This is a genomic window from Enterobacter cloacae complex sp. 385G4, from assembly GCF_057320665.1.
Window position 1 is genome coordinate 113,171 of record NZ_JBXWDD010000002.1, and the last position, 57,671, is coordinate 170,841.

53 protein-coding genes and 7 tRNA genes (2 of these 60 running past the window's edge) are annotated in these 57,671 nt (G+C 54.7%); 12 read left to right on the forward strand and 48 right to left on the reverse strand.

Annotated features, from left to right (window positions below; genetic code table 11):
- Positions 1-795, reverse strand: partial view of an anaerobic C4-dicarboxylate transporter DcuC gene (gene dcuC, locus AC2FAJ_RS08415; protein WP_045630869.1) — the 5' portion only. Its footprint begins 573 nt before the window's first position; 795 of the gene's 1,368 nt are visible here — the first part of the coding sequence; the start codon lies at positions 793-795; the stop codon falls past the left edge of the window.
- Between the two features lie 393 nt (positions 796-1,188).
- On the opposite strand from dcuC, the gene pagP reads away from it, so the two are divergent.
- Positions 1,189-1,806 (forward strand): lipid IV(A) palmitoyltransferase PagP, encoded by a 618-nt coding sequence (gene pagP / locus AC2FAJ_RS08420; protein WP_186289810.1) that lies wholly within the window; start codon positions 1,189-1,191, stop codon positions 1,804-1,806.
- A 190-nt stretch (positions 1,807-1,996) separates the two neighbouring features.
- Entirely contained in the window at positions 1,997-2,206 is a 210-nt protein-coding gene (cspE, locus tag AC2FAJ_RS08425; protein WP_002439184.1) for a transcription antiterminator/RNA stability regulator CspE, read from the forward strand.
- 218 nt (positions 2,207-2,424) lie between these two features.
- Here the strand turns inward: cspE and crcB are convergent, their stop codons facing one another.
- Positions 2,425-2,808: a fluoride efflux transporter CrcB gene (gene crcB / locus AC2FAJ_RS08430; protein WP_041910922.1), complete on the reverse strand. Its 384-nt coding sequence runs from the start codon at positions 2,806-2,808 to the stop codon at positions 2,425-2,427.
- 67 nt (positions 2,809-2,875) lie between these two features.
- Between crcB and AC2FAJ_RS08435 the strand changes: the two genes are divergently transcribed.
- Positions 2,876-3,664 carry a deaminated glutathione amidase gene (locus AC2FAJ_RS08435; RefSeq protein ID WP_485454033.1) on the forward strand — a complete coding sequence of 263 codons (789 nt, stop codon included), beginning with the start codon at positions 2,876-2,878 and terminating at the stop codon, positions 3,662-3,664.
- Between the two features lie 125 nt (positions 3,665-3,789).
- Positions 3,790-3,990, forward strand: coding sequence for a twin-arginine translocase subunit TatE (gene tatE / locus AC2FAJ_RS08440; RefSeq protein ID WP_028012332.1), 201 nt, complete (start codon positions 3,790-3,792; stop codon positions 3,988-3,990).
- Between the two features lie 81 nt (positions 3,991-4,071).
- Here the strand turns inward: tatE and lipA are convergent, their stop codons facing one another.
- From lipA to leuS, 14 genes are all read right to left on the reverse strand, one after another.
- Complete coding sequence (gene lipA, locus AC2FAJ_RS08445; RefSeq protein WP_028012333.1) at positions 4,072-5,037, reverse strand: lipoyl synthase; 966 nt, start codon at positions 5,035-5,037, stop codon at positions 4,072-4,074.
- Between the two features lie 207 nt (positions 5,038-5,244).
- Positions 5,245-6,198: a YbeF family transcriptional regulator gene (locus tag AC2FAJ_RS08450; protein WP_041910920.1), complete on the reverse strand. Its 954-nt coding sequence runs from the start codon at positions 6,196-6,198 to the stop codon at positions 5,245-5,247.
- Positions 6,199-6,489: 291 nt separating this feature from the next.
- On the reverse strand, positions 6,490-7,131 hold the full coding sequence (gene lipB, locus AC2FAJ_RS08455; RefSeq protein ID WP_028012335.1) for a lipoyl(octanoyl) transferase LipB: 642 nt from the start codon (positions 7,129-7,131) through the stop codon (positions 6,490-6,492).
- 94 nt (positions 7,132-7,225) lie between these two features.
- A complete protein-coding gene (ybeD, locus tag AC2FAJ_RS08460; RefSeq protein WP_003858718.1) occupies positions 7,226-7,489 on the reverse strand; it encodes a DUF493 family protein YbeD in 264 nt (87 codons plus the stop codon).
- A 105-nt stretch (positions 7,490-7,594) separates the two neighbouring features.
- Entirely contained in the window at positions 7,595-8,806 is a 1,212-nt protein-coding gene (gene dacA / locus AC2FAJ_RS08465; protein ID WP_028012336.1) for a D-alanyl-D-alanine carboxypeptidase DacA, read from the reverse strand.
- Positions 8,807-8,945: 139 nt separating this feature from the next.
- Positions 8,946-10,055, reverse strand: a complete 1,110-nt coding sequence (gene rlpA / locus AC2FAJ_RS08470) for an endolytic peptidoglycan transglycosylase RlpA (RefSeq protein ID WP_041910800.1) — start codon at positions 10,053-10,055, stop codon at positions 8,946-8,948.
- A gap of 16 nt (positions 10,056-10,071) precedes the next feature.
- Positions 10,072-11,184, reverse strand: coding sequence for a peptidoglycan glycosyltransferase MrdB (gene mrdB, locus AC2FAJ_RS08475; RefSeq protein WP_013097590.1), 1,113 nt, complete (start codon positions 11,182-11,184; stop codon positions 10,072-10,074).
- 2 nt (positions 11,185-11,186) lie between these two features.
- Positions 11,187-13,088 carry a peptidoglycan DD-transpeptidase MrdA gene (mrdA, locus tag AC2FAJ_RS08480; RefSeq protein ID WP_028012338.1) on the reverse strand — a complete coding sequence of 634 codons (1,902 nt, stop codon included), beginning with the start codon at positions 13,086-13,088 and terminating at the stop codon, positions 11,187-11,189.
- A gap of 28 nt (positions 13,089-13,116) precedes the next feature.
- A complete protein-coding gene (gene rlmH / locus AC2FAJ_RS08485) occupies positions 13,117-13,584 on the reverse strand; it encodes a 23S rRNA (pseudouridine(1915)-N(3))-methyltransferase RlmH (protein ID WP_003858701.1) in 468 nt (155 codons plus the stop codon).
- A 3-nt stretch (positions 13,585-13,587) separates the two neighbouring features.
- A complete protein-coding gene (rsfS, locus tag AC2FAJ_RS08490) occupies positions 13,588-13,905 on the reverse strand; it encodes a ribosome silencing factor (protein WP_003858696.1) in 318 nt (105 codons plus the stop codon).
- A 268-nt stretch (positions 13,906-14,173) separates the two neighbouring features.
- Complete coding sequence (gene nadD / locus AC2FAJ_RS08495; protein ID WP_028012339.1) at positions 14,174-14,839, reverse strand: nicotinate-nucleotide adenylyltransferase; 666 nt, start codon at positions 14,837-14,839, stop codon at positions 14,174-14,176.
- Complete coding sequence (gene holA, locus AC2FAJ_RS08500) at positions 14,832-15,863, reverse strand: DNA polymerase III subunit delta (RefSeq protein WP_060573629.1); 1,032 nt, start codon at positions 15,861-15,863, stop codon at positions 14,832-14,834. The genes nadD and holA overlap by 8 nt, the downstream gene beginning before the upstream one ends.
- Positions 15,863-16,432, reverse strand: a complete 570-nt coding sequence (lptE, locus tag AC2FAJ_RS08505; protein ID WP_045630867.1) for an LPS assembly lipoprotein LptE — start codon at positions 16,430-16,432, stop codon at positions 15,863-15,865. The genes holA and lptE overlap by 1 nt, the downstream gene beginning before the upstream one ends.
- Positions 16,433-16,446: 14 nt before the next feature.
- Positions 16,447-19,029, reverse strand: coding sequence for a leucine--tRNA ligase (gene leuS / locus AC2FAJ_RS08510; RefSeq protein WP_060573627.1), 2,583 nt, complete (start codon positions 19,027-19,029; stop codon positions 16,447-16,449).
- 216 nt (positions 19,030-19,245) lie between these two features.
- On the opposite strand from leuS, the gene AC2FAJ_RS08515 reads away from it, so the two are divergent.
- On the forward strand, positions 19,246-19,728 hold the full coding sequence (locus AC2FAJ_RS08515) for a zinc ribbon-containing protein (RefSeq protein WP_047363754.1): 483 nt from the start codon (positions 19,246-19,248) through the stop codon (positions 19,726-19,728).
- A 54-nt stretch (positions 19,729-19,782) separates the two neighbouring features.
- Here the strand turns inward: AC2FAJ_RS08515 and rihA are convergent, their stop codons facing one another.
- The 10 genes from rihA to miaB all read right to left on the reverse strand — a co-directional run bounded on the left by rihA (position 19,783) and on the right by miaB (position 30,008).
- Complete coding sequence (gene rihA, locus AC2FAJ_RS08520; protein ID WP_060573625.1) at positions 19,783-20,724, reverse strand: pyrimidine-specific ribonucleoside hydrolase RihA; 942 nt, start codon at positions 20,722-20,724, stop codon at positions 19,783-19,785.
- A gap of 120 nt (positions 20,725-20,844) precedes the next feature.
- Entirely contained in the window at positions 20,845-21,570 is a 726-nt protein-coding gene (locus AC2FAJ_RS08525; RefSeq protein ID WP_014883001.1) for an amino acid ABC transporter ATP-binding protein, read from the reverse strand.
- Positions 21,570-22,244 (reverse strand): glutamate/aspartate ABC transporter permease GltK, encoded by a 675-nt coding sequence (gltK, locus tag AC2FAJ_RS08530; protein WP_028012346.1) that lies wholly within the window; start codon positions 22,242-22,244, stop codon positions 21,570-21,572. The genes AC2FAJ_RS08525 and gltK overlap by 1 nt, the downstream gene beginning before the upstream one ends.
- Positions 22,244-22,984, reverse strand: a complete 741-nt coding sequence (locus tag AC2FAJ_RS08535) for an amino acid ABC transporter permease (protein WP_028012347.1) — start codon at positions 22,982-22,984, stop codon at positions 22,244-22,246. Before AC2FAJ_RS08535 ends, gltK begins: the two co-directional genes overlap by 1 nt.
- Before the next feature lie 157 nt (positions 22,985-23,141).
- Positions 23,142-24,047, reverse strand: a complete 906-nt coding sequence (locus AC2FAJ_RS08540; protein WP_014831086.1) for an amino acid ABC transporter substrate-binding protein — start codon at positions 24,045-24,047, stop codon at positions 23,142-23,144.
- Positions 24,048-24,402: 355 nt separating this feature from the next.
- Positions 24,403-25,941: an apolipoprotein N-acyltransferase gene (lnt, locus tag AC2FAJ_RS08545; RefSeq protein WP_045630864.1), complete on the reverse strand. Its 1,539-nt coding sequence runs from the start codon at positions 25,939-25,941 to the stop codon at positions 24,403-24,405.
- 5 nt (positions 25,942-25,946) lie between these two features.
- On the reverse strand, positions 25,947-26,825 hold the full coding sequence (gene corC / locus AC2FAJ_RS08550; protein WP_021242574.1) for a CNNM family magnesium/cobalt transport protein CorC: 879 nt from the start codon (positions 26,823-26,825) through the stop codon (positions 25,947-25,949).
- An 84-nt stretch (positions 26,826-26,909) separates the two neighbouring features.
- Positions 26,910-27,377: an rRNA maturation RNase YbeY gene (ybeY, locus tag AC2FAJ_RS08555; protein ID WP_095452923.1), complete on the reverse strand. Its 468-nt coding sequence runs from the start codon at positions 27,375-27,377 to the stop codon at positions 26,910-26,912.
- On the reverse strand, positions 27,374-28,420 hold the full coding sequence (locus AC2FAJ_RS08560) for a PhoH family protein (protein WP_028012349.1): 1,047 nt from the start codon (positions 28,418-28,420) through the stop codon (positions 27,374-27,376). The genes ybeY and AC2FAJ_RS08560 overlap by 4 nt, the downstream gene beginning before the upstream one ends.
- Positions 28,421-28,583: 163 nt before the next feature.
- Complete coding sequence (miaB, locus tag AC2FAJ_RS08565) at positions 28,584-30,008, reverse strand: tRNA (N6-isopentenyl adenosine(37)-C2)-methylthiotransferase MiaB (RefSeq protein ID WP_028012350.1); 1,425 nt, start codon at positions 30,006-30,008, stop codon at positions 28,584-28,586.
- A gap of 135 nt (positions 30,009-30,143) precedes the next feature.
- Between miaB and ubiF the strand changes: the two genes are divergently transcribed.
- Positions 30,144-31,319, forward strand: a complete 1,176-nt coding sequence (gene ubiF, locus AC2FAJ_RS08570; protein WP_045630863.1) for a 3-demethoxyubiquinol 3-hydroxylase — start codon at positions 30,144-30,146, stop codon at positions 31,317-31,319.
- A gap of 107 nt (positions 31,320-31,426) precedes the next feature.
- Here the strand turns inward: ubiF and AC2FAJ_RS08575 are convergent.
- The 12 genes from AC2FAJ_RS08575 to nagB form a co-directional block, all read right to left on the reverse strand.
- A tRNA-Gln gene (locus AC2FAJ_RS08575) sits at positions 31,427-31,501 on the reverse strand.
- Between the two features lie 35 nt (positions 31,502-31,536).
- Positions 31,537-31,611, reverse strand: a tRNA-Gln gene (locus AC2FAJ_RS08580).
- A 39-nt stretch (positions 31,612-31,650) separates the two neighbouring features.
- Positions 31,651-31,727: transfer RNA gene (locus tag AC2FAJ_RS08585), tRNA-Met, on the reverse strand.
- 17 nt (positions 31,728-31,744) lie between these two features.
- A tRNA-Gln gene (locus AC2FAJ_RS08590) sits at positions 31,745-31,819 on the reverse strand.
- Positions 31,820-31,851: 32 nt separating this feature from the next.
- Positions 31,852-31,926: transfer RNA gene (locus tag AC2FAJ_RS08595), tRNA-Gln, on the reverse strand.
- Positions 31,927-31,949: 23 nt separating this feature from the next.
- Positions 31,950-32,034, reverse strand: a tRNA-Leu gene (locus AC2FAJ_RS08600).
- 7 nt (positions 32,035-32,041) lie between these two features.
- Positions 32,042-32,118, reverse strand: a tRNA-Met gene (locus tag AC2FAJ_RS08605).
- 227 nt (positions 32,119-32,345) lie between these two features.
- The gene (gene asnB / locus AC2FAJ_RS08610; RefSeq protein WP_041910781.1) at positions 32,346-34,010 is read right to left on the reverse strand and encodes an asparagine synthase B; all 1,665 of its coding nucleotides are present in this window, start codon (positions 34,008-34,010) and stop codon (positions 32,346-32,348) included.
- 250 nt (positions 34,011-34,260) lie between these two features.
- Complete coding sequence (gene nagD / locus AC2FAJ_RS08615; RefSeq protein WP_028012353.1) at positions 34,261-35,013, reverse strand: ribonucleotide monophosphatase NagD; 753 nt, start codon at positions 35,011-35,013, stop codon at positions 34,261-34,263.
- Between the two features lie 45 nt (positions 35,014-35,058).
- On the reverse strand, positions 35,059-36,279 hold the full coding sequence (gene nagC / locus AC2FAJ_RS08620; RefSeq protein ID WP_028012354.1) for a DNA-binding transcriptional regulator NagC: 1,221 nt from the start codon (positions 36,277-36,279) through the stop codon (positions 35,059-35,061).
- Positions 36,280-36,287: 8 nt separating this feature from the next.
- Entirely contained in the window at positions 36,288-37,436 is a 1,149-nt protein-coding gene (gene nagA / locus AC2FAJ_RS08625; RefSeq protein WP_028012355.1) for an N-acetylglucosamine-6-phosphate deacetylase, read from the reverse strand.
- A gap of 55 nt (positions 37,437-37,491) precedes the next feature.
- Positions 37,492-38,292, reverse strand: a complete 801-nt coding sequence (gene nagB / locus AC2FAJ_RS08630) for a glucosamine-6-phosphate deaminase (protein WP_028012356.1) — start codon at positions 38,290-38,292, stop codon at positions 37,492-37,494.
- A 328-nt stretch (positions 38,293-38,620) separates the two neighbouring features.
- On the opposite strand from nagB, the gene nagE reads away from it, so the two are divergent.
- From nagE to chiQ, 4 genes are all read left to right on the forward strand, one after another.
- Positions 38,621-40,573 carry a PTS N-acetyl glucosamine transporter subunit IIABC gene (gene nagE / locus AC2FAJ_RS08635; protein WP_028012357.1) on the forward strand — a complete coding sequence of 651 codons (1,953 nt, stop codon included), beginning with the start codon at positions 38,621-38,623 and terminating at the stop codon, positions 40,571-40,573.
- A gap of 179 nt (positions 40,574-40,752) precedes the next feature.
- On the forward strand, positions 40,753-42,420 hold the full coding sequence (glnS, locus tag AC2FAJ_RS08640; RefSeq protein WP_041910779.1) for a glutamine--tRNA ligase: 1,668 nt from the start codon (positions 40,753-40,755) through the stop codon (positions 42,418-42,420).
- 447 nt (positions 42,421-42,867) lie between these two features.
- Positions 42,868-44,265, forward strand: coding sequence for a chitoporin ChiP (gene chiP, locus AC2FAJ_RS08645; RefSeq protein ID WP_028012359.1), 1,398 nt, complete (start codon positions 42,868-42,870; stop codon positions 44,263-44,265).
- A 47-nt stretch (positions 44,266-44,312) separates the two neighbouring features.
- Positions 44,313-44,639 carry a ChiQ/YbfN family lipoprotein gene (gene chiQ, locus AC2FAJ_RS08650; RefSeq protein WP_028012360.1) on the forward strand — a complete coding sequence of 109 codons (327 nt, stop codon included), beginning with the start codon at positions 44,313-44,315 and terminating at the stop codon, positions 44,637-44,639.
- Positions 44,640-44,731: 92 nt separating this feature from the next.
- Here the strand turns inward: chiQ and fur are convergent, their stop codons facing one another.
- The 4 genes from fur to ybfF form a co-directional block, all read right to left on the reverse strand.
- Positions 44,732-45,178: a ferric iron uptake transcriptional regulator gene (gene fur, locus AC2FAJ_RS08655; RefSeq protein WP_028012361.1), complete on the reverse strand. Its 447-nt coding sequence runs from the start codon at positions 45,176-45,178 to the stop codon at positions 44,732-44,734.
- 288 nt (positions 45,179-45,466) lie between these two features.
- The gene (gene fldA, locus AC2FAJ_RS08660; protein WP_008501067.1) at positions 45,467-45,997 is read right to left on the reverse strand and encodes a flavodoxin FldA; all 531 of its coding nucleotides are present in this window, start codon (positions 45,995-45,997) and stop codon (positions 45,467-45,469) included.
- Between the two features lie 155 nt (positions 45,998-46,152).
- Positions 46,153-46,440, reverse strand: coding sequence for a LexA regulated protein (gene ybfE, locus AC2FAJ_RS08665; RefSeq protein ID WP_014883017.1), 288 nt, complete (start codon positions 46,438-46,440; stop codon positions 46,153-46,155).
- Between the two features lie 128 nt (positions 46,441-46,568).
- Entirely contained in the window at positions 46,569-47,342 is a 774-nt protein-coding gene (gene ybfF / locus AC2FAJ_RS08670) for an esterase (RefSeq protein WP_059355280.1), read from the reverse strand.
- Positions 47,343-47,525: 183 nt separating this feature from the next.
- Here ybfF and seqA point away from each other — a divergent pair, with 183 nt between their 5' ends.
- Together seqA and pgm are read left to right on the forward strand one after the other, a co-directional pair.
- Positions 47,526-48,074 carry a replication initiation negative regulator SeqA gene (gene seqA, locus AC2FAJ_RS08675; protein ID WP_041910775.1) on the forward strand — a complete coding sequence of 183 codons (549 nt, stop codon included), beginning with the start codon at positions 47,526-47,528 and terminating at the stop codon, positions 48,072-48,074.
- Between the two features lie 24 nt (positions 48,075-48,098).
- Positions 48,099-49,739, forward strand: coding sequence for a phosphoglucomutase (alpha-D-glucose-1,6-bisphosphate-dependent) (gene pgm / locus AC2FAJ_RS08680; RefSeq protein WP_062935923.1), 1,641 nt, complete (start codon positions 48,099-48,101; stop codon positions 49,737-49,739).
- A 104-nt stretch (positions 49,740-49,843) separates the two neighbouring features.
- Here the strand turns inward: pgm and potE are convergent, their stop codons facing one another.
- The 6 genes from potE to kdpC form a co-directional block, all read right to left on the reverse strand.
- Positions 49,844-51,157 carry a putrescine-ornithine antiporter gene (gene potE, locus AC2FAJ_RS08685; protein ID WP_485454034.1) on the reverse strand — a complete coding sequence of 438 codons (1,314 nt, stop codon included), beginning with the start codon at positions 51,155-51,157 and terminating at the stop codon, positions 49,844-49,846.
- Positions 51,154-53,352, reverse strand: a complete 2,199-nt coding sequence (speF, locus tag AC2FAJ_RS08690) for an ornithine decarboxylase SpeF (protein ID WP_485454035.1) — start codon at positions 53,350-53,352, stop codon at positions 51,154-51,156. The genes potE and speF overlap by 4 nt, the downstream gene beginning before the upstream one ends.
- A 254-nt stretch (positions 53,353-53,606) precedes the next feature.
- On the reverse strand, positions 53,607-53,711 hold the full coding sequence (speFL, locus tag AC2FAJ_RS08695) for a leader peptide SpeFL (RefSeq protein WP_003858645.1): 105 nt from the start codon (positions 53,709-53,711) through the stop codon (positions 53,607-53,609).
- Positions 53,712-53,990: 279 nt separating this feature from the next.
- The gene (gene kdpE, locus AC2FAJ_RS08700; protein ID WP_485454036.1) at positions 53,991-54,668 is read right to left on the reverse strand and encodes a two-component system response regulator KdpE; all 678 of its coding nucleotides are present in this window, start codon (positions 54,666-54,668) and stop codon (positions 53,991-53,993) included.
- Complete coding sequence (gene kdpD, locus AC2FAJ_RS08705; RefSeq protein WP_485454037.1) at positions 54,665-57,352, reverse strand: two-component system sensor histidine kinase KdpD; 2,688 nt, start codon at positions 57,350-57,352, stop codon at positions 54,665-54,667. Before kdpD ends, kdpE begins: the two co-directional genes overlap by 4 nt.
- Positions 57,353-57,671, reverse strand: partial view of a potassium-transporting ATPase subunit KdpC gene (kdpC, locus tag AC2FAJ_RS08710; protein ID WP_048957829.1) — the 3' portion only. 257 nt of this gene lie beyond the right edge of the window; the window shows 319 of its 576 coding nt (coding positions 258-576); its start codon lies off the right edge, out of view — the gene reads right to left on this strand; it ends in the stop codon at positions 57,353-57,355. It lies immediately after the preceding gene.

Here is a 57,671-nt window from a genome sequence, read left to right on the forward strand (position 1 = left end):
GCCCCATTTCCCGTCAAAAATGAGCACGCCGATAATCGGCGTGAACGGCAAAATGGCATAGAACGCCGGCGCGGTGGTGGTGATTTCGCTTACATCCATCATTTCATGGCTGATGTTCTCTTTCTTATCGAGATAGCGCTGCCAGAAGAAATGCGCGATACCCATTCCCACAATGGCGACAATCGAGATCGGCAGCGTGGTTTTAAAGGCGAAGTCGATAAGCGACATTTCGGCTGCTTTCGCCGCCAGCACAACGTCACCTGACGTCGGGGAGAGAATAATGGCCGCCGGGGAGGCGCAAATTGCCGCCGCTGCCCCACGGCTGATGCCCACGTTCACCATCACCGGGAACAGCGTGGCCATTAACAGTACGCCAAGCCCGGTTGCCGATGAAACGGCCAGCGACATCAGGCAGGCGAGGAAATAGGCGGCAACCATCAACAGATACGGCGAGTTAATGTACTGCAGGGGTTTCGAGGCAAGCTTCACAACCATGTCGTTCGCGCCGATATGGGTCATATAGGCTGCAAAACCGCACAGCATCATGATCATCATACCCAGATCGCCACCGCGGCTCATGAGCAGGATTTTAATATATTCAACAATATCCGTAGCGGTGTAGCCCGTGCTGGCTGCGCTGGCAGGTAAAACCTGATGACCCATTACTGCACTGATTATCAGCAGCGTTAGACCACCGACAAATAAAACGCCCGTGGCTGAGTATCCTTTAATGATGTAGCGAGCTACACCCACAATGACGACGACCCCAATTAGGAGTTCGATAAACGTAAGCATGATTTCCCCTGTGTCTTTCTGCCCTGAGATATAAAAATTAATATAAAAAAAGAAGGATGAAAATGTGCCGAATTAATGGCCCGCCCTTGCTGATTAAAATCAATAAACAGACGACTAACGAACAGCGTAACAGCGTTTTTGCCATGGCTAAGGCATTTATGTCATAAGGATCTTGACCGGCAAAGACAGCGTAACATGTCTATGTAATGATAACAAAATGTTAAACTTTTGTGTGGTCTGGCCTGTTAGTACTGGAGACGGTTAACAGACATTAGGCGTACATGATGTGGGTTTATTCGGGATAAGCAGAACGCCGCTTTAAGAATATTCCCGAAAAGCGGCCTGATATTTAAGAGTAGGGGTGATGCCGTTAAGGCTTGGTTCAATTATTCTATGTTAAACTTTGCCTCGAATATCAAGAATGGTAATTGCATTGTGATTGTACGTAATACTTTTTTCTCTATTTTATTGTTTATTATTGGCCAGTTAACGTTTTGTTCTGTTGCACAGGCAGAGAACAACGCGACGGATAAAGGTTGGTTCTCTACTTTTACGGATAATGTTTCGCAGACCTGGTCAGCGCCTGAACATTATGATCTCTATGTCCCGGCAATAACGTGGCATGCGCGCTTTGCTTACGACAAAGAGAAAACGGATAAATACAACGAGCGTCCCTGGGGAGCGGGTTTTGGTCAGTCGCGCTGGGATGATAAAGGAAACTGGCATGGCATCTATCTGATGGCCTTCAAAGACTCCTTTAACAAGTGGGAACCGATTGGCGGGTACGGCTGGGAAAAGACCTGGCGCCCGCTGGCGGATGAGAACTTCCACGTTGGTCTGGGCTATACCGCCGGGGTGACCGCGCGCGACAACTGGAAGTACATTCCGATCCCCGTATTGCTGCCTCTGGCCTCTGTTGGATACGGCCCTGCAACGTTCCAGATGACCTACATTCCGGGAACGTATAACAACGGTAACGTTTACTTCGCCTGGATGCGTTTTCAGTTTTAACTGACAAAACATTACCTGGTGGTGAAAAAACGTGCAGCCGTTGATTCGTAAGCGATAAAAATCTGTCAGTGAAAATTAACGCGACTTTAGTCACTTTTTGTCAAAGATCCGCTGGACAAAAGGTCCCACAATTGTTGTACTGGTAACCGACACAGCATTTGTGTCGTTTTTTAATGTAAAGGTAATTTTGATGTCTAAGATTAAAGGTAACGTTAAGTGGTTTAATGAGTCCAAAGGATTCGGTTTCATTACTCCTGAAGATGGCAGCAAAGACGTGTTCGTACACTTCTCTGCAATCCAGTCTAATGGTTTCAAAACTCTGGCTGAAGGTCAGCGTGTAGAGTTCGAAATCACTAACGGTGCCAAAGGCCCTTCTGCTGCTAACGTAATCGCTCTGTAATTCAGACGCGTCAGCAAGAATTTCAAAACCCGCTCATTGAGCGGGTTTTTTTCGTTATGAATCAGCCAAGCAGGTAAATTTTCAGGAAGCTGGCCACGATCAGTACGCTCAACAACACCATGCCTGCGCTCATCAGACTCTGTTTCATTTGTCACCCTCGTTCAGTATTGCCTTCAGAGTGACAGAGAAAAATTAAGCCAACATTAACGCTCCGGCAGTTAATGCGTGCTTACAGAGGAAAAAAGCCAAAATGCGATCCCCGTCATCGCGAAAGATCCGATCATGTTGATCGCGATATTCACCAGCGCCCAGCCGATACGTCCTTCCTGAAAGAGAAAAACCGTTTCCGCGGAAAAGGTTGAAAAGGTGGTCAAACCGCCGCAGAAGCCGGTGGTAATCAAGACTTTCCACATGGGATCGATGTGCGTCATCCGGTTAAACCAGGCCAGCCCCATACCAATAATAAAAGCACCAATCAGGTTGGCGGCCAGCGTTCCTAATGGAATCGCCTGGTGCAGGGGATTAAACCGCATACTCAGTAACCACCTCGCAACGCTCCCCGTGCCTCCACCAATAAAAACAGCTAAAAGGAGTTGTAACACGCTAAATACCTGCTATTTGATGTGTAAGAGTAGCGAGTTTAACGCTGTTTATAATGAGGGGACAAATATGTATGTTGCGGTAGGGCAGTTTGCGGTCACGCCTGACTGGCGGGTTAACGCAGTGCAGTGCGTTAACCTGATGATACAGGCCCGACAGAAAGGCGCGTCGCTGCTGGTGCTTCCTGAGGCGTTGCTGGCAAGGGATGATAACGACCCGGATTTGTCCGTGAAGTCTGCACAGGCCCTTGACGGCGAATTTTTACAACAGCTGCTCGCCCAGAGCGTAGGCAGTACGATGACCACCGTCTTAACCGTGCACGTTCCCTCAACGCCGGGTCGCGCAATGAATACGCTGGTGGCTATCCGTGACGGTGCCATTGTTGCGCGCTACGCCAAGCTTCATCTCTATGATGCGTTCAGCATCCAGGAGTCGCGACGCGTTGATCCGGGAGATGTCGTCCCACCGCTCATTGATATCGACGGGTTTAAGGTGGGGTTGATGACCTGCTATGACCTGCGTTTCCCGGAGCTGGCGGTGCATCTGGCGCTGCAGGGGGCGGAGGTGCTGGTATTGCCTGCCGCATGGGTTAAGGGGCCGCTAAAAGAGCAACACTGGGCTACGCTGCTTGCTGCACGCGCGCTGGACACGACCTGTTATGTTGTTGCCGCCGGGGAGTGCGGCAATAAAAACATCGGGCAGAGCAGGGTGGTTGATCCCCTGGGAGTGACGATTGTCGCCGCAGCGGAAGCGCCGGTTCTGCTGATGGCGGAGATAATTTTAGAAAGAGTTGCGCTTGCGCGTCAGCAATTACCTGTTCTTCGCAACCGTCGCTTTGCGCCACCGCAATTATTGTGATGTTTTTTTCAACAATGCTTGATTCACCTTGTTACAGATTGCTATTGTGTGCACGCGCCAAATGACCGTTAATACGATCGGGTTTTGGCGCTGAATGCAGCCTGTTTTAAGTAAAGAAGGTATCTATGGGTGAGATTAGTATTACCAAACTGCTGGTGGTTGCCGCACTGGTCGTCCTGCTGTTTGGTACCAAGAAGTTACGCACGCTGGGTGGTGACCTGGGGGCTGCCATCAAAGGCTTCAAGAAAGCGATGAACGACGATGACGCAGCCGCGAAGAAAAGCGCTGACGACATCCCGGCAGAGAAGCTTTCCCACAAAGAGTAACGGCAATGCCTGAGGGCTTGCGAAAAAAAACCGGCTCATGAGGCCGGTTTTTTTGCATTACTGTAAATGAATATTACGGTGTTATTTGACTTCTTCGCCTTTCGCCTGCATATCCGCATGGTAAGAAGAACGAACAAACGGACCACAAGCCGCGTGGGTAAAGCCCATCGCCAGCGCTTCGGCTTTCATCTCGTCAAATTCATCCGGGCTCACGTAGCGCTGTACCGGCAGGTGGTGACGGCTTGGCTGCAGATACTGGCCGAGCGTCAACATGGTCACACCGTGGCGGCGCAGATCGCGCATGACGTCGATGATTTCGTCATTGGTTTCACCCAGACCAACCATCAGACCTGACTTGGTCGGGATATGCGGATGTGCTTCTTTAAAGCGCTCCAGCAGCTTCAGAGACCAGTTATAGTCGGCTCCCGGACGCACCTGACGGTAAAGACGCGGAACGTTCTCCAGGTTGTGGTTAAACACATCTGGCGGCGTCGCGGTCAGGATATCCAGCGCGCGGTCCATACGGCCGCGGAAGTCAGGAACCAGCGTTTCGATTTTGATGTTCGGGCTTTTTTCGCGAATGGCAGTAATGCAGTCAGCGAAGTGCTGAGCCCCGCCATCACGCAGATCGTCGCGGTCAACGGAGGTGATAACCACATAACGCAGCGCCATGTCGGCGATGGTTTGCGCCAGTTTTTGCGGCTCGTTGGCATCGGGGGCCACCGGGCGGCCATGCGCCACGTCGCAGAATGGGCAGCGGCGGGTACAGATGGCACCCAGAATCATAAACGTCGCGGTGCCGTGATTGAAACATTCAGCAAGGTTCGGGCAAGAGGCTTCTTCACAAACAGAGTGAAGGCCATTCTTACGCATCGCCGCTTTGATCCCCTGGATACGCGAAGAGTCTGCCGGAAGTTTGATTTTCATCCATTCCGGTTTTCTTAACAGCGCCTCGCGCTCTGTAGCCACGTTTTTAACCGGGATAAGGGCCATTTTATCGGCATCGCGGTATTTAACACCGCGTTCCATCACAATGGGTTTACTCATAGCGTGCGTGTTCCAGTTGCGAATATCGAAGGAAAGCGTTTCAATTCAAGGGAATGTTGTATTTATCAACTATTTTTGAACGAACGACAGGCAGTATATCATTTATAGGGGCGTTAAAGCAGCCTGCCAGGTCGCCAATTTGTAAAATAGTTGTTGTTTTGTGCCTTTTGCCCTGCGAGCGGCAGGGACGTGTACGGGTACGCTCTGTCAGAAGGCCTGACGGATAATGCGGATGACGTTTTCCAGTACCGGATCGCGCAAGCTGAGCTTGTTGTAATGCAGTGAAATCTCGATAGATTCTGCATTGAGCTGGCTTAGCGGAATACTCTCCAGCGGCCAGCATTTCCGCAGCAGGTTATACAGGCGTGAAGGCATGATGCACAGCATATCGCTGCTGCCAATCAGGGATGCGGTGGTGAACATATTGTAACTGCTGAAACTGATCTGACGTTCCGGGAAAATTTCGTCAATACGCTGACGCAGAGCGTGATTAGATTGCCCTTCGGTCATGAAAGACGAGTGGTCGTAGTTGCGCAGGTTTTCAATGGATAACGGCTCGCTGAGGACGGGGTGCTGCTTGCGGCAAACCAGCACCAGGTTATCGGCGTAAAGCACATTTTGCCCCAGCGCTCGGGCGCTAAAGCTGCCGCTTTCGATGACCAGGTCCGTCTGGAACTGAGCAAGCTGAACGTCAGGTTCGTTAAGAGGCACATTGCGAAGCAGAAGCTGAGGCGCATGCTCTTTCACGGCCTGGAAGATCGCGGGCATCACCAGCACGCCGACAGAAGGGGAGCAGCCGATGGTGATGGTTCTCTGTTTGTCATAGCTTCCGGTTAAATCCAGCGCACCCAGAATCGACTCCAGCCCCTGGCTGATGTATTCGTGGAGATGTGTCGCATAGGCCGTTGGCGTGACGCCCTGGCCCTTACGGATAAATAAGGGGTCGGGAAATATAGCCCGTAGCTTTTGAATTGACTGACTTATTGCCGATGGCGTGAGATTAAGAATTTTCGCAGCATTAACGATACCCTTATGGACATATACTGCCTCAAAAATAGTCAGTAAATTGAGATCAATATTACGTAAAGTCCGAAAAATTTGCGGCTTATCTTCGCCACCAGGGTCATTCAGGCGTTTGGCTGGTAAATTATTATACTCCACGCTTTCACTCCGTATACATTCACAACATGAATGATAGTTCAATTTATTTATTATGCTTGTAGAGATTCGTAAAGTGTTGCTTTTGTTCCACTTGTTTATCAAAAACAAACAGTTGTGTGATTATCACTCAAGTTACTTAGCCTGTGTATGCCGTGCTGTCCGGAGGCTAAATAATATGTAAGGGCAATATTCGGGCGCTTCGAAAATATAGAATCTGCGGATTATTGTAAAGCGTAAAAGCGGTAAATAAACAGTGGCCCGTCAAATTATCGAGCCATTCTGGATGATATATTAAGCAGGGATATATTCGTGCGGGGGATTGTTAAGTAGTGCTAACACATTCTTCAGAAGCACGGGACGTATATTTTCTGGCGTAGCGGTATCGACCCACTGGCGCATTTGCGTCATTTCCATGCCGGCGTAGCCGCAGGGGTTTATGCGCTGGAAAGGCGTAAGATCCATATTAATATTCAATGCCAGACCGTGGAAGGAACAACCTTTACGAATACGTAGCCCCAGAGAGCAGATCTTCATTTCGCCAACGTAGACGCCCGGCGCATCGGCACGCGGATGCGCGTCAATCCCATACTCCGCCAGCGTGTTGACGACGGTCTGTTCCAGTAACGTCACCAGTTCACGTACGCCAAGCTTTCTGCGCTTCAGATTAAGCAGGACGTACATGACCTGCTGACCCGGACCGTGGTAAGTCACCTGTCCGCCACGATCGCTCTGGATCACCGGGATATCGCCCGTCATTAATAAGTGTTCCGCTTTTCCCGCCTGGCCCTGCGTAAATACCGGCAGATGTTCGACCAGCCAAATCTCATCAGGGGTTGTGTCATCGCGTGAATCGGTGAACTCGTGCATAGCCTGAGAGACAGGCTCATAAGGTTGCAGCCCGAGATGACGGACCAGAATTTTATCCTGATACAAAACGCGTCTCCGAAGACGAGAAACAAAAGATGAGGGGGAGTATATCACAGCGGGGAAGAGGGGTTACCCGGTAAACCGGGTAACCGCAAAGGGACTACAGCACCATACGAACGATTTCGATATTGCCGAGCTCTTCGTACAGCGTCTCAACCTGCTCGATATGTGTGGCAGTGATGGTAATAGAAACCGAGTGGTAGTTGCCCTTGCTGCTTGGTTTTACTGACGGAGAGTAGTCACCCGGCGCATGGCGCTGTACCACTTCAACCACCTGATCAACCAGCTCAGGTTTCGCCAGACCCATTACTTTGTAGGTAAACGGGGTAGGGAATTCAAGCAGTTCGTTAAGTTTGGTTTTCATGTCAGCTCCGGCGTAACGTCAAAATGAATAACTCCCACGTCAGGTGGGAGTTATCAGGATACTTAGTATATGGGGATCAAAATCACACTTTCAAGTGTTCGATTTTTAGCCAAACCAGTGATGGAACATCAGTTTAATGTAATCAATGATTTTGCCGAAGAAATTGCCTTCAGGAATTTCTTCCAATACCACGAGTGGACGCTGGTCGATCGTTTTACCGTCCAGCTGGAAGTTGATGGTACCCACCACCTGGTTTTTATGCAGCGGGGCATGCAGTTCGGTGGTGTTGAGCACATAGCTTGCTTTCAGATCCTTCATACGACCGCGTGGAATGGTCAGGTAGAGGTCTTTATCCACGCCCAGAGAAGCACGATCGTTATCGCCGAACCAGACGGGTTCAGAAGCAAATTCTTTGCCTGCTTTCAGCGGGTTCACGGTTTCGAAGAAACGGAAGCCCCAGGTCAGCAGCTTCTTACTCTCGGTTTCGCGACCTTTAAAGGTGCGACCGCCCATCACGGCAGAGATCAGGCGCATCTGGCCTTCAGTGGCAGAGGCCACCAGGTTGTAACCGGCTTTGTCGGTGTGGCCGGTTTTGATGCCGTCAACGTTCAGGCTGTTATCCCACAGCAGGCCGTTACGGTTGGTCTGACGAATGCCGTTGAAGGTGAACTCTTTCTCTTTGTAGATAGAGTACTCGTTAGGTACGTCGCGGATCAGCGCCTGACCAATCAGCGCCATATCACGTGCGGAGCTGTACTGACCGTCTGCATCGAGACCGTGTACGGTCTGGAAATGGCTGTTCTTCAGACCCAGGGCATTTACGTAGCTGTTCATCAGGCCCACGAACGCATCCTGACTACCGGCGGCGAAATCGGCCATGGCCACGCAGGCATCGTTACCGGACTGCAGGTTAATGCCACGAATTAACTGAGAAACCGGAACCTGCATTCCCGGTTTCAGGAACATCAGCGAGGAACCTTTGAAAACAGGGTTCCCGGTAGCCCACGCATCGTTGCCGATGGTGACCAGATCCGTCTCTTTGAACTTACCGGCTTTCATTGCCTGGCCGATGACGTAGCTGGTCATCATTTTGGTCAGGCTGGCCGGGTCACGGCGGGCATCGGCATTCTGTTCTGCCAGCACTTTGCCAGAGTTGTAATCGATCAGGATGTAGGATTCCGCGTCGATTTGCGGAACGCCAGGGATCATGGTCTTGATATTCAGGTCATCAGCATGAGCTGCAGAGAGTGCAGCCGCGCAAAGGGCCGTGGTCAGCGCCATGCGCTGCACAAAACGAGCAGAAAAAGTGGTCTTCATGGTCAGAACTACGACATCCGTGATGGAATTAAAAAAAGTGCCTTACTATAGCAAATGCTATTCAGGCAGGCATCCGACTTTAAGCATGAGTTTGTGAATGTGTTTTACACAAACTGACATTTCTGATACCGCCGGTTAATTACTTCGTAACAGCGATAAAGGACTGCAGCTGTGCCTCGCTCTGCAAACGCTGCTGCAGGGATGCCGCCTGCGACTTGCTGGCAAACGGCCCCATCTGAATACGCCAGACCGCGCCGTTTTGCTCAACGCGTCCTGGCACGCCAAACTGCTGGCTCAGACGCTGCTGATACTGCTGGGCACGGGCCCGATCGCTCACTGCGCCCACCTGGACGACAAAGCCGCCGCTGGCTGCTGCGGGAGCGGCAACGGCTGCGCTCTGGGTCGTGACCGGAGCCGTTACCGGGGCAGGCTGCTGCACGACGGGGGCGGCAACAGGGGCTGGCGTTGGCTCACTGCCCTCCAGCACGCCCGAGGCTAAGTTCGTTGGTGCGCCAAGGAAGCCGCTGCTTTTTACCGGTGCGCCAGTGGCATCATCGCTTTGCAGCGTGTCATTGCTGATTGGGCGTATTTCTCCCGCCGGCTGAGAAGGCTCTGCCGGCGAGGAGACGCTTCCCATGCCGCCGTCCAGATTTGGGCGGTCGGGGAGGGCATAGGTCTGTTTCGCCACCGTGGTACACGCGGTTCCCGGTCCGGAGAGCGAACCATCCTGCGCCACGATAATTGGGTCAATGCGAACTTTGGTGTTGTTCGAGGTATTCAGGCGATCGGCAGACGCGCGGGACAGGGAAATCACCCGGTCATTACCGTACGGGCCGCGGTCGTTAATACGCACGACGATCATACGGCCGTTCGCCAGGTTGGTGATACGGGCGTAGCTAGGGATAGGTAGCGTGGGGTGCGCCGCAGTCAGCTGCATTGGGTCAAATGTTTCACCCGATGCCGTCAGGTTACTGCCCGGCTCAGCATCATAAATGGCGGCAAAGCCAGCCTGGCTAAAGCGGGACGGATCCTGCACAATTTTGTAGCTTTTGCCGTCGCGCTCGTAATCCTGATTCGCGCTGGCATTCAGCGGTTCATAAACGGGATCGGCACCGCTAATTTCAACGATTGGGCCATTACACACCGCAGGCTGCGGCGGCGCGACGGTTGCCTGTTGCTGACCATCATCACTTGTACAGGCCGCAAGTAAACTTGCCGCAATGCAGATACCCAGCCACTGCTTACGCATTCCGATCCCCTTATTTTTATACGCTTTTTGACAACATTTTTCTGTGGGTGTGGATCGACATCACGATACCAAACCCGGCCATCAACACGATCAGTGCCGAGCCTCCGTAACTCACCAGCGGCAGCGGTACACCTACCACCGGCAGAATACCACTCACCATACCAATATTTACGAAGACATAAACGAATAAAATCAACATCAGTCCGCCTGCCATGACGCGGCCGAAGGTGGTCTGCGCGCGGGCCGCAATCCACAAACCTCGCATGATGAGCAGCACGTAGAGCGCCAGCAGGATCAGGATGCCAACCAGTCCCAGCTCTTCCGCCAGTACCGCAAAGATAAAGTCGGTGTGGCGCTCCGGTAAAAACTCCAGCTGCGACTGGGTACCGTGCAGCCAGCCTTTACCGCGCAGGCCGCCGGAGCCAATCGCAATCTTGGACTGAATAATATGATAGCCCGCACCGAGCGGATCGGTTTCCGGATCGAGAAGCATCATGACGCGCTGGCGCTGGTAGTCATGCATCAGGAAGAACCACAGGATAGGGATAAACGCTGCAACCAGCACCACCGCGATACCAATCAGACGCCAGCTTAAGCCCGACAGGAACAGGACAAACAGGCCGGAGAGGGCGATAAGGATCGAGGTGCCGAGGTCAGGCTGCGCCGCAACCAGCAGTGTCGGCAGGAATATCAGCACCAGGGCGATAGCGGTATTTTTCAGCGACGGCGGACAGACGTCGCGGTTGATAAAGCGCGCCACCATCAGCGGGACTGCGATTTTGGCAATCTCCGAGGGCTGGAAACGAACAACGCCCAGATCCAGCCAGCGCTGTGCCCCTTTTGAGATGGCACCGAACGCATCTACCGCCACCAGCAAAATAATACAGAAGATGTAGAGATAGGGCGCCCAGCCTTCATAGACGCGCGGCGGGATCTGCGCCATTACCACCATAATGACCAGACCCATCGCGATCTGGCCGATCTTGCGTTCCATCATGCCGATGTCCTGGCCGCTGGCGCTCCAGATAACCAGGGCGCTGTAAACCAGCAGGGCCAGCAGGATCAGCAGCATGGCTGGGTCGATGTGAATTTTATCCCACAGCGATTTTTTATTTGGATTATCCGTCATGATTATTGGTCCTCCGCCGCAGCGGCGGCCGGATTTTCAGCCGGCAGTTCGGTGTTGTTATCACCCAGCATAATGTGGTCCAGGATCTGGCGCATGATGGTCCCTACCGCCGGGCCAGCGCCGCCGTTCTCCAGAATCATTGCCACCGCCACCTGCGGGTTATCATAAGGGGCAAACGCCGTCATCAGCTTATGGTCACGCAGACGTTCGGCAATGCGGTGTGCGTTATAGGTTTCATTGGCTTTCAGGCCAAAGACCTGCGCCGTACCGGATTTCGCGGCCACTTTATATGGCGTACCGGCGAAATACTTGTGCGCGGTTCCGTTTGGACGGTTTGCCACACCGTACATACCGTCTTTCGCTATTTCCCAGAAGCCGGAATGGATGTCGCCTACCGGCGCTTCATGGGGCTGCACCCACGGCACTTTTTTGCCATCTTCAACGGTGCTTTGCAGCAGATGCGGAACTTTCACCACGCCGTCGTTAATGAGGATCATCATCGCTTTGTTCATCTGAAGCGGGGTGGCCGTCCAGTAGCCCTGACCGATACCCACCGGTATGGTATCACCCTGATACCACGGCTTCTTGAAGCGCTTTAGTTTCCACTCGCGGGTTGGCATGTTGCCTGACCGTTCCTCAGCCAGATCCACGCCGGTGTAATGTCCGTAGCCGAATTTGCTCATCCACTCAGACAGGCGGTCAATGCCCATGTCATACGCCACCTGGTAGAAGAAGGTATCCGCAGATTCTTCCAGAGATTTCGTAACGTTCAGATGGCCGTGGCCCCATTTCTTCCAGTCGCGATAGCGTTTTTCAGAGCCCGGTAGCTGCCACCAGCCCGGGTCAAACAGGCTGGTATTGCGGTTGATGACGCCCGCGCTCAGCGCCGAGACCGCCACGTACGGTTTAACCGTTGATGCCGGCGGGTAAACGCCTTGCGTGGCGCGGTTCACCAGCGGGGTGTTAGGGTCATTCAGCAGGCCGGAGTAGTCTTTGCTGGAGATGCCGTCAACAAAGAGGTTCGGGTCATAGCTTGGCATAGAAACCATCGCCAGAATGCCGCCGGTGCGCGGGTCGGTGACCACCACGGCGGCGCGGCTACCCGCCAGCAGGGTTTCAATATACTGCTGCAGTTTGAGATCGAGCGTCAGATAGACGTCGTGCCCCGCCTGAGGCGGCACTTCCTTAAGCTGGCGGATGACGCGGCCACGGTTGTTAACCTCAACTTCTTCATAGCCGGTCTGCCCGTGCAGGACATCTTCGTAGTAGCGTTCAATCCCCAGCTTGCCGATATCGTGCGTCGCGGCGTAGTTCGCCAGCTTGCCGTCTTTATCGAGGCGCTCGACGTCTTTATCGTTAATCTTGGAAACGTAGCCAATCACATGCGTCAGCGCGGATCCGTAAGGATAGTAGCGACGCTTGTAACCCTTCACTTCCACACCGGGGAAGCGGTACTGGTTCACCGCAAAACGGGCGACCTGGACTTCCGTCAGATTAGTTTTAACCGGAATGGAGGTGAAACGGTGAGAGCGGGCGCGCTCTTTTTTGAAGGCCGCGATATCATCATCGTTAAGATCGACAACGCTCCTTAGGGCTTCCAGCGTATTCTGCACGTTATCGACCTTCTCCGGCATCATCTCGACTTGATAGATGGTGCGGTTTAACGCCAGAGGGGTGCCGTTACGGTCGTAGATAATGCCGCGGCTGGGTGCGATAGGCACCAGCTTAATGCGGTTTTCGTTAGAACGCGTCTGGTAATCGGTAAAGCGGACAATTTGCAGATTATAAAGGTTGGCGATCAGCACGCCGGTAAGCAGCAAAATCCCCGTAAAGGCGACCAGCGCCCGGCGCACAAACAGCGCGGACTCAGCCGTATAGTCGCGAAAAGAATTCTGTAGTTTCATCCGCTGCTTAATCTACCCTGGTCAGTCATTACTCGCGGTGATAGGGGTGGTTGGTAGTAATGCTCCACGCGCGATACAAGCTTTCCGCCACCAGGACCCGCACGAGCGGGTGGGGCAGCGTCAGCGCAGAGAGAGACCAACTTTGTTCTGCTGCCGCTTTGCAGGCGGGGGATAACCCTTCAGGTCCGCCAATCAACAGACTGACGTCGCGGCCATCCTGCTTCCAGCGCTCCAGTTCATGCGCCAGCTGCGGCGTATCCCAGGGTTTACCTGGAATATCAAGGGTGACGATGCGGTTCTTGCCTGCGGCAGCAAGCATCAGTTCACCCTCTTTGTCGAGAATACGTTTGATATCCGCGTTCTTACCGCGCTTCCCGGCGGGGATCTCCACCAGTTCGAACGGCATGTCTTTGGGAAAACGACGCAGATATTCAGTAAAACCGGTTTGTACCCAGTCCGGCATTTTGGTGCCGACGGCGACCAGCTGCAACTTCACGCATTAACCCCAGAGTTTTTCCAGCTCATACAGGCGACGGCTCTCTTCCTGCATGACGTGGACAATCACATCGCCGAGGTCAACAACCACCCAGTCAGCGGTCGCTTCACCTTCAACGCCAAGCGGTAAGAGTCCTGCTGCGCGCGATTCCTGAACCACATGGTCGGCAATCGAAACAACATGACGCGTAGAGGTACCGGTGCAGATAATCATGCAGTCGGTAATACTGGATTTACCCTTAACGTCGATAGCGATGATGTCCTGACCTTTCAGGTCATCAATTTTGTCGATAACAAAATCCTGGAGTGCTTTACCCTGCAAGTTTTCCCCCTGGGTGAATGAGATTGTACAACTATGAATTCGTGGCCAGACAGTATACCTGAACTGACGCCCCTGTCGGGACAAATGTCACCGTCCGGGCTTTTGAAGGCGGGTATCATCCCACCCTCCGCCTGAGATTGCATCGCCATTTTTGTAAAACAATTTCTGTAAAGCAACGATCGGCGGGAAAGTCTGGCAGCGGAGGATAACAGTATGGCTTAACCTGTCAAGGCAGGATAATCAATATGCTGCTTTTTATGCCCTCCGGCTATTTATCTGCGGTTTTCTGATACAACCCGTGCGTATGAATATACGCCAGCACCGGGGCAGGCAGCAGATCGTCACAGGCTAAACCCTGCTGTAAACGTTCGCGAATAACGGTCGCAGAGATGTCGAACCACGGCGTCTCCGCAAGATAAATCTTCCCGGCGGGCTGGTTGTGAAGATCTTCAACGTTATCGGTGAGATGGTCTTCAAGCCACTGCTGATATTGCGCTTCGCGCATGGTCAGCGGGTAGCCCGGACGGCGGCAGACGAGCAGGTGGCTGTTCCCCAAAATGGTTTCATACTTGTGCCACGTGGGGAAGTTGAGCAGGGAGTCCTGACCGATGATAAAGGCGAGCGGCTGGTCAGGCCCTTGCTCGGCCCGCCACTCCTGCAGCGTTTGCGACGTCCATGAGGGGGTGTCGCGACGCAATTCCCGTTCATCCAGCCTGAAGAGCGGCTTATCCGCGATAGCCAGAGCGAGCATCTCTTTGCGCTGCTCGCTGGTTGCTTCAGGCTGGGGGCGGTGCGGCGGAACATTATTGGGCATGATGGTAACGCGCTGCAGGCCGATCAGATTTGCCAGAATTTCTACCGGCTTCAGATGCCCGTAGTGTACCGGGTCAAAGGTGCCGCCATACAGGGCCTGTAAAGAGTGCATACTATCCATCAATAAATACGTCAGCCAGTGCCTTGTGGCAGAGCAGCAGGGAAAGGCTTTCCAGCTCCGCCCACACCGACTGGCCGTAATCTTGTTTTAGGGTAAGCTCGGCGCGCATCAGAAGCTGCACCGCCTGGCGCAGCTGTTCATGGCTCAGGCGGTTGATGGCCTCGGTGGTCATTGCCCGCCGGTTTTGCCACACCCGGTGTTTATCAAACAGGGAGCGTAACGGCGTATGGGCCGACTGGCGCTTGAGCGTTATCAGCAGCAACAGTTCGCGCTGCAGCGTGCGCAGCAGGATGACGGGTTCACTGCCCTCCAGGCGCAGCTGCTGGAGAATATGCAGGGCGCGTTTGCTTTTCGCCGACAACAGAGCATCCACCCAGTGGAAAGGCGTGAAGTGTGCGGCATCGTTAACGGCCTCCTCAACGCGCGGTAAGGTCAGCTTGCCGTCCGGCCAGAGCAGGGAGAGCCTGTCCAGCGCCTGTGCCAGGGCCAGCAGGTTGCCTTCATAGCAGTAGCAGAGCAGTTGGTTCGCCGCATCGTCCAGTTGAAGGTTGTGCTGCTTCGCTCTCGCGGCGACCCATTTAGGCAGGTGCGCCTGCTCAGGCGTCTGGCAGGTGACCAGCACCGCGTGGGTCGCAAGCTGGGTGAACCATGCCGCGTTTTCCTGCGCTTTGGTGAGCTTGCTGCCGCGCACAATTAACAGCAGATCGCTATGTAACAGGCTGACCAGCGTGGCGAGTTGCTCATTGATGGCAGCGTTAGGGCCGTTCTCCGGCAGCAGGATCTGGATTGTCTGGCGCGACGCAAAAAGGCTCATCGCCTGACAGAGTGAGAAGAGGGCGTTCCAGTCGGTGGCGTTATCCACCTGAACGGTATGGTGTTCATCAAAGCCCTGAGCCGCGGCCGCATGCCGCACGGCATCCAGGCTTTCCTGAAGTAGTAACGGGTCGTTTCCGAGCAGCAGATACGCCGCGCGCAGCCCTTCATTGAGCTGCGCGCGGAGTTGTTCAGGATACAGCCTGATCATCATTTACCCAGAGAGGTAGAAACAGGAGGCGTACTGGCATCCGGTTTTTCAATAATGTCAGAGCCTTCTCGGTTAGACGCTGCAATACCCGGCAGTTTGCGGATCAGTTGTTCCGCCGCCTTGTCGTACATTTCGTTGATGATAATCTGCTGTTCGGCATCTTTTGCCAGCGCGGTTTGCGGGTTATCAAAGAACGAACGATACACTTTTGCGCTGATCGGATAGATGTCTTTACCCGGGATCAGTACAGCCGCGTTGACCGACAGCACCATCTGATATTCAGCCGTGCGGCCGTCCTGGAAGATGGACGCCGTATCCTGGCCCAGCGTCATTCCCAGTACGCGCAGAGACGGTACATCCTGGCGCAGCGTACCTTTCTCAATAAGCTCAACGCCGTTCAGGCGCAGCTGATTACGAATGGCCCGGCTGAGCGGTCCGTTTGGATCCCCGGAATCAAAGATCATTGTTTTCATCTCAGCAGGCACCGCCGTGGTGTTGCGCAGATGCCAGCCACAGCCAGCGGTGACAAGCACCGCCAAAGATAAGAGTATTGTTGCCAGTTGTCGCACGTTTCCTCCCGCGCTTAGCCAACGACCAGATTGAGCAGTTTACCCGGTACGTAGATCGCTTTACGTAAGGTAACGCCCTCAAGATATTTCGCAACCAGAGGTTCCTGGCCCGCGCGCTCGCGAACCTGATCTTCAGTTGCATCGACCGCCACGGTAATTTTACCACGGACTTTGCCGTTGACCTGGACCACCACCAGCGTGGTGTTTTCCACCATCGCTGCTTCGTCAGCCACCGGCCACGGCGCGTTGTCGATATCGCCTTCGCCTTTCAGCTCCTGCCACAGGGTGAAGCTGACGTGTGGCGTGAACGGGTTAAGCATGCGAACCACGGCCAGCAGCGCTTCACGCATGATGGCACGATCCTGCTCGCCGTCCTGCGGGGCTTTCGCCAGCTTGTTCATCAGTTCCATAATAGCCGCAATTGCGGTATTGAAGGTCTGACGACGACCAATATCATCGGTCACTTTCGCGATCGTTTTATGAACATCACGACGCAGCGCCTGCTGATCTTCGCTCAGCGCAGCGGCGTTCAGTGCCGGAGCATCACCCTGTGCGGTATGTTCGTACACCAGCTTCCAGACGCGTTTCAGGAAGCGGTTCGCGCCTTCTACGCCGGATTCCTGCCACTCAAGGGTCATATCAGCCGGAGAAGCAAACATCATGAACAGACGTACGGTGTCCGCGCCGTAACGCTCAACCATCACCTGCGGGTCGATGCCGTTGTTTTTAGACTTGGACATCTTGCTCATGCCGGTATAAACCAGTTCATGGCCTTCAGCGTCTGTCGCCTTCACGATACGGCCTTTCTCGTCGCGCTCAACGATCGCATCAACCGGAGAAACCCAGTTACGCTCTCCGTTCGCGCCAACGTAGTAGAAGGCGTCTGCCAGCACCATACCCTGGCACAGCAGCTGTTTAGCAGGCTCGTCAGAGTTCACCATGCCGGCATCGCGCATCAGCTTATGGAAAAAGCGGAAGTAGAGCAGGTGCATGATGGCGTGTTCGATACCACCAATATAGATATCTACCGGCAGCCAGTAGTTGGCGGCGTCAGAATCCAGCATGCCTTCTTTGTACTGCGGGCAGGTGTAGCGCGCGTAGTACCAGGAGGACTCCATAAAGGTATCGAAGGTGTCGGTTTCACGCAGCGCAGGCTGGCCGTTAACGGTGGTTTTGGCCCACTCAGGATCGGCTTTGATCGGGCTGGTGATGCCGTCCATAACCACGTCTTCCGGCAGGATCACGGGCAGCTGATCTTCAGGCGTTGGCATGACGGTGCCGTCTTCGAGGGTCACCATTGGAATTGGCGCACCCCAGTAACGCTGACGGGAGACGCCCCAGTCGCGCAGACGGAAGTTCACTTTACGCTCGCCCACGCCCAGTGAGGCCAGCTTATCGGCGATGGCGTTGAAGCCCTCTTCGAAGCTGAGGCCGCTGAACTCACCGGAGTTGAACAGGGTGCCTTTTTCGGTCAACGCCTGCTCGGACAGGTCAGGTTCAGAACCATCGGCGGCCAGAATAACGGCTTTAATCGGCAGGTTGTATTTGGTGGCAAACTCGTAGTCACGCTGATCGTGACCCGGAACGGCCATGACTGCACCTGTACCGTACTCCATCAGAACGAAGTTTGCTGCCCAGACCGGGATCGCTTCGCCCGTCAGCGGGTGCTTAGCATAGAAGCCCGTCGCAACGCCTTTTTTCTCCATCGTCGCCATGTCGGCTTCGGCCACTTTCGTGTTGCGGCATTCGTCGATGAAGGTCGCCAGTTCCGGGTTGTTCTCTGCTGCTTTCTGCGCCAGCGGGTGACCTGCGGCCACGGCCAGATAGGTCGCACCCATGAAGGTGTCCGGACGGGTGGTGTAGACGGTCAGGGGCTGGTCGTAGTTCTCAACGTTGAAGGTAATTTCCACGCCTTCAGAACGGCCGATCCAGTTGCGCTGCATGGTCTTAACGGTGTCAGGCCAGTGATCCAGCGTATCCAGATCGTTCAGCAGTTCGTCAGCGTAAGCGGTGATTTTGATAAACCACTGCGGGATCTCTTTACGCTCAACTTTGGTGTCGCAGCGCCAGCAGCAGCCGTCGATAACCTGCTCGTTCGCCAGAACGGTCTGGTCATTCGGGCACCAGTTAACGGCAGAGGTCTTCTTATACACCAGGCCTTTTTTGTACAGCTCGGTGAAGAACTTCTGCTCCCAGCGGTAGTATTCCGGGGTACAGGTCGCCAGCTCGCGGCTCCAGTCATAGCCGAAGCCCAGCATTTTGAGCTGGTTTTTCATGTACGCGATGTTGTCGTACGTCCACGGTGCCGGAGCGGTATTGTTTTTCACCGCTGCGCCTTCTGCAGGCAGGCCGAACGCATCCCAGCCGATTGGCTGCAGAACGTTTTTGCCCAGCATGCGCTGGTAACGGGCGATCACATCACCGATGGTGTAGTTACGCACGTGGCCCATGTGTAGTCGACCAGAAGGATAGGGAAGCATCGACAGGCAGTAATACTTCTCTTTGCTCTCGTCTTCGGTTACTTCAAAGGTGCGCTTCTCGTCCCAGTGTTGCTGGACTTTTGATTCTATCTCTTCCGGGCGGTATTGCTCTTGCATGGCAGCCAGTGGTCCTGTGTTCAATACAGCTACAAAAATGTAGCCAATGGATGTGGTAATTCAGATCCGCATAGCATAGCCCAAACGCCCGCGTCAAAACAGCCTTTCGCGCAATTGCACTTTGCAGGAATTTACCGGGTCTGTGCTTCACCTGACAAAGCGGCGGCGAAATAAGGTCTATTATTAGAAATAGTTACTTACCCGGGAGGCAAAATGATGAACAAGGTTGCTCAATTTTACCGCGAACTGGTGGCGACACTGACGGAACGGCTGCGTAACGGCGAGCGCGATATTGACGCGCTGGTCGAACAGGCGCGTGAACGGGTGACGCAAACGGGTGAGTTAACGCGAACCGAAGTGGAAGAGGTGACGCGCGCCGTACGCCGCGATCTGGAAGAGTTCGCGCGCAGCTACGAAGAGAACCAGGATGAGATCGCCGACAGCGTCTTTATGCGGGTGATCAAAGAGAGCCTGTGGCAGGAGCTGGCGGATATTACCGATAAAACCCAGCTGGAGTGGCGCGAGGTGTTCCAGGATTTGAATCATCACGGCGTGTACCAGAGCGGTGAAGTGGTGGGGCTGGGGAATCTGGTGTGCGAGAAGTGCCATCACCATATTGCGGTATATACGCCGGATGTGTTGCCGCTGTGCCCGAAGTGCGGGCACGATCAGTTCCAGCGTCGCCCGTTTGAGCCATAAGTAAAAGCGCAGTTTAGTTCCCTCTCCCCGTGGGAGAGGGCCAGGGTGAGGGCGTCAGGCCGCACAATAGTAAGCAAGTCTTTCCGCCAGCAAATCCACAAACGCCTCCCGGTCGATATCCACCATCAGCGTCGTATTCGGTTTATTCCCCGTCAGCGAATAGTAATCCACCACCGTCATCCCCTGGGTATATTTCCCCTGCGTCTCCACGCCAACCCATCTGTCCACCGTGGTAAACATTTCAGGCTTCAGCAGCCAGGCGATGGTGCACGGGTCATGCAGCGGCGCGCCGTGAAAGCCCCATTTCTCGGCTTTGTGATACTCCATAAAGAAGTCGAGCAGCTCGGCTACGGTTGTCGCAACCGGGTTGCCCACGGCGCGGAAGCGCTCAATATCGTCTGCCATAATCTGTGCCCGATGCGTCACGTCCAGCCCCGCCATCACAATCGGCAGGCCCGACTGGAAGACGATCTCCGCCGCTTCCGGATCAACAAAGATGTTGAATTCGGCCGCAGGCGTCCAGTTCCCTAGCCCCATAGCCCCACCCATAATCACAATACGGGCGATTTTACCGCGCAGTTCCGGATGGCTGTTCAGCAGGAGCGCAACGTTGGTCTGCGGGCCGGTAGCCACCAGCGTCACGGGCTCTGCGCTTTCACGCAGTATCTTCGCCATCAGCTCCACGGCGGTGCAGTTTTGCGGTGCAAAGCCCGGCTCCGGCAGCGCCGGGCCATCCAGCCCACTTTCACCGTGAACGTTGTCGGCAATGATCAGCTCGCGCATCAGCGGCTTAACGGCGCCGCCTGCGACAGGAATATCGGTGCGTTTCAGCAGCGTCAGCATTCGTAAAACGTTGCGCAGGGTTTTGTCCGGCGTCTGATTTCCGGCGGACGAGGTGACCGCTTTCACGTCCAGTTCAGGGGAGGCAAGCGCGAGGACGAGCGCGATCGCGTCATCATGACCCGGATCGCAGTCGAGAATTATAGGGTGTGCCATAGCGTTCTCCATTCTTAGCATTATTTTGTGACAAGGTTAACGCTGCGATGTGACGCCGAATAGAAAAAGAGATCTAAAGCGTGAAGCAGTGCGCAATCCGCAGATTGCGCACCGAGAAGATTAATGCAGAATTTTCGCGAGGAAATCTTTGGCGCGTTCGGATTTCGGGTTGGCGAAGAACTCTTCTTTCGGTGAGTCTTCGACAATTTTCCCTTCGTCCATGAAGATCACGCGGTTGGCCACTTTACGGGCGAAGCCCATTTCGTGCGTCACCACCATCATGGTCATCCCTTCGTGCGCCAGCTCGACCATCACGTCCAGCACTTCGTTGATCATTTCTGGATCGAGCGCTGACGTGGGCTCATCGAACAGCATCGCCACCGGATCCATGCACAGTGCGCGCGCAATCGCCACACGCTGCTGCTGGCCGCCGGAAAGCTGTGCCGGGAACTTATCGGCATGTGCAGAAAGCCCCACGCGCTCCAGAAGCTTGAGCCCCTTTTCGCGCGACGCTTTTTTATCACGCTTGAGCACTTTGACCTGAGCCAGCGTCAGGTTCTCAATAATGGACAGATGAGGGAACAGCTCAAAATGCTGGAACACCATGCCGACGTGAGAGCGAAGCTGGGCCAGGTTGGTTTTCTTGTCGTTCACTTTCGTGCCGTTAACAACAATTTCGCCCTGCTGCACAGGCTCCAGACCATTAACCGTTTTGATCAGCGTAGACTTACCGGAACCGGACGGCCCGCACACCACCACCACATCGCCTTTTTTGACTTCGGTGGAGCAGTCGGTCAGCACCTGAAAGTGCCCATACCATTTAGAAACATTTTTCAGGGAAATCATTATACCGTCCTTTTCTTCAGCCAGCTGACCAACAGCGACGCGCTTAAACTAATCACAAAATAGACCGCACCCGCGAAGAGCACCATCTCGACCTGCGTACCATCACGTTCACCTATGGTCGACGCGGTACGGAAGAAGTCCGCCAGACTCAGAACGTAAACCAGAGAGGTATCCTGGAACAGCACGATACCCTGGGTCAGCAGGAGCGGAACCATGGCGCGAAACGCCTGAGGCAGAATGATGAGCTGCATGGACTGCCAGTGCGTCATTCCCAGCGCCAGCGCGGCGCTGGACTGCCCACGGGAGATACTCTGGATACCCGCACGGATAATCTCTGAATAGTAAGCGGCCTCAAACATCGAGAACGCCACCATCGCAGAGATCAGGCGGATGTCGGTTTTCGGCGACAGTCCCAGCACATTCTGTAAGAAGCCTGGAACAATCAGGTAAAACCACAGCAGCACCATCACCAGCGGGATGGAGCGGAAGACGTTAACGTAGGCAGTCGCAAACCAGGCGAGCGGCTTAAAGCTCGACAGGCGCATGACGGCCAGCAGGGTGCCCCAGACGATACCCACGACGATAGCGATCGCGGTGATCTTTAGGGTAATCACCAGGCCATCGAGCAGGTAAGGCATGGATGGAACAATAGAACTCCAGTCAAATTCGTACATTATTTGCCTCCCAGATTGCCCGGCAGGCGTACTTTGCGTTCAACCAGGTTCATCACCAGCATGATGAAAGCGTTAATCAGAACATACGCGAGCGTGATCGCGGTGAAGGATTCCCACGCGTGAGCGGAGTAATCCAGCAGCTTGCCCGCCTGTGCAGCCATATCCACCAGGCCGATGGTTGAGGCGATGGCCGAGTTTTTCACCAGGTTCATCATCTCAGAGGTCATCGGTGGAACGATAACGCGGTAGGCGTTAGGCAGCAGCACGTAGCGGTAGGTTTGTGGCAGGGTCAGGCCCATCGCCAGGCCCGCATTTTTTTGTCCGCGTGGCAATGACTGAATGGCGGCTCGCACCTGCTCGCAAACGCGCGCAGCGGTAAACAGCCCCAGACACATCATGGAGGAGACAAAGAACTGCACGTTCGGATCCAGCTCCGACTTGAACCACATGCCAATATTTTCCGGCAGCAGTTCCGGGATGACCAGATACCAGGTAAAGAACTGCACGATGAGCGGAACGTTACGGAACAGTTCCACATACAGTGTGCCAATTGTTGAAAGAAAACGGTTAGGGACGGTTCGCAGAATACCGAACAGCGAACCGACAAGAAACGCGATGATCCACGCCGTTATCGATAATGCCACGGTAACCTGAAAGCCGCTCCACAGCCAGCCAAGATAGGTGGTGTTGCCGAACGGGGCTTGTTGCAGGAAAATGCCCCAGTTCCAGTCTATTGACATAATAAACTCCAGAAAAAAAGAGGGTAGCAGCGCTACCCTCGAAGATTGGTGAGAAGCTCTTTTTTCGCGCTGAGTGGGGAACGACCACTCAGCGTATATGTCTGTCCATGCTTCCCGACAATCGAGAGGGCAGGAGATCCCGCCCCTGTTGTTCTAATTAGTTAAGAGCCTTGTCATTTGGAGATTTGAACAGCGCTTTCATATCGTCAGACAGTTCAAAGTTCATATTGAGATTTTTTGGTGGAATCGGGTTCTTAAACCACTTGTCGAACCATTTTTCCGCTTCGCCGGAGGTCTGCACCTGGGCGATAGTGTCATCGATCAGCTTTTTGAACTGCGGATCGTCTTTACGCAGCATACAGCCGTAGGCTTCTTTGGACTGCGCGGTACCGACGATATCCCAGTTGTCTGGTTTCTTCGCCTTCGCACGTTCGCCCGCCAGCAGGGCGTCATCCATCATAAACGCGACGGCACGACCGCTTTCCAGCGTACGGAAGGAGTCGCCATGGTCTTTCGCGCTGATGATGCGCATATCCATTTTCTTCTCGTCGTTCAGCTTGTGTAGCAGGACTTCAGAAGTGGTACCGGAGGTCACAACGACCGCCTTGCCTTTCAGGTCCGCAAAATCTTTGATTGCGCCGCCCTTCTTGGTCAGCAGACGGGTGCCCACGACAAAGATGGTGTCAGAGAAGGCCGCCTGTTTTTGACGCTCGAGGTTGTTAGTGGTGGAACCACACTCGAAGTCAAAGGTGCCGTTTTGCAGCAGTGGAATACGGTTCTGTGAAGTGATTGGGATCAGCTTCACCTGTAGGTCAGGTTTGTTCAGCTTTTTCTTCACAGCTTCAACGATAGCGTTGGAGTAATCCTGTGAATAGCCCACGACTTTTTGCGTGTTGTCGTAGTAAGAGAACGGGACGGAAGATTCACGGTGGCCGACCACGATGACGCCGTTTTTGGCAATCTTGTCGAGAGTGCTGCCTGCTGCCGGAGCGTCTTCAGCGTGAACCACGCCTGCGGACATTCCCATAACCAGCATTGCTGTGGCCAGTTTACGTAATTGCATACCCAACTCCTTTCTTATCAGCGCCAGTGACGCATAGATACCCATTGTGATGTTGTTATATCTCGCGCAATGCGAGTGCAGTGTTATGCAAGCTTGTTAACATTTAGTCTGGCTTAATGTAAAGATTTTGCTGCGTTATTGTTTATTTTTGCGAAGCGCGCCGCACCATTCAGAGGCAATAATCTCCCGTTGCACCGTTTCGGTGCTAGCGACGATCTACACTGGTGCGACAAGGTTGCACGTTAAGCCAGACAGCGTTTACGTGAATATATAAAGCAACAGGCGTGCCAGAATTGAAGATTGGGAGGAAATTGCCGGGTAAGGCGCAGCCGCCACCCGGCATCAGAAGGCAAGATTATTTATGACGCTGACGCAGGCTCATCAGCACGGCGCCAAAGCCGAACAGCGCGGTCAGGATCCACAGCGGCCAGTTGCCGGTGCGGGCGTATGGCGTCAGGCCCGTGGTTGGCGTGACTTTGGTTGTCAGCACTTCACGGGTGAACTGTGGGATCATGGCCTGGATTTCGCCCTGCGGGCCAATCACGGCGGTGATGCCGTTATTGGTGCTACGCAGCAGCGGACGCGCCAGCTCCAGAGAACGCATGCGCGCCATCTGGAAGTGCTGCCACGGGCCAATCGATTTACCGAACCACGCATCGTTGGAGATGGTCAGCAGATAGTCGGTGTCCGGGCGGAAGTTATCGCGCACCTGCTCGCCGAGGATGATTTCGTAGCAGATGGCGGCCGTCAGGGCCAGACCGTGCGCGTGGAGCTGGGGCTGAACGTACGGACCGCGGCTGAAGGAGGACATCGGCAGGTCAAAGAACGGTGCCAGCGGACGCAAAATAGACTCCAGCGGCACAAATTCACCGAACGGCACGAGGTGGTTCTTGTTGTACCGGTCGGTGGAGTGGTAGCTATATTCGCTGTCTTTGCCGAGCGTAATAATGGTGTTGTAGGTGTCGTAGCGGTTCTGCTGATTCAGGCGCGCATCAACAATGCCGGTAATCAGGGTGCTGCCGCGCGCCACCAGCAGATCGTTCATCATGTTGAGGAACGGCTGCTGGTTAATTTCCAGATCGGGAATAGCGGATTCTGGCCAGATAATCAGCTGTGATTTGCCCATCACCTCTTCGGTGGCGTTGGCGTAGATCTTCAGCGTGTTCAGCAGCTCTTTTTCGTCCCACTTCATGGACTGTGGGATATTCCCCTGCACCATGGACACCTGCATGGCGCGCTCGGGCTCGGGCGTGAACCACTGGATATAGCGCAGCGGGAAGGGCAGGGCGAACAGCACCAGGGCCACAGCCAGCGGCTTCCAGCCGCGCGTGACCAGCGCCAGTACCAGCAGGCCGCTCACCACCATCAGCAGGAAGTTAATGGCTTCAACGCCCATTACCGGTGCCAGACCTTTCAGCGGGCCGTCAATCTGGCTGTAGCCGAACTGCAGCCACGGGAAGCCGGTCAGCACCCAGCCGCGCAGGAACTCGGTAATCTGCCAGACCACTGGCGCGGCAATGGCGACACGCAGCCAGGTGGTTTTAGGCCACAGGCGAGAGAGAATTCCGGCGAACAGACCGGTATAGAGCGAGAGATAGGCGGCTAGCAGGACGACCAGGAAGACGTTAACCGGCCCCGGCATCCCGCCAAACTGTGCGATGCTGACGTAGACCCAGTTAATGCCGGAGCCAAATAGCCCCAGCCCCCAGAAGTAGCCGATCGCAGCGGCCTGTACCGGACGACGATTCAGGGTTAACCCCTGAAGCCCCATCAGGGAGAGAATGGCCGCGGGCCAGATATCGTAAGGAGAAAAAGCCAGCGTACCGCTGGCTCCGAGTAACAGCGCCAGCAGCAAACGGACGCGCTGGCGTTCAAGCAATGGGGCAAATGCCATTTACATTAATCTTCCAGTTTTGGCACCGGTGAATCGTCCGGCGTTCTGACGTGAACCTGTATAATACGTCGGCTGTCGGCCATTGCCACTTTGAACTGGTAACCGTCGATGTCAACGGTCTCACCGCGCGCCGGAAGATGGCCAAAGGCCTGCATCACCAGCCCGCCAATGGTATCGACCTCTTCATCGCTGAAGTGGGTACCGAAGGCGTCGTTGAAATCTTCAATCGAGGCCAGCGCGCGCACGGTCCAGGTGTGGCGGCTAAGCTGACGGAAGTCGATATCTTCTTCTTCGTCGTACTCGTCTTCGATTTCGCCCACGATCAGCTCAAGAATATCTTCGATCGTGACAAGACCTGAGACACCGCCGAATTCATCAATAACAATCGCCATGTGGTAACGCTGAGAGCGAAACTCTTTCAGCATCCGATCCACACGTTTACTTTCCGGCACGACCACGGCCTGGCGTAACACTTTTTCCATGCTGAAGGCTTCGGCATCGCTGCGCATAAACGGCAGCAGATCTTTGGCCATCAAAATCCCTTCGATGTGATCTTTATCTTCGCTGATGACCGGGAAACGCGAGTGGGCGGATTCGATGATCACATCGAGGCACTCGTCCAGCGTCTGGTTACGTTTCAGGGTGATCATCTGCGAGCGGGGGATCATGATGTCGCGGACGCGCTGGTCGGCAATGTCCATGACCCCTTCGAGCATTTCGCGCGTATCTTCGTCGATAAGGTCGTTCTGCCCGGAATCACGAATCAGCTCCAGCAGTTCATCACGGTTTTTCGGCTCGCCGTGGAAAAGCTGGTTCAGAATGAGGGAGAAAAATCCCTTTTTACTGGTTGTCGTGTCGCTACTGTGTGAATTGTCGTCGCTCATGGCGTTTGTTAAGGGTTCTCTTGTTAGTTCAATGTTAACCGCCGCGCTATGTCCCTGCGCGGCGGCATGGTAGTCAGTAACTGACTATTCTTTCTCGGCAATGTACGGATCCTCATAGCCCAGAGCAAGCATTATCTCTGTCTCAAGGGACTCCATCTCTTCCGCTTCGTCATCTTCAATGTGGTCGTAGCCCAGCAGGTGCAGGCTGCCATGTACCACCATATGCGCCCAGTGAGCTTCCAGCGGTTTCTGCTGCTCTTTGGCTTCCTGCTCAACCACCTGACGGCAGATGATCAGATCGCCCAGCAGCGGTATCTCAATACCCGGCGGCGCTTCGAACGGGAAAGAGAGCACGTTGGTTGGCTTATCTTTCCCTCGGTAGGTCAGGTTAAGCTCATGGCTTTCCGCTTCATCCACCAGGCGAATTGTGACTTCCGATTCTTCCTGAAACTGGGGGATTACCGCATCCAGCCATTTCTGAAACTGTGCCTCTTCTGGCATGCCGGAATTGTCTTCACATGCCAGCTGTAAATCGAGGATCACCTGACTCATTTCTGTTCTTGCTCCTGCGCTTCGCGCTTACGTTCAGCGGCCTGTTCGGCCCTGCGTTTTTGATCCGCCTCTTCCCAGGCTTCATAGGCGTTAACGATGCGCGCGACCACCGGGTGGCGAACGACGTCTTCACTGTGGAAGAAGTTAAAGCTAATTTCGTCTACCTCTGACAGCACCTCAATGGCGTGGCGCAGGCCTGATTTAGTGCTGCGCGGCAGGTCGATCTGGGTAACGTCACCGGTGATCACCGCTTTCGAGTTGAAGCCGATACGCGTCAGGAACATTTTCATCTGTTCGATGGTGGTGTTCTGGCTCTCATCGAGAATGATGAACGCATCGTTGAGCGTACGGCCGCGCATGTAGGCGAGCGGGGCCACTTCGATCACGTTACGTTCGATCAGCTTCTCCACTTTCTCGAAGCCGAGCATCTCGAACAGCGCGTCGTACAGCGGGCGCAGGTAAGGGTCCACTTTCTGACTCAAATCGCCCGGCAGGAAGCCGAGTTTTTCACCCGCTTCAACGGCGGGGCGGGTCAGCAGGATACGACGGATCTCCTGACGCTCCAGCGCATCCACCGCAGCGGCAACCGCCAGATAGGTTTTACCCGTCCCCGCCGGACCCACGCCGAAGGTGATGTCATGGTCAAGAATGTTGGCGATGTACTGTGCCTGGTTAGGCGTACGCGGCTTGATGACGCCACGCTTGGTCTTGATATTGATTGCCTTGCCGTAGTCCGGCACGCTTTCCGCGCTCTGCTCAAGCACGCGCGCCTCTTTAATGGCGAGGTGGATCTGTTCCGGCTCGATATCCTGAATTTCGCCGCGCATCGGGGCGGTATCGACATACAGGCTGCGCAGAATATCTGCTGCCGCGTTGACGCAGATAGGGCGTCCGGTGAGTTTGAAATGGTTATCGCGACGATTGATTTCGATACCCAGACGTCGCTCCAGTTGTTTGATGTTGTCATCAAACGGCCCGCACAGGCTCAGCAGGCGAGCGTTGTCTGCGGGCTCAAGGCTAATTTCACGCGTATCTATGTTCAAACTGTTCCTCTTTAAATGGTTAACTGACCCGCTGCCATACGGCGCAATAGAACGGTCATTACCGAAATTATTCACGCCACAGAATAAAGGCGCAAGCGTTGCGGTAGATATTGGGGGTGATGAGAGGAAATACAAGGCCTGCCGAAGAGGCAGGCCTGAAGGATCAAGGCTGGTAAATCCCAACGCCAGAATCGTTTTCTTTGCGGGTACGAGAAATAACGGATTCCGGTGACTCGGCAATACGCAGGCCCATTTCGTCCTCGGTGCGTACCACCTTCGCGCGCAGCGAGTTGGTCAGCACTTCGACAATTTCGACGTCCACAAATTTACCGATCATGTCCGGGGTGCCTTCGAAGTTCACCACGCGGTTGTTCTCGGTACGACCGGACAGCTCCATGATGCTCTTGCGGGAGGTGCCTTCCACCAGAATGCGCTGGACGGTGCCGAGCATGCGGCGGCTCCAGGCGTTGGCCTGCTGGTTGATGCGTTCCTGAAGAATATACAGACGCTGCTTTTTCTCTTCTTCCGGCACGTCGTCAACCATGTCGGCCGCAGGCGTGCCAGGACGCGCTGAGAAGATGAAGCTGTAGCTGACGTCAAAGTTCACTTCACCGATGAGCTTCATGGTGCGCTCGAAGTCATCAGCGGTTTCGCCTGGGAAGCCGACGATAAAGTCAGAGCTAATCTGGATATCCGGGCGCGCTTCGCGCAGCTTGCGGATGGTGGATTTGTACTCCAGCACCGTATGCGGGCGGCCCATCAGGTTCAGCACGCGGTCAGAGCCGCACTGAATCGGCAGGTGCAGGAAGCTCACCAGCTCTGGCGTATCGCGATAGACGTCAATAATGTCGTCGGTAAACTCCATCGGATGGCTGGTGGTAAAGCGAATACGGTCAATGCCGTCAATCGCGGCTACCAGGCGCAGCAGTTCGGCAAAGCTGCCGGTGGTGCCGTCGTAGTTCTCGCCGCGCCAGGCGTTAACGTTCTGGCCCAGCAGGTTCACTTCGCGAACGCCCTGCGCGGCAAGCTGCGCAATTTCAAACAGAATGTCGTCCGCAGGGCGGCTGACCTCTTCACCGCGGGTGTAAGGCACCACGCAGTAGGTACAGTATTTGTTGCAGCCTTCCATGATCGAGACGAAGGCGGTCGGGCCATCGGCGCGCGGCTCTGGCAGACGGTCAAATTTCTCGATCTCCGGGAAGCTGACGTCAACGACTGGGCTACGGTTGCCGCGAACCTGATTGATCATCTCCGGCAGGCGGTGCAGGGTCTGAGGACCAAAGACGATATCCACATACGGGGCTCTCTGGCGGATCAGCTTACCTTCCTGCGACGCGACGCAGCCACCGACGCCAATGATCAGGTCCGGATTTTTCCGTTTGAGAAGCTTCCAGCGGCCTAACACATGAAAGACTTTTTCCTGTGCTTTTTCACGAATTGAACAGGTGTTCAGCAGCAGCACATCGGCTTCTTTCGCATTTTCAGTCAGCTGGTATCCGTGGGTGGTATCCAGCAGATCGGCCATCTTGGATGAATCGTATTCGTTCATCTGACAGCCCCAGGTTTTTATATGGAGTTTTTTAGTCATCGACTTGCTCAGCTCAGGATTGCAAGCCGCGTATTGTAATGCTTTGGTGGGGTTGTGACCAGTATGAAGGTTGTGTGTCTCAGGACCGCAAAAATCCGGTAAACTTAAGGGATTCTCCAATAAGGAAAATTGACCATGACACTCCAACACACCGAAGTTGCCGTTGTCGGCGGCGGTATGGTCGGCGGCGCGCTGGCGCTGGGGCTGGCGCAGCAGGGATTTGATGTAACCGTTATTGAACAGGCGGCTCCCCCGGCATTCGATCCCGCCAGCAAACCGGACGTGCGCATTTCCGCCATCAGCGCGGCGTCCGTCGATCTGCTGCGCGGCCTGGGCGTCTGGGAGGCGGTGCAGGCGATGCGCGCGCACCCTTACAGCCGCCTTGAAACCTGGGAGTGGGAAAATGCCCACGTGTCGTTTGACGCCGCCGAGCTGAAGCTGCCGCGCCTGGGCTATATGGTGGAAAACAACGTGCTCCAGCTGGCGCTCTGGCAGGCGCTGGAGGCACATCCGAAGGTGACGCTGCGTATGCCTGCGTCACTTAAGGCACTGCATCCTCATGAAAGCGGCTATTTGCTGACGCTCGACAGCGGCGATGAACTGGCCGTGAAGCTGGTCGTCGGGGCCGATGGCGCTAACTCGCAGGTCAGGGAGATGGCGGGTATTGGGGTTCATGCCTGGCAATATCAGCAATCCTGCATGTTAATCACCGTTCAGTGTGAGAATGCGCCGGGCGAAAGCACCTGGCAGCACTTTACTCCGAACGGCCCGCATGCATTCTTGCCGCTGTTTGATAACTGGGCTTCGCTGGTGTGGTACGACAAACCGGCGCGCATTCGCCAGCTGCAGGGGCTGTCGATGGAGCAGTTGCAGCGCGAGATCCTGCTTCACTTCCCGAGCCGCCTTGGCAACGTGACGCCAGTCACCGCAGGTGCATTCCCGCTCACGCGCCGTCATGCTTTACAGTATGCCCGAGAAGGGCTGGCGCTGGTGGGCGATGCGGCACACACCATTCACCCGCTGGCGGGGCAGGGAGTCAACCTTGGATACCGTGACGTCGATGCGTTAGTGGACGTGCTGGGCAACGCACGCGCTCACGCGGAAGCCTGGGCCAGCCATCAGGTACTGAAGCGCTACCAGACGCGCCGTATGGCGGATAACTTCATCATGCAGTCAGGGATGGATCTGTTCTATGCCGGTTTCAGCAATGACCTGGCCCCGGTGCGCATTCTGCGTAACATTGGCTTAATGGCGGCAGAGCGTGCCGGTGGGCTGAAGCGTCAGGCCCTGAAATACGCCCTCGGACTCTAATCTTAATTCCCTCTCCCGTGGGAGAGGGGTAGGGTGAGAGCATCAGGCCGCGCTATTCTGAGCAACAAAAACAAAAAAGCCCGCAGAGCGGGCTTGTTTGTTTTAAGTGGCTGGGGTGCAGGGATTCGAACCCCGGAATGCTGGTATCAGAAACCAGAGCCTTACCGCTTGGCGACACCCCAATTGCGTTAAACAGACTGCTTAACGACTTTTAAATTGGCTGGGGTACGAGGATTCGAACCTCGGAATGCCGGAATCAGAATCCGGTGCCTTACCGCTTGGCGATACCCCAACAATTTTTTATTACCGAAACAAATCGATAATCTTAATTTGGTGGCTACGACGGGATTCGAACCTGTGACCCCATCATTATGAGTGATGTGCTCTAACCAACTGAGCTACGTAGCCAGTACTGCAGTCTTCGATGGCTGGGGTACCTGGATTCGAACCAGGGAATGCCGGTATCAAAAACCGGTGCCTTACCGCTTGGCGATACCCCAATACCGCGGAGAACCGCAAAATCGAAGAAATATGGCTGGGGTACCTGGATTCGAACCAGGGAATGCCGGTATCAAAAACCGGTGCCTTACCGCTTGGCGATACCCCATCCGTGCAACGCTTACCCGGGAATGGTGCGGGAGGCGAGACTTGAACTCGCACACCTTGCGGCGCCAGAACCTAAATCTGGTGCGTCTACCAATTTCGCCACTCCCGCAAAAAGATGGTGGCTACGACGGGATTCGAACCTGTGACCCCATCATTATGAGTGATGTGCTCTAACCAACTGAGCTACGTAGCCATCTTTTTTTCGCGTTACCTTATCGGCGTTGCGGGGCGCATTATGCGTATAGACCCTTGCAGCGTCAACACCTTTTTCAACGAAAATAGCCGGAATGTGACTGTTTGGTTAGGTTGCGAACAGCGTGACCGAATATTCGGCAATTATTGGTTATTAATCGATTTTTGGTGGTGAAATGTGAGGCAAAAAAAACAGGCCCCTTAGGAGCCTGTTTGAAATCGTTGTGATTATTTGTAGGCGGACTGGTGAACGCCTACCGCACGCCCCGATGGATCGTTCATCGCCTTGAAAGATTCATCCCATTCAATGGCTTTCGCGGATGAACAGGCCACTGACGGACCGCCAGGAACACACTCGGCAGCGCTCGGCACCGGGAACAGTTCTTCAAAGATCTCACGGTAGAGGTACGCTTCTTTCGAGCCCGGCGTGTTGTACGGGAAGCGGAAGCTTGCGGTTTCCAGTTGCTGGTCAGAAATCTGCTTCGCCGCCACCTCTTTCAGGGTGTCGATCCAGCTGTAGCCAACGCCATCAGAGAACTGCTCTTTCTGACGCCATGCCACGCTCGCCGGCAGGTAAGATTCAAAACATTCACGCAGGATATGTTTTTCCATTTTGCCGTTGCCGCACATTTTATCCTGCGGGTTGATGCGCATCGCCACGTCGAGGAATTTCTTATCCAGGAACGGCACGCGCGCTTCCACGCCCCAGGCCGACATCGCTTTGTTGGCACGGGCACAGTCGAACATATGCAGCGCCTGCAGCTTACGCACGGTCTCTTCATGCAGCTCTTTGGCGTTTGGCGCTTTATGGAAGTACAGGTAGCCGCCAAACACTTCGTCAGAACCTTCGCCGGAGAGCACCATCTTGATGCCCATCGCCTTGATCTTACGCGACATCAGGTACATCGGCGTGGAGGCGCGAATGGTGGTCACGTCATAGGTTTCAATGTGATAGATCACATCGCGGATCGCATCCAGACCTTCCTGCACGGTGAAGTGAATTTCATGGTGCACGGTGCCGAGGTGGTTTGCCACTTCCTGCGCGGCTTTCAGATCCGGTGCCCCTTCCAGGCCCACGGCAAAGGAGTGCAGCTGCGGCCACCAGGCCTCGGAGCGCTCCTGATCTTCCACGCGACGAGCCGCGAATTTCTTGGTGATCGCGGAGATCACGGAGGAGTCCAGACCGCCGGAGAGCAGTACGCCGTAAGGCACGTCTGACATCAGGTGGCTTTTCACGGAATCTTCCAGCGCCTGACGCAGCTCGGCTTTATCCGTCACGTTGTCTTTCACCGCGTCATAGTCAAACCAGTCGCGCTGGTAGTACGAACGGATTTCACCGTCTTTACTCCACAGATAGCTGCCCGCCGGGAACTCTTTGATGGTGCGGCAGACCGGTACCAGGGCTTTCATTTCGGACGCGACATAGAAGTTGCCGTGTTCATCGTGACCCATGTACAGCGGGATAATACCGATATGGTCACGGCCAATCAGGTAAGCGTCTTTTTCGCTGTCGTACAGCGCGAAGGCAAACATGCCCTGCAGGTCGTCGAGAAACTCGGGACCTTTCTCCTGATACAGCGCCAGGATCACTTCACAGTCAGAGCCGGTCTGGAAGGCGTAGCGGTCGCCGTACTCGGCGCGCAGCGCCTGATGGTTATAAATTTCACCGTTGACAGCCAGCGCGTGCGTTTTTTTCTCGTTATACAGCGGCTGTGCACCGGCGTTGACGTCAACAATAGACAGGCGTTCGTGAGCCAGAATCGCTTTGTCGCTGGCGTAAACGCCTGACCAGTCCGGGCCGCGATGGCGCATCAGGCGGGACAATTCGAGTGCTTTTTTACGCAGTTCGCCCGCGTCAGTTTTAATATCCAGTACGCCAAAAATTGAACACATAACCTTCTCCGTTAACCCTGTTGCATTGTGATGTTGCTTGCTTATGAAAATGCCGCAAAAGGGGGGAGGGGCGCAAGGGTTTTACGGGCCAAAACGGAAAAAGTGCAATAGTGATTGCTGAATAGTGAAAAAAGAGTACGTCAAACATCCTTTTATTGATGATTATGCAATGAAAAGGGTTTTTTTTTAGATGGTGTTTTGTTTGTATAAGCTGAAAATGAAAAACCACGCCCTGGGACGTGGTTCAGAATCAAATAACGTCGATTTCGTCGACAGAGGGGTAAATCCAGCTTGGTCGGAAGGGCATCGTATCGATGTCATCAAGCTGCGAGACGCCAGAAAGTACCAGGATGGTTTCAAGCCCTGCCTGGAAGCCAGCCAGAATATCGGTGCGCAGGTTGTCGCCAACAATGACGGTTTCTTCTGAGTGTGCCTGCATCGTATTCAACGCGGCGCGGATGATCCATGGGCTCGGTTTGCCGACAACAAAAGGCTTACGGCCCGAGATTTTTTCAATACCGGCGCACAGCGCGCCGCAGGCCGGATAGAAACCACGGCCGTGCGTATCCGGGTTGGTAGCAATAAAACGCGCACCATTGGCGACAAAGTAGGCTGCTTTATGCATCATCTCCCAGTTAAAGGAGCGCGTTTCTCCCACGATCACAAAGTCCGGGTTCACATCGGTAATGGTAAAGCCTGCTTTATACAGCTCGTGGATCAGCGCGCCTTCACCGACCACGTAGGCTTTTTTTCCTTCCTGACGCTTCAGGAAATCCGCCGTTGCCATTGCGGAGGTATAAAACACGCTGTCCGGCACGTCGACGCCTGCGGTGGCAAAGCGATTCGCCAGATCCTGACCGGTTTGGGAAGGGTAGTTCGTGAGTAGAACCAGTGGCATTCCTTTGTCGATGATGCGGTGAAGAAACTCCGCAGCACCCGGCACGGCAACGTTGTCGTGCATCAGCACGCCGTCGATATCACAAATTACATTCTTAATGGTCATGGACATTCCGACATCAAAAAAAGAAGGCGTTACTATAAGGTCCGATCAGGATTCCAGCAAATGCTGGAGCAGGATCCCGTTGAGCATGGCGCGCTTGACCAGCGCAAACGCGCCAATCGCCGAGCGATGGTCAAGCTTCGAACGAACCACCGGGAGGTTCTGTCGGAATGCTTTTAGCGCCTGGGTGTTGATACAGCCTTCGATGGCGGGCAGCAGCACCTTTTCCGCTTCAACAATCTCTCCGGCGATCACCACTTTCTGCGGGTTAAACAGGTTAATGGCGATGGCGATGGTTTTCCCCAGATGGCGACCTACCTGCTCGATCACCTCACAGGCCAGCGCGTCGCCTTTATTGGCGGCTTTGCAGATGGTGCCTATCTTGCAATCGTCCAGCGTGACGCGGCTTTGATAACCCTGCTCAAGCAGGTGGCGAACGCGCTGCTCGATGGCCGTGTTGGCGGCGATGGTTTCAAGGCAGCCGAAGTTGCCGCAGTGGCAGCGTTCGCCGAGCGGTTCAACCTGGATGTGGCCGATCTCGCCAACGTTACCGTTACGACCAATAAAAATACGGCCATTGGAGATAATGCCTGCGCCCGTACCGCGGTGTACGCGCACCAGAATAGAGTCTTCACAGTCCTGACTCGCACCAAAGTAGTGCTCAGCCAGCGCTAAAGATCGAATATCATGACCGACAAAGCAGGTCACCTTAAAGCGTTTTTCCAGCGCGTCGACCAGCGCCCAGTTCTCAACCTGAATATGCGGCATGTATCGGATCACACCGCTTTCCGGGTCGACCAGACCAGGCAGAATGACGGAGATGGCGATCAGTTCGCGGATCTTGCGCTGACAGCTTTCAATAAAGTGCGCGATAGTATTCAGCAGCGCGTGTTCCAGCGTCTCCTGAGTGCGCTCGGGCAGCGGGTAGTGCTCTTCCGCAATGGCTTTGCTGCTCAAATCGTACAGCGTGAGCGTGGTGTCATGACGACCAAGCCGGACGCCAATGGCCTGAAAGTTACGGGTTTCGGTAATGATGGAGATGGCGCGGCGGCCCCCGGTGGAGGCCTGCTGATCGACTTCTTTGATCAAACCGCGCTCAATGAGCTGGCGGGTAATTTTTGTCACGCTGGCGGGAGCAAGCTGGCTTTGTTCGGCTATCTGGATCCGCGAGATTGGACCATGTTGGTCAATCAGGCGATAAACCGCCGCACTGTTAAGTTGTTTAACGAGATCGACATTACCGATTTGAGCTTGTCCGCCTGGTGTCATACTTTTACTTACTCAGTGACGACCTCGTTACCATTAACGATGGTCTTAATAATTTTATAATCGTGTGTGAATGCCGTCAGGTTTGCAACCATACCCGGTGCAATTCCGCCGAGCTGTTTATCCACGCCGATGGCGCGAGCCGGATAAAGGGTGGCCATACGCAGGACTTCATCAAGCGCAATCCCACAATGCTCCACCAGATTACGCACCCCTTCAATCATGGTCAAAGAGGAGCCACTCAGCGTACCGTTTTCATCCACACACAGTCCATTGCGGTAGTATATTGTTTTACCAGCAAAAATGAACTGCTCAATATTTGCACCTGCTGGCGCGGTGGCATCGGTGACCAGGCAGAGCTTGTCACCTTTCAGCCGTTTGGCGTTGCGAATGTTGGTGTAATCAACGTGCATGCCATCAGCGATAATGCCGCAGTAGACGTCTGGTTCGTCGAGAATCGCCCCGACCAGACCCGGTTCACGGCCGGTAATATACGGCATGGCGTTGTAAAGGTGGGTCGCAAAGGTAATACCGGCACGGAAGCCCGCTTTGGCTTCTTTCAGTGTGGCGTTTGAGTGGCCTGCTGAAACCACAATCCCGGCGGCAGCCAGTTTGCTGATGACCTCAGTACCGGTCATTTCAGGCGCCAGCGTCACTTTAGCGATCACATCAGCATTGGCACACATGTAGTCGACCAGTTCAGCATCCGGCTTGCGCACGTAATCCGGGTTATGCGTGCCTTTTTTCACTATGTTCAGCCATGGCCCTTCCAGATGCAGACCCAGCGCCTGATTCGGGTGTTTAGCCAGGTATTCGCGCATCACGCGGATACCCTGTTTCATCAGGTCATCACTGCTGGTGATGAGCGTCGGCAGATAGCTGGTGCAGCCTGATTTCTCGTTAGCTTTCTGCATGATTTCCAGCGTTTCAACCGTCACCGCCTCGGCGGTGTCATTGAACTGCACACCGCCGCAGCCGTTAAGCTGTACGTCGATGAAACCGGGGGAGATTACTGCTCCATTGAGTGAGCGCTGTTCTATCTCCGGCGGCAGTTCTGCCAGCGGGCAAACACGTTCAATCAGGCCATTGGCGATAACAATCGCATGGTCATCCAGAATTTCATGGCCGGTATAAATCCGACCGTGGGTTAAAGCGTACATATCGACCCCCGGTTAAAAAAAGCGACCGCCTCTGACAGAAGAGGCGGTTATTCAATTACAGACCTTTGATGTTCTCAGCTTCTAACTCGTTGAAGTATTTCAGCGTTTTCACCTTCAGCTCCATCGTGGACGGTTCGTCGCAGACGATGACTGATTTTGGATGCAGCTGCAGGCAGCTGATGGTCCACATGTGGTTAACGTTGCCTTCAACGGCTGCCTGGAGCGCCTGCGCTTTCACGCCGCCCAGTACCAGAATCATCACCTCTTCGGCATCCAGCAGGGTGCCTACGCCAACGGTCAGGGCGTATTTTGGAACCTGGTTCACGTCACCGTCAAAGAAGCGGGAGTTTGCCACGCGAGTGTCATGGGTCAGCGTTTTAATACGGGTACGGGAAGCCAGAGAAGAGGCTGGTTCGTTAAACGCGATATGACCATCGTTGCCCACGCCACCCATGAACAGGTGGATTTTACCGTAAGAACGGATTTTTTCTTCGTACTGACGGCATTCTGCGTCAATATCAGGCGCATTTCCATTCAGCAGGTTAATATTTTCAGCTGGGATATCAACGTGATCAAAGAAATTGCGGTGCATGAAGCTATGGTAGCTTTCAGGATGCTCCTTTGGCAGGCCGACATATTCGTCCATGTTGAAGGTCACAACGTGTTTAAAGCTAACCTGGCCCGCTTTATGCATTTCAACCAGCGCTTTGTACGCGGTCAGTGGGGTACCACCGGTTGGAAGGCCAAGAACGAAAGGACGATCGGCAGTAGGCTTGAAGGCATTAATACGGTTAACGATATGGCGAGCGGCCCATTTACCGACTTGTTCAGCAGTTGCCAGGGGAATCAGTCTCATTGTTCACCTCAAAGTTTAAGTAGAAGAGTGGGCGGATGGGTATCGGAACCTGATGCTTAAGCGTAACCTGGAACCTTTCAGGCCGGATCAATCCGTCTTGATTTTTTGAATGATAAAATAAGTTTTGGCTGTTAGCCAGTGAAAGGGAGGAGGAAATACGATATTTGGTGACAATAATCACAAAAAATAGGTGTTTAATTTGCGATACGAATTAATTTTTCACACACTCAGACTGCCAGTGAATCATCAACTGTATCTATCGTTCGTGACACAATAAAAACATAGTTTATGCGCGAGTCTTAATAATGGGTCTCGTAGGGGGAATAGGATGAATATTTTAGGTTTTTTCCAGCGCCTCGGTAGGGCTTTGCAGCTCCCTATCGCCGTGCTACCGGTTGCAGCGTTGCTGCTGCGATTCGGGCAACCCGATCTTCTTAACGTGCCGTTTATTGCCCAGGCAGGCGGCGCCATTTTTGACAACCTTGCGCTGATCTTCGCCATCGGCGTGGCGTCAAGCTGGTCAAAAGACAGCGCCGGTGCTGCGGCACTGGCAGGGGCGGTAGGTTACTTCATCCTCACGAAAGCGATGGTAACCATCAACCCGGAAATCAACATGGGTGTACTGGCGGGTATCATTACCGGTCTGGTCGGTGGTGCCGTGTACAACCGCTGGGCGGGTATCAAACTGCCTGACTTCCTGAGCTTCTTCGGCGGTAAACGTTTTGTGCCAATTGCGACGGGCTTTTTCTGTCTGATCCTGGCCGCTATCTTTGGCTACGTCTGGCCGCCGGTGCAGCATGCTATCCATGCGGGCGGCGAGTGGATTGTTTCAGCGGGTGCTGTGGGCTCAGGTATCTTTGGTTTTATCAACCGTCTGTTGATCCCAACCGGTCTGCATCAGGTGCTGAACACCATCGCCTGGTTCCAGATTGGTGAGTTCACCAATGCTGCTGGCACCGTATTCCACGGCGACATCAACCGCTTCTATGCGGGTGACGGCACCGCGGGTATGTTCATGTCTGGCTTCTTCCCAATCATGATGTTTGGTCTGCCGGGCGCTGCACTGGCAATGTACCTGGCTGCGCCAAAAGCGCGTCGCCCAATGGTTGGCGGCATGCTGCTGTCCGTTGCGATTACCGCGTTCCTGACCGGTGTAACCGAGCCGCTGGAATTCCTGTTCATGTTCCTGGCGCCAGTGCTGTACCTCATGCATGCGGTGCTTACCGGTATCAGCCTGTTTGTGGCGACCCTGCTGGGCATCCATGCTGGCTTCTCCTTCTCTGCAGGCGCGATCGACTACGTGTTGATGTACAACCTGCCGGCGGCAAGCAAGAACGTCTGGATGCTGGTGGTAATGGGTCTGGTCTTCTTCGTCATCTACTTCGTGCTGTTCACTGCGGTTATTCGTATGTTTAACCTCAAAACACCAGGCCGCGAAGATACCAAAGACGAAGTGGTCACCAACGAAGCCAACAGCAATACCGAAGAGGGTCTGACTCAGCTGGCGACCAGCTATATCGCTGCCGTCGGTGGGACTGACAACCTGAAAGCGATTGATGCCTGTATCACCCGTCTGCGTCTGACGGTGGGTGACTCGGCGCGCGTAAGCGACGCAATGTGTAAACGCCTTGGTGCATCGGGCGTGGTTAAACTGAACAAACAAACTATCCAGGTTATCGTAGGCGCCAAAGCGGAATCCATTGGCGACGAAATGAAGAAAGTGGTTGCCCGTGGCCCGGTCGCGGCGGCATCAGCCGACAGCGCGCCTGCGTCGACGGCTGCGCCGGTTGCGAAGCCGCAGGCCGTGCCGAACGCCGTGACGGTGGCCGCGCTGGTCTCTCCGGTAACGGGTGACGTGGTTGACCTTGAGCAGGTGCCTGATGAAGCCTTCGCCAGCAAAGCGGTTGGTGACGGTGTGGCGGTGAAACCAACGGATAAAACCGTTGTGTCTCCGGCGGCAGGCACCATCGTGAAAATCTTCAACACCAACCACGCGTTCTGCCTCGAAACCGAAAAAGGCGCGGAGATCGTTGTCCATATGGGGATCGATACCGTAGCGCTGAACGGTCAGGGCTTTACTCGCCTGGTGGAAGAGGGGGCTGAAGTGGTGGCAGGTCAGCCGATTCTGGAAATGGATCTGGACTTCCTGAACGCCAACGCGCGCTCGATGATTAGTCCGGTCGTGTGCAGCAACATCGACGACTTTAGCGGTCTGGTACTCCAGGCGAAAGGTCAGGTGGTTGCGGGTCAGACACCGCTGTATGAGATTAAAGGCAAGTAATCGCTCCTGAGTAGAGTCATGCCTTAAGCGGCGGGGGATATCCTCCGCCGCTTTTTTTTGCAGCAAACGCCCCCATTATTTTCATCTGATACGTATTTTCCGTAACTAAGGGTTGTCACTACGTCCGGCTTATAAGATCATACGCCGTTATACGTTGTTTACGCTTTGAGGAATCCACGATGAGTGAGGCAGAAGCCCGCCCGAGTAACTTTATTCGTCAGATCATCGATGAAGATCTGGCCAGTGGTAAGCACACCACGGTACATACGCGTTTCCCGCCGGAGCCGAACGGCTACCTGCACATTGGTCACGCGAAATCGATCTGCCTGAACTTTGGCATTGCGCAAGACTACCAGGGGCAGTGCAACCTGCGTTTCGATGACACCAACCCAGTAAAAGAAGACATCGAATACGTTGAGTCCATTAAAAACGACGTGCAATGGCTGGGCTTCAACTGGTCTGGCGATATCTGCTACTCCTCTGACTATTTTGATCAGCTGTATGCCTACGCGGTGGAGCTGATCAACAAAGGTCTGGCATACGTTGACGAGCTGTCTGCGGACGAAATCCGCGAGTATCGCGGTACGCTGACTGCACCAGGCAAAAACAGCCCGTTCCGCGATCGCAGCGTGGAAGAGAACCTGGCGCTGTTTGAAAAAATGCGTGCCGGTGGCTTCGAAGAAGGTAAAGCGTGCCTGCGTGCCAAAATCGATATGGCGTCGCCGTTTATCGTGATGCGCGATCCGGTGCTGTACCGCATTAAGTTCGCAGAACACCACCAGACCGGCAACAAGTGGTGCATCTACCCGATGTACGACTTCACCCACTGCATCAGCGATGCGCTGGAAGGGATTACGCACTCGCTGTGTACGCTGGAGTTCCAGGATAACCGTCGTCTGTACGACTGGGTGCTGGATAACATCACCATTCCTGTGCATCCGCGTCAGTACGAGTTCTCTCGTCTGAATCTGGAATACACCGTGATGTCCAAGCGTAAGCTGAACCTGCTGGTGACCGACAAGCACGTTGAAGGTTGGGACGACCCGCGCATGCCGACGATCTCCGGCCTGCGTCGTCGTGGTTACACTGCCGCTTCTATTCGTGAGTTCTGCAAACGTATCGGCGTGACCAAGCAGGACAACACCATCGAAATGGCGTCTCTGGAATCCTGCATTCGTGAAGATCTTAACGAAAACGCCCCGCGCGCGATGGCTGTTATCGATCCGGTGAAACTGGTTATTGAAAATTACCCGCAGGGTGGAAGCGAGCTGGTCTCTATGCCTAACCATCCGAATAAACCGGAAATGGGAAGCCGCGACGTGCCGTTCAGCGGTGAGATCTGGATCGACCGTGCTGACTTCCGTGAAGAAGCCAATAAGCAGTACAAGCGTCTGGTGTTGGGTAAAGAAGTTCGTCTGCGTAACGCCTACGTCATCAAAGCCGAGCGCGTAGAGAAAGATGCTGAAGGTAACATTACCACCATCTTCTGTTCGTACGATGCTGAGACGCTGAGCAAAGATCCGGCAGACGGTCGCAAGGTGAAAGGCGTGATCCACTGGGTGAGCGCTTCCCACGCGCTGCCGGTAGAAATTCGTCTGTACGATCGTCTGTTTAGCGTGCCTAACCCGGGTGCGGCTGAAGACTTCCTGGCGACCATCAACCCGGAATCTCTGGTGATCAAGCAAGGTTATGCGGAGCCATCGCTGAAAGCCGCTGAAGCGGGCAAAGCGTTCCAGTTCGAGCGTGAAGGTTACTTCTGCCTGGACAGCCGTTATAGCACGGCAGAAAAACCGGTATTTAACCGTACCGTAGGTCTGCGTGATACCTGGACCAAGATCGGCGAATAATAACGCTGCACTGGTCAATGAGAAACAAACGCCGCTTATAGCGGCGTTTTTTTATTTAATGATCATATCGTTAAAGTAGGCCCGTAATTAGGCCAGCTAAAATTTTTGGTCAATGCGGTGCTACTTATTTTTCTAAAAAAAGTTTGTCTGTTTCAGATAAAAGAGAATTAAGACAAATACGGGTTTTATTACGATCTAATACGCCGAAATTACCTGCTCTACTCCCGCCACACCTCGCATTCGGCCAAATGTTACAAAGCACTACCAATTATGTGCACTTCGTCATAATCCTGACTTTTGCCCACTGAAAAGCATTGATAATTCGCGTCGCGAAAAATAACCTAAAGACGGTAGTTAATTCGAGGGTATTTATAACTACCCCTGGCCTTTTGGTCTTTTATATTTTCGCCGTTTAAGGCGTTTTAATTCGTCAAAGAGGAATAATCTATGCGTACGTTCAGTGGCAAACGTAGTGCGCTGGCGCTGGCTATTGCCGGTGTGACAGCAATGTCGGGCCTGGTGGTGACACCAGAGGCAAAAGCAGCAGGTTTCATCGAAGATTCTACCCTCACTGGCGGTATTTATTACTGGCAGCGTGAACGTGACCGTAAAGATGTCACAGAAGATAAATACAAAACCAACCTCTCTCACTCCACCTGGAACGCCAACCTGGACTTCCAGTCAGGCTACGCCGCCGATATGTTCGGTCTGGATATTGCCGCGTTTACGGCGATTGAAATGGCTGAAAATGGCGACAGCGGCCACCCGAACGAAATTGCCTTCTCCTCCAGCAATAAAGCCTATGACGAAGACTGGTCAGGGGATAAAAGCGGTATCAGCCTTTATAAGGCCGCAGCGAAATTCAAATACGGCCCGGTATGGGCGCGTGGGGGCTATATTCAGCCAACCGGCCAGACGCTGTTAGCGCCGCACTGGAGCTTTATGCCTGGTACCTATCAGGGGGCAGAAGCCGGGGCTAACTTTGACTATGGTGATGCAGGTGCGTTGAGCTTCTCCTATATGTGGACCAACGAGTACAAAGCGCCGTGGCACATTGAGATGGACAAGTTCTACCAGAACGATAAGAAAACCAAAGTCGATTACCTCCACTCGCTGGGTGCGAAGTACGATTTCAAAAACGATCTGGTTCTGGAAGCCGCATTTGGTCAGGCGGAAGGCTATATCGATCAGTATTTTGCTAAAGCCAGCTACAAATTTGATATCGCCGGTAGTCCGCTGAGCACCAGCTACCAGTTCTACGGTACGCGCGATAAGGTCAGCGATGGAAGCGTAAATGACATTTATAACGGCACCGCGTGGCTGCAGGCGTTAACCTTCGGCTACAAGGTCGGTCAGGTTGATTTGCGTCTGGAAGGCACGTGGGTGAAGGCGGAAGGGCAGCAGGGCTACTTCCTGCAGCGTATGACGCCGACCTATGCCTCATCCAACGGTCGTCTGGATATCTGGTGGGATAACCGCTCAGACTTCAACGCCGACGGCGAGAAAGCGGTCTTCTTCGGCGCCATGTATGACCTGAAAAACTGGAACCTGCCGGGCTGGGCGGTGGGCGCTTCTTACGCTTACGCCTGGGATGCAAAACCAGCAGACATGGCGACGCCGGATGCGTACTACGATCCAAACTATCGCCTGAAAGAGTCCTCCTACAGCCTGGATGCTATCTACACCCTGCAGGATGGCCGCGCGAAAGGCACGATGTTCAAGCTGCACTTTACGCAGTATGACAACCACTCCGATATCCCAAGCTATGCGGGCGGTTACGGCAACATCTTCCAGGATGAACGTGACGTCAAATTCATGGTTATCGCCCCATTCACCATCTTCTGATGAGCACACCGGCGGGCTGAGTCCCGCCGGTCTGGAGACTGCACATGATGAAAAAAATCGTAATCGTCGCGCTGATGGCATCAGGGCTGGTGGCGTGTGTTCAGACTCAGGCGCCGAAAGAGGACGCCCGTCTGAAGGAGGCGTATAGCGCCTGTATTAATACCGCGGAAGGATCGCCTGAGAAGATTGAAGCCTGCCAGAGCGTGCTAAATGTGTTAAAGAAAGAGAAAGCGCATGAGGCGTTCGCGACGCAGGAGAATGTTCGCGTGATGGATTATCAGGCCTGCATCCAGGCACGTAAAACCGGTAACGATCAGGAAGTGGCGAAGCGTTGCGATAAAATCTGGAACGAGATACGCAATAACAACAAATGAGTTGATCTCCGCCCGGTGGCACTTTGCTTACCGGGCTTTTTTCTGGCAAAAAAAAGCCAACCTTACGGCTGGCTCAGAGTATGAACGCTAACTTATTTTGTGTCGTGAGCGTGTTCATTCTCGCGGCAATCCCCTTCAGCGCAGTGACCGTAAAGGTACAGGCTGTGGTTGGTCAGGCGAATGCCATGACGAGCTGCGATTTCACGCTGACGCGCTTCGATGGAATCATCGCTAAATTCAATGACCTTGCCGCAATCGAGGCAGATCAGGTGATCGTGGTGATGCTGCTGGGTCAGTTCGAATACAGATTTACCGCCTTCGAAATTATGACGGGTAACAATGCCCGCGTCATCAAACTGGTTCAGCACGCGATATACGGTGGCCAGTCCAATCTCTTCACCCATGTCGATAAGACGTTTATAAAGGTCTTCCGCACTGACATGGTGATTGTCTGGACCCTGAAGCACTTCCAGGATTTTTAACCGAGGAAGCGTTACTTTCAGGCCAGCCTTCTTTAATGCGGTATTGTTGTCAGTCATGCGGAATCTGTCCTGTTGCTAAACGATTCACTTCTCTGGGAAGTGACAGAAAATGCACCTGGGATAATGCGTCTCATTATAGAACTGCCATGCCTAAATGAAAACTGCAAGTCTCAGGCAAAGTATGCTTATAAAAACGTGGTATCACCTACAAACTTGCTCAATGGAAACCACGTTTTGCCAGGGAGACATTGTACAGGTATGGGCGAAAAAGTTAAAAGTTTGTAGCAATTAATTTAATCGGTTTTACCTGGAAAAGGGGCGCAACCCGCGTTGCGCCGTAAAAAATCAGGCGTTGAGAATATCGTCCAGATGCAGTTCTTCGCGGATCTGCTTAACCCACTTCTCTACACGCTCTGCGGTCAGTTCTGGCTGACGGTCTTCGTCAATGGCAAGTCCGACAAAATGATCGTCATCGGCCAGGCCTTTAGAGGCTTCGAAGTGGTAACCGGCAGTCGGCCAGTGGCCCACAATAACCGCGCCATTAGGCTCAATGATGTCGCGAATCGTCCCCAGCGCATCACAGAAGTACTCGGCGTAATCTTCCTGATCGCCACAACCGAACAGGGCAACCAGCTTGCCGTTGAAGTCCACCTCTTCCAGCGTCGGGAAGAAATCGTCCCAGTCGCACTGGGCTTCACCATAGTACCAGGTTGGAATACCCAGCAGCAGAATGTCATAGCCCTCGAGATCTTCTTTGCTGCTCTTGGCGATGTCATGCACATCAGCAACGTCTTTACCGAGCTGTTTCTGAATGTTTTTTGCGATATTTTCGGTATTGCCGGTATCACTGCCGAAGAAAATGCCGATGATTGCCATGAGTAAAATAACCTCTTGAAACTTAATGGTATGGTGGCGCAATTCGGCCACGGATAAGGGCAATAATAGCAGAACTGGCAACCCTGCGGAAACCGCTATCGCGCAGGACTGCACTCTGTGCTACATGAAAAGGGCGATAAAGGGGTTTTTCAGACTTATGCCTGGCTGCGCAGCGTCTCAAGTTGGGCGATGAGCATCTCTTCAATAAGCTCGCTGCGGCTGATATTACGCGCCTCTGCCAGCTCGTTAAGCGCATCGACCGCGTCGGCGTTGAGCTTCAGTTCGACACGCTTAAGCCCACGATTTTTATCGCGTTTAAGCTGATTGCGTTTATTGATACGCAGCTGTTCATCGCGCGAAAGCGGATTCGTTTTTGGTCGTCCCGGTCGACGCTCATTCGCGAACAGATCTAGTGTCGTACGGTCCGTTTGTTCTTTGGCCATGATTATGAGACTTCGGGGGAAACACGCCGCCCTGCTAAAGCCCGGGCGATAAGCGCGCCATCATACATCACCAAAAACGGCACGCCAACGACTGGAAGCCCGTCATCTTCCAGTCGCTCTCTTTTTAATCAATTTGCAGTATCAGCGAGATAGCGGCGAATGGCGCGCAGTACAGCATCTGGTTTTTCCGCATGCACCCAGTGTCCGGCACCGGCAATGACGTGGGCGCGCGCCTGCGGGAATTGTGCCAGCAGCGTGTCGCGGTACGCGTCGGTAATATAAGGAGAGTTACCGCCGCGAATAAAGAGGGCAGGGTGTGGCCAGGCGGGAACGGTTTCCCAGCCCACGATGTGGTTGTACTGATCCCACAGCACCGGCACGTTAAAACGCCACTGCCCGTCAACAAACGACTTCAAAAGGAACTGCACCACGCCTTCTTCATCAAGATGCTCACGCATAACCGCTGCCGCCTGCTGACGAGTGGAAACGCCAGCTTCGGTTACGGCATTGATCGCCGCGAAAATCTCATCGTGACGGCGAACGTCGTAATCCACAGGCGCAACGTCAATCACGACAAGCCCGGAAATTCGCTCTGGCGCCAGCGCGGTGAGCGCCATAACCGCTTTACCGCCCATTGAATGCCCGATGAGGGTCACCTTCTGCAGGTTGTGCGCGTCCAGCGTATCCAGCAGATCCTGCGCCATTGCCGCATAGGTCATCTCGTCTGAGCGGCCGGAAAGCCCGTGGTTGCGCATATCGACCTGCAAAATATCGTGATCGGTAACCAAATCGCGGGCCAGCACGCCCAGGTTATCCAGGCTGCCAAAAAGTCCATGAACCAGCACGATGGGGGAATTATTGTTCGGCGATTGTGCAGTTTGCGCTCGGGTATTCAATTTCATGGCAAAGTTCTTTTTTTACGTATGTCAGGTTAGGGTATCATGTTGACCATTCTGCCGCCCGGCTGCAAGGTTCCAGTTTAATCTGACTTTTGCCGCCAACCTGGTTTGACGCTATCCGCTGTTGGGATTTGACCTTATAATCCCAATGACTTGTATTCAGATAAGATATCGCACTGGATTAAGATGAAAACAATCGAAGTTGATGACGAACTCTATCAGTATATTGCCAGCCAGACGCGGCATATCGGGGAGAGCGCGTCCGACATTTTACGGCGCATGCTTAAAATTTCCGCCGCTTCACAGCCTGCCACCCCAGTTACCAAAGATGTCGTGTCTCAGCCGAGCGTTGCTGTACAAGCAAAACCTGCCGTGACGCCGGTAAAAGATAAAGTGCGCGCGATGCGCGAACTGCTGCTCTCCGACGAATATGCGGAGCAGAAAAAGGCGGTTAACCGTTTTATGCTGGTGCTGTCTACACTTTACTCCCTGGATAACAAAGCGTTTGCTGAAGCGACCGAGTCGCTGCACGGCCGTACCCGCGTCTATTTCGCGGGCGACGAGCAGACGCTGCTGCAAAATGGCAATCAAACCAAACCTAAACATGTCCCTGGCACTCCGTACTGGGTGATCACCAATACCAATACGGGCCGCAAGTGCAGCATGATTGAACACATCATGCAGTCCATGCAGTTCCCGGCGGAATTGATTGAAAAGGTTTGCGGTACAATTTAACCCTTGCATCATAAGGACCCGGTAATGGCAAATCACAGCCGTGCAGGCCAACCTGCACAACAAAGCGATTTGATTAACGTCGCTCAGCTGACCGCGCAGTATTACGTGCTGAAACCGGTCGTGGGCAACGCAGAACACGCAGTGAAGTTTGGTACATCTGGTCACCGCGGCAGCGCGGCGCGCCACAGCTTTAACGAACCGCACATTCTGGCCATTGCTCAGGCCATTGCGGAAGAGCGCGCTAAAAACGGCGTTACCGGTCCGTGCTACGTGGGCAAAGATACCCATGCGCTGTCTGAACCGGCGTTTATTTCCGTGCTGGAAGTGCTGGCGGCGAACGGTGTGGACGTGATTGTTCAGGAGAACAATGGGTTTACTCCAACACCGGCGGTATCAAACGCGATCCTTGTGCACAACCAAAAAGGTGGCGCGCAGGCTGACGGTATCGTCATCACGCCATCCCACAACCCGCCGGAAGACGGTGGTATCAAATACAACCCGCCTAACGGCGGCCCGGCTGACACTAACGTCACCAAAGTGGTGGAAGATCGTGCAAACGCGCTGCTGGCCGACGGTCTGAAAGGCGTTAAACGTATTTCTCTTGATGAGGCGATGGCCTCCGGCCACGTGAAAGAGCAGGATCTGGTTCAGCCGTTTGTGGAAGGGCTGGCGGATATCGTCGATATGGCGGCGATTCAGAAAGCTGGCCTGAAGCTGGGCGTGGATCCGCTGGGCGGCTCCGGTATTGAGTACTGGAAGCGCATCGCCGAGCACTACAAGCTGGATCTGACCATCGTGAACGATCACGTCGATCAGACCTTCCGCTTTATGCACCTGGACAAAGACGGCGCGATCCGTATGGACTGCTCCTCCGAATGCGCGATGGCGGGCCTGCTGGCGCTGCGCGATAAATTCGACCTGGCGTTTGCTAACGACCCGGACTATGACCGTCACGGCATCGTCACCCCTGCCGGGCTGATGAACCCGAACCACTATCTGGCTGTTGCGATCAACTACCTGTTCCAGCACCGTCCGCAGTGGGGCAAAGAGGTGGCTGTCGGTAAAACGCTGGTCTCTTCTGCGATGATCGACCGCGTGGTGGACGCGCTGGGCCGCAAGCTGGTGGAAGTGCCGGTAGGCTTCAAGTGGTTCGTTGACGGTCTGCACGACGGCAGCTTTGGCTTCGGCGGCGAAGAGAGCGCAGGCGCGTCCTTCCTGCGTTTCGACGGCACCCCGTGGTCAACCGATAAAGACGGCATCATCATGTGCCTGCTGGCGGCGGAGATTACCGCGGTTACCGGTAAAAACCCGCAGGAACATTACAACGAGCTGGCTGCACGCTTTGGTGCACCAAGCTATAACCGTATTCAGGCTGGCGCGACCTCTGCCCAGAAAGCGGCTCTGTCCAAACTCTCTCCGGAGATGGTCAGCGCAAGCACCCTGGCAGGCGATCCGATCACCGCGCGTCTGACGGCGGCACCCGGTAACGGTGCGTCTATCGGCGGCCTGAAAGTGATGACCGAAAATGGCTGGTTCGCCGCGCGTCCGTCCGGTACGGAAGATGCGTACAAGATCTATTGCGAAAGCTTCCTCGGCGCTGAGCATCGCCAGCAGATTGAGAAAGAAGCGGTAGAGATTGTCAGCGAAGTGCTGAAAAACGCATAAGTCGTGTTCTGGTGCGGGCTGATGCCCTCACCCCGGCCCTCTCCCGCGGGGAGAGGGAGAAAACACTAAAAACGGCAACCTCAGGGTTGCCGTTTTGCTTTTACCTAACTGTGTTTGTTCTTCAATTCAAATCTCGGCGACACCAGACCGTACAGCGTCCAGCCCATGAAGGTCACTATCGCCCCGTACAGCATCGCCTCCTGTCCGGACGAGTAGAGCGCATAGAAGCTGTATATCGCCCCAACCAGCGCCACGATATTCGCTACTCGCGCTTTGTGCGGATCCACCTTCGCCACCTTCTGAATGATCGCCAGCGCCGCCATCGACAGAATATACGGGATGATGTTCGTCACCACCGCCAGGTTGACCAGCACGTTGAACTGGCTGTTCAGCGACGGGCTGATGGTCATTAGCGATAATCCGCTCTGGAAGATGACAATTGCCAGCATACCCTGCACCGGCGCATCGGCTTTGGTCACGCGGGAGAAGATTTTCGGGAAATAGCCTTCATCTGCCGAAGATTTAAAAACCTGTGCAATGGTGAACTGCCAGCCAAGCAGCGATCCGCAGCAGGACATCACCATCAACCCCATGATCACTTTCCCGACCTCCGGGGTGAACATCTGCGCAAAGGCCAGTCCGAACGGTGCCGTGGAGTTAGCCAGATCCATGTTTGGCACGATCCCCGCTATCACGTTGGTTGAAACGATATAGATCACCGCCGCGCCCAGCGTCCCGCCGAGAACCGCAATCGGCACGTTCTTCTCCGGATTTTCCACCACTTCCGCATTTGCGCAGGCGGATTCCAGGCCCAGGAAAGCCCAGAGCGTCATGGCGATAGACGAGCCCACGGCGGTGAAGAACGGCACATGGTGCGGGTTCCAGGAGTTGGCGTAAAGCGTCGGGCTAAACCAGAACCAGCCGATGATGCACAGACCGACCACCGGGATGATCACGCCCCAGACGGTGATGCTGCTGAGTTGTCCGGTGATGCGCGCGCCGCCAAAGTTAGCGACGGTAAAGATCCACAGCACGCCGATGGTCGCCAGCCCAATTTGCACCGGGCTGAGCGTCGCGCCAAACAGCTCCGTACCGTAGCCCACGGCGGAGATGGCAATCGCCACGTTGGCGATCAGCAGCGACACCCCATAGGTATAGTTCGCCATAAAGTTGCCGGACTTGCCGAAGGCGTACTCGGCATAGCCGCCCATGCCGCCTGACTTGCGGCTGAACATCCCGCACTTGGCAAACGCCCACGCCAGCGCCATCGATCCGACAGCCGTCACCAGCCAGGAGATGATCGAGATGGTCCCCACCTCGGCAAGCTTGGTGGGCAGCATGATAATCCCGGAGCCCATCATGTTAACCATGGTGAGGATAGTCAGCTGCACCACGCCCATCTTATTGGACTTGCTCATAATTTTTCTCCTTTCAGCAGCGATGGCTGAGCAGCGGATTGTTTGATGACGTAGCAGCGAACCTGTTTGCGACCGTCACACTCCTCGACGTACACGCCCTGCAGCTCCGGCGCGAAGCCCGGCAGCAGGTTGATGCCTTCTTCCAGCGCGGCAAAGTAGCGCAGCACGGAACCGCCCCAGACTTCCCCTGGAACCACGCACAGTACCCCCGGTGGGTAAGGGAGCGCACCTTCGGCGGCGATGCGGCCTTCCGCGTCGCGCAGGGAGACCAGCTCGACCTCACCGCGCAGGTAGGCGTAGTTCGCCTCTTGCGGGTTCATCATCACGCGCGGGAAGTGAGACTTGCGGAACATCTCTTTTTGCAGCTGCTTCACGTTGTGACGGGCGTACAGGTCGTGCATCTCCTGGCAGATCTGGCGCAGGGTGTAACCCGCGTAACGTTCCGGATGCTGTTTGTAGAGGGAGGGCAGGACGTCTTTCAGCGGCACATCGCTCTCAAGCAGTTTTTCGAAGCGCAGCAGCTGGGCGACCAGCTGCTGCAGCTTGCCCATGTCCTCCGCAGGGGTAAGCAGGAACAGGATCGAGTTGAGATCGCATTTTTCCGGCACGATGCCGTTTTCACGCAGGAAGTTGGCGAGAATGGTGGCGGGCACGCCGAAGTCGTCATACTCCCCGGTGCGGGCGTTAATGCCCGGCGTGGTCAGCAGCAGCTTGCACGGGTCGATAAAATACTGATGCTCGGCGTAGCCTTCAAAAGCGTGCCAGTTTTCACCCGGTACGAAGTGGAAGAAGCGCAGATCGGTCGCAATCTCCGCCGTGTCCCAGCTTTCCCACGGACGGCCATCCACCGTCTCGGGCACAAATGGACGAATAAATCGGCAGTTCTCCAGGATCAGCTTGCGCGCCTCAATGCCCGTCACCACGCAGTCCATCCACATGTTGCGGCCGCTTTGCCCCTCATGCATGCGGGCGTTAATGTCCAGCGCGGCAAACAGCGGATAAAACGGGCTGGTGGAGGCGTGCATCATAAAGGCATTGTTGAGCCGCTTATGTGGGACATAGCGCTGCTGGCCTTTGATGTGGCTGTCCTTCTTGTGAATTTGCGAGGTCTGCGAGAAGCCAGCCTGCTGTTTATGCACGGACTGGGTGACCAGAATCCCCGGATCGTTTTCGTTCAGCTCCAGCAGCAGCGGCGAGCAGTCGGCCATCATCGGAATAAACTGCTCGTAACCCACCCAGGCCGAGTCAAACAGGATGTAGTCGCACAGGTGCCCAATCTTATCCACCACCTGACGGGCGTTGTAGATGGTGCCATCGTAGGTGCCCAGCTGGATCACCGCCAGGCGGAACGGACGCGCATCGCGTGCACGGCCAGGCGCCACCTCTGCCACCCGTTCACGCAGGTAGCTCTCCTCAAAGCAGTGCGCGTCAATGCCGCCGATAAAGCCGTACGGGTTGCGCGCGGTTTCCAGATAGACCGGCGTTGCCCCAGCCTGAAGGAGGGCACCGTGGTGGTTAGACTTGTGGTTATTACGGTCAAACAGCACCAGGTCGCCTGGTGTGAGCAGGGCGTTAAGCACCACTTTGTTGGACGACGAGGTGCCATTCAGCACGAAGTAGGTCTTATCGGCGTTAAAGACTTTTGCCGCATGCTGCTGGGCAATGCACGGCGCGCCTTCGTGGATCAGCAGATCCCCCATCGCCACGTCGGCGTTGCACAGATCGGAGCGGAATAACGTCTCGCCAAAGAAATCGACAAACTGATTGCCGGCAGGATGACGGCGGAAAAACTGCCCGCCCTGATGCCCCGGGCAGTCAAACGCGCTGTTGCCCTGCTTCACGTAGTCGACAAGGGCGCGGAAAAACGGCGGGCGCAGCTGGGTTTCATACTTCTGCGCGGCCGCTTCCAGCTGGCGTCCATAAAAGTCTTTGCTGGTGTCTGAATGCTCAAATACGCCGTGAATGCGCGATAAATAATCTGCCGGGATGATCTCTTCTTTGTGCGTCGCCACAAATACGGGAATGCCAAAACCGGTAGCTTCTATTTCTTCCAGGATACCGCTGGCAATATCCGTGACCGCCAGAACAATGGCGGCAACATCAATATAATCAGAAGCGCGGACATCCACCACTTCACGCTGGGTAGTAAAGCAGTCCGGACATGCACGGCTGGCTGCGATTTTTAAATTTTTCATCTTTCTCTCTTTATTTTAGGTAATAAGCGTCCCTCGATTTCTTGCAAGAAAGAAATCGATAATTTTCCGGAAAAAAAGCAATGGGTAGCCGCTGATTAAAATCAGTGAATTGCTTTTTTGATGATTGAAATTCAGTCCGCCCGATGCGGATGAGTCTGAATCAAGATGAATGAGCGCACGAGTTCACAGGCAATTGCCTGTAAGCTAAGGTTTTTCAGGATAACCTGTAAGCGAGTGCGCCAGAAGTCGAAGGACTACCGGGCATTAAAGAGATGAAAGTCAAAGCAGTTTCGGTGGGCAAACATCATAATATGCGTTGTCCGCCTTATATGGGGCATTAAGCGATTGTTGTTTTCCATGTTTCATTTTCCTTTCAGTAATTGAAAGCATGGTCATTTTATCCAGGCAAAGGCGATTAACCGTGAAGCAGATCACTATTAACCGATCATTTCAGAAATAATTAGTCGTTTTTGATGAATAATGCAGATCAAAATTCTGAATTGTTAGTGTCGCGTTAATAGATTGTGTTGTGAATGTTTGATGTGAGCGTAAATAATCAAAAAAAATAACGGTTGGGATATTTGTGAAATATTTTCTGAGAGGTTTCGTTTTTATTTAAAAATAAATTGAATAGTTATTCAAAGCATAAACCGATAACCGATACCGGTTTCAGTTAATAAATGACGGGGGCGCGCGGGGTCAACTTCAAGTTTCTGGCGAAGATGTCCCATATATATGCGTAAATAGTGACTATGCTCCACCGCGTTGGGTCCCCACACCTGACTTAACAGCTGGCGCTGGGTGAGTACTTTACCGTGATTATTAAGCAGCACGGCGAGCAGGCGAAACTCGATTGGCGTGAGATGGATTTCTTCTTCACCGCGCACAATACGTCGCGCGGCCAGATCAACCCGGATATCCCCAAACGTGTAGGTTGGGTCAGCAGGCGTGGTTGCGCTGTGGCGGCGCAGGGCCACGCGCAGGCGAGCCTGTAGCTCGCCGATACCAAAAGGTTTTATCAGATAGTCGTCCGCCCCGGCATCCAGCGCGGCGATTTTATCCGTCTCTTCAGTACGGGCGGAGAGCACCAGAATCGGCATCTGGCTCCACTGACGTACCTCGCGGATAAAATCGATGCCGTCACCGTCCGGCAGGCCAAGATCGAGGATCACCAGGTCCGGCTTGCGGGTTGCGGCTTCAATTAACCCCCGCTGAAGCGTACCCGCATCATGAATGCGCAGACCATCGCCTTCCAGCGCTGCGCGCAGAAACCGGCTAATGGCGATCTCATCTTCAACAATCAGAACGTTGATCACAAATCCTCTGGTAATTCATTCAGTTCCGGCGGGGTTTCCAGAGGAAGTGTAACACAAAAACGCGCGCCGCCTTCCGGACGATTCTCCGCGAAAATGGTTCCGCCATGAACATCAATTATTGCCTGACAAATCGCCAGCCCCAGCCCCACGCCCGGGATGGCAGACTCCTTATTGCCGCGTGCGAATTTTTCGAAAATAGCCATCTCCTGTCCGGCAGGAATGCCCGGTCCGGTATCCCAGACGTCAAGACGAAGCGTGTCGTCGTCCACCGTCGCATCCACCCCAATCCGGGCGCTGGCACCTGCATATTTGCCGGCGTTTTCCAGCAGGTTAATCAACACTCGTTCAAACAGCGGACCGTCGACGTGAATTAACGTCAGGGGCTCGGGCATGTTCAGCGCAATATGCCGCCCACCGAGGCCGGGTTCGAGCATTTTCAGCGCGCTGCCCACCACCTCTTCAAGCGTGAGCCACTCTTTTTTGAGGTTAAAACCGCCCGACTGGATCCGCGCCATATCGAGCAGGTTATTCACCAGACGCGTGGTATTGAGCACGTGCTGACGGATTTCGCTGGCCTGCATGGCGTGTTTTGAACCTTCCGCTGCCAGGTCCAGCGTCAGGATTTCCGACTGGCCAAACAGGACGGTAAGAGGTGTGCGCAGGTCGTGAGACAGCGCCGCCAGGAGCGAGTTACGGATGCTTTCGCGCTCGCTTGCCAGCCGGGCCTGCTCTTCGCTGGCGGTGAGGGCCAGCCGTTCCAGCGCGCTGGCAACCAGCAGCGTAAAGGTCTCCAGCAGTCGCTGCTGTTCGGGGATCATCAGCTGGCGCAGATTGGAGGGCTCCACGATAACCAGCCCCAGGTTTTTATCGGCGCTGCGCAGGGGCAGAATTTGATAGGGCACGCCGGGCAGGGTGTCGGTCCCTGCACCCGCCGGTAGCCCTTTATCAAAGCTCCAGCGGGCGATGGCTTCGTCCCAGGGCGTCATGCCCGAGGCCGACGTCAGCGGGCGCAGCTTGCCGTGATCGTCCGGGAGTAAAATCAGGTTGCTGGCATGAAAGGTCGAGCGAATAAACTGCTCGCTGGTCTGCACAATATCCAGCGGCGTGCGGCCTACCGCCAGCGATTTCGACATCTCATAAAGATGCCGCGTGCGCTGTTCGCGATAGCGGGCGATACGCGCCTGGTAGCGCACGCCAGCCGTTAAGTTCCCGATCACCAGCCCGACGGTAAGCATCACGGCGAAGGTGAGGATGTACTGTACGTCCGAGACGGCGAGCGTCCCGCGGGGGGCAATAAAGAACAGATCGAAGCTGATGACGTTAATAACCGTCGCCAGTACCGACGGCCAGCGTCCGTAAAAGAGCGCCACCACTACCACGCCCAGCAGGTAGATCATCACCAGGTTGGCCGCGTCGAAGGCAATCAGCCATTTGCTGGCGATTATAGTGATCAGGGCGCAGAGCACGACGGCGACAAAACAGCCGCGGAGCTGAATGCGCCATTTATCGCTGAAGGCCCGGCTGTCCGGCGCGCGGCTGGGGAGGGGAGCAGGTTTATCATCCAGCGCCACGATCACCAGGTCCAGATCCGGCGCGCGGCGGGCCAGCTTGTCGGCAAAGGATTCGCGGCTAAACCAGCGGCGATGCTGGCGGCGGCCAATGACAATTTTCCCCAGGTTATGCTCCCGCGCGTAGCGCAGAATGGCCTTATCTTCCTGCGGATCGGAAAGGGTAGCGGTTTCGGCACCCAGCTCCTGCGCCAGGCGCAGCGAGCTCAGGATCGCGCGGCGCTGATTTTCGGGCAGAGCGTGCAGCTGCGGCGTTTCGACATACACCGCATGCCAGACGCTGCCAAATTTGGCCGCCAGGCGCGCAGCGGTGCGGACCAGTTTTTCATTGCCGCTGCCGTGCCCCACGCACAGCAGAATAGCATCCCGCGTATGCCAGACGCGCTCCTGTCCCTGCAGGTCGCGCCAGGCGCGCATCTGATCGTCAACGCGATCGGCAGTACGCCGCAGGGACAGCTCGCGCAGGGCAATCAGGTTACCTTTGCGGAAGAAATGTTCGATGGCGCGCTCGGCCTGGCCGGCAATATAAACCTTTCCTTCGTGCAGGCGCTGGCGCAAATCGTCAGGAGGCAGGTCAACCAGCACCACCTCATCGGCAGAATCAAAGAACGGGTCGGGCACCGTCTCGCGCACCTGAATGCCGGTCACGCCGCTGACTACGTCGTTCAGACTTTCAAGATGCTGAACGTTAACCGTCGTGAACACATCAATGCCGGCCTCGAGCAGCTCTTCAACATCCTGCCAGCGTTTGGGATGGCGTGAGCCTGGCGCATTGCTGTGCGCCAGTTCGTCCATCAGGATAAGGGCGGGACGGCGGGCGAGGGCGGCATCAATATCAAACTCCGTAACTAAACGACCACGATGGCTGATGCGGCGGGGCGGCTGGGTAGCCAGCCCCTTCAGCAGCGACGCCGTCTCTTTGCGTCCGTGGGTTTCGACCACGCCGATCAGAATATCGAGCCCCTGCGCCCGAAGCCGCTGGGCTTCCGTCAGCATGGCGAAGGTTTTCCCGACGCCCGCGCAGGCGCCAAAGAAAATTTTCAGTTTGCCGCGATGGGCTTCAGCCGTCTGTTCAAGCAGCCTGTCCGGATCCGGGCGCATGGGCTCGTCGGTCATTTAGTTTTTCCTTAGCGCGTCCAGCGCCAGATTCAGCTCAACAATATTTACCACGGGCATGCCGATGAAGTTGACCAGCGGCTTTTGCGTGTGCTCTGCCACCAGCTTGCTCACCTGTTCCACGGTCAACTGACGGGCGGCGGCGACGCGCGGGATCTGCCAGGCCACCGCTGCCGGCGTCAGGCTGTAGTCCAGCCCGCTGGCCGAGGCGGTCACTAGCTCTACGGGCACCTCGCGGCTGGCCTGAGGATTGGCGGCACGCAGGGTTGCCACGCGTTCAGCGACGGCTTTGTCCAGCTCCGGGTTGCTGCCCGCCAGG

Coding starts and splice junctions, on each gene's coding strand:
- speFL (WP_003858645.1), bottom strand. CDS start 53,711: ATGGAAAACAACAATCGCTTAATGCCCCATATAAGGCGGACAACGCAT.
- chiP (WP_028012359.1), top strand. CDS start 42,868: ATGCGTACGTTCAGTGGCAAACGTAGTGCGCTGGCGCTGGCTATTGCC.
- mrdA (WP_028012338.1), bottom strand. CDS start 13,088: ATGAAACTACAGAATTCTTTTCGCGACTATACGGCTGAGTCCGCGCTG.
- mrdB (WP_013097590.1), bottom strand. CDS start 11,184: ATGACGGATAATCCAAATAAAAAATCGCTGTGGGATAAAATTCACATC.
- gltK (WP_028012346.1), bottom strand. CDS start 22,244: ATGTACGAATTTGACTGGAGTTCTATTGTTCCATCCATGCCTTACCTG.
- AC2FAJ_RS08435 (WP_485454033.1), top strand. CDS start 2,876: ATGTATGTTGCGGTAGGGCAGTTTGCGGTCACGCCTGACTGGCGGGTT.
- leuS (WP_060573627.1), bottom strand. CDS start 19,029: ATGCAAGAGCAATACCGCCCGGAAGAGATAGAATCAAAAGTCCAGCAA.
- AC2FAJ_RS08535 (WP_028012347.1), bottom strand. CDS start 22,984: ATGTCAATAGACTGGAACTGGGGCATTTTCCTGCAACAAGCCCCGTTC.
- corC (WP_021242574.1), bottom strand. CDS start 26,825: ATGAGCGACGACAATTCACACAGTAGCGACACGACAACCAGTAAAAAG.
- glnS (WP_041910779.1), top strand. CDS start 40,753: ATGAGTGAGGCAGAAGCCCGCCCGAGTAACTTTATTCGTCAGATCATC.
- ubiF (WP_045630863.1), top strand. CDS start 30,144: ATGACACTCCAACACACCGAAGTTGCCGTTGTCGGCGGCGGTATGGTC.
- nagA (WP_028012355.1), bottom strand. CDS start 37,436: ATGTACGCTTTAACCCACGGTCGGATTTATACCGGCCATGAAATTCTG.
- rlpA (WP_041910800.1), bottom strand. CDS start 10,055: ATGCGTAAGCAGTGGCTGGGTATCTGCATTGCGGCAAGTTTACTTGCG.
- fur (WP_028012361.1), bottom strand. CDS start 45,178: ATGACTGACAACAATACCGCATTAAAGAAGGCTGGCCTGAAAGTAACG.
- lnt (WP_045630864.1), bottom strand. CDS start 25,941: ATGGCATTTGCCCCATTGCTTGAACGCCAGCGCGTCCGTTTGCTGCTG.
- tatE (WP_028012332.1), top strand. CDS start 3,790: ATGGGTGAGATTAGTATTACCAAACTGCTGGTGGTTGCCGCACTGGTC.
- fldA (WP_008501067.1), bottom strand. CDS start 45,997: ATGGCAATCATCGGCATTTTCTTCGGCAGTGATACCGGCAATACCGAA.
- pagP (WP_186289810.1), top strand. CDS start 1,189: ATGTTAAACTTTGCCTCGAATATCAAGAATGGTAATTGCATTGTGATT.
- nagB (WP_028012356.1), bottom strand. CDS start 38,292: ATGAGACTGATTCCCCTGGCAACTGCTGAACAAGTCGGTAAATGGGCC.
- cspE (WP_002439184.1), top strand. CDS start 1,997: ATGTCTAAGATTAAAGGTAACGTTAAGTGGTTTAATGAGTCCAAAGGA.
- nagC (WP_028012354.1), bottom strand. CDS start 36,279: ATGACACCAGGCGGACAAGCTCAAATCGGTAATGTCGATCTCGTTAAA.
- AC2FAJ_RS08540 (WP_014831086.1), bottom strand. CDS start 24,047: ATGCAATTACGTAAACTGGCCACAGCAATGCTGGTTATGGGAATGTCC.
- AC2FAJ_RS08525 (WP_014883001.1), bottom strand. CDS start 21,570: ATGATTTCCCTGAAAAATGTTTCTAAATGGTATGGGCACTTTCAGGTG.
- potE (WP_485454034.1), bottom strand. CDS start 51,157: ATGAGCAAGTCCAATAAGATGGGCGTGGTGCAGCTGACTATCCTCACC.
- rihA (WP_060573625.1), bottom strand. CDS start 20,724: ATGGCACACCCTATAATTCTCGACTGCGATCCGGGTCATGATGACGCG.
- kdpD (WP_485454037.1), bottom strand. CDS start 57,352: ATGACCGACGAGCCCATGCGCCCGGATCCGGACAGGCTGCTTGAACAG.
- ybfE (WP_014883017.1), bottom strand. CDS start 46,440: ATGGCCAAAGAACAAACGGACCGTACGACACTAGATCTGTTCGCGAAT.
- ybfF (WP_059355280.1), bottom strand. CDS start 47,342: ATGAAATTGAATACCCGAGCGCAAACTGCACAATCGCCGAACAATAAT.
- miaB (WP_028012350.1), bottom strand. CDS start 30,008: ATGACTAAAAAACTCCATATAAAAACCTGGGGCTGTCAGATGAACGAA.
- AC2FAJ_RS08515 (WP_047363754.1), top strand. CDS start 19,246: ATGAACAAGGTTGCTCAATTTTACCGCGAACTGGTGGCGACACTGACG.
- lipA (WP_028012333.1), bottom strand. CDS start 5,037: ATGAGTAAACCCATTGTGATGGAACGCGGTGTTAAATACCGCGATGCC.
- pgm (WP_062935923.1), top strand. CDS start 48,099: ATGGCAAATCACAGCCGTGCAGGCCAACCTGCACAACAAAGCGATTTG.
- nagD (WP_028012353.1), bottom strand. CDS start 35,013: ATGACCATTAAGAATGTAATTTGTGATATCGACGGCGTGCTGATGCAC.
- dacA (WP_028012336.1), bottom strand. CDS start 8,806: ATGAAGACCACTTTTTCTGCTCGTTTTGTGCAGCGCATGGCGCTGACC.
- ybeD (WP_003858718.1), bottom strand. CDS start 7,489: ATGAAAACCAAACTTAACGAACTGCTTGAATTCCCTACCCCGTTTACC.
- speF (WP_485454035.1), bottom strand. CDS start 53,352: ATGAAAAATTTAAAAATCGCAGCCAGCCGTGCATGTCCGGACTGCTTT.
- holA (WP_060573629.1), bottom strand. CDS start 15,863: ATGATCAGGCTGTATCCTGAACAACTCCGCGCGCAGCTCAATGAAGGG.
- nagE (WP_028012357.1), top strand. CDS start 38,621: ATGAATATTTTAGGTTTTTTCCAGCGCCTCGGTAGGGCTTTGCAGCTC.
- chiQ (WP_028012360.1), top strand. CDS start 44,313: ATGAAAAAAATCGTAATCGTCGCGCTGATGGCATCAGGGCTGGTGGCG.
- ybeY (WP_095452923.1), bottom strand. CDS start 27,377: ATGAGTCAGGTGATCCTCGATTTACAGCTGGCATGTGAAGACAATTCC.
- asnB (WP_041910781.1), bottom strand. CDS start 34,010: ATGTGTTCAATTTTTGGCGTACTGGATATTAAAACTGACGCGGGCGAA.
- seqA (WP_041910775.1), top strand. CDS start 47,526: ATGAAAACAATCGAAGTTGATGACGAACTCTATCAGTATATTGCCAGC.
- nadD (WP_028012339.1), bottom strand. CDS start 14,839: ATGGATAGTATGCACTCTTTACAGGCCCTGTATGGCGGCACCTTTGAC.